The organism is Mesobacterium pallidum, assembly GCF_019966535.1.
Lineage (GTDB): Bacteria > Pseudomonadota > Alphaproteobacteria > Rhodobacterales > Rhodobacteraceae > Mesobacterium > Mesobacterium pallidum.
In genome coordinates this window covers 1-56,562 of sequence record NZ_JAIMID010000019.1, presented here as the reverse complement: position 1 = coordinate 56,562, position 56,562 = coordinate 1, and the positions used below count along the sequence as shown (strand labels likewise).

The following is a 56,562-nucleotide window of genomic DNA, read 5'->3' as shown; positions in this document are numbered from 1 at the left end:
GACAGCTTGAACGGACCCGGCTCGAGCCACATGCCAAGGTACTCCGCCCCGTTCTTCTGCAAGCGGTCGGCGTGTTTGCGCAGGCCGCTCTGGATCGCGGTCGATCCGGTCTTGCCCATGCCGATATGCAGTATCAGTTCCATTCCAAGCCCTGTCGCTTGCGCCCTGTCCCGGCGCCGTTCCGGTGTGTCCCGCCCTTCCTAGATCAATCCAGGCAAGAGGCCAATCGGCGCCGTGGCCTAGTCGGTGGCCGGCGTGCCTGCCACGGCCGCGTCGCCCGGTTCCGCGGCGGATTCGGGCCCCGCGAGCAGGTTCAGGTAGGCCCGCGCCATGGCGACGTCATCCGAAACCGCGGGCAGTCCCGCCTGCAGCTTGTCCAGCGCGCCGGGCGCGCAGGCGGCTTCGAGCGTGGCCAGAAGGGAGGTCGCGTCGCTGACGGCGAAAAGCAGCCCGGTCTCGCCCTCCACCACCTTTTCCGCCAGCCCGCCCAGGTCGCTGGCGATCACCGGGCAGCCGGCGGCATAGGCTTCCTGGATCACGACGGGCGAGTTTTCCCACCACTGGCTGGGCACGATCACGTAGTCGCAGCCGGCCATCAGCGTGACCACGTCCTCGTTGGCATAGGCGCCCATGTAGCGCAGCGCCGGGCTGCGTTTCTCGGCCGCCTCGAAGCGCTCGACGAAGGCCGGGTCAAGCCCGACGAGGTTGCCGTGGATGCGGAAGCGGAAGGGTGGGCGCGGCGGCGCCTCGACCCCCGCCGCGCGGGCCGCGTCGCGGGCGTCCTCGACCTGCTCGACCAGGTCGAGGATCAGGCCGACGCCCTTGAACGGGGTGATCTGGCCGAAATAGCCGATGGTCGCCGCTTCGCTGCGCGGGGCGCGGCTGCGCCCGGCTTCGGCCGCCGCGCGGGCCCGCTTGGCGTCGATGTCCAGAAGGCCGTTCTCGATCACCGAGACCCGCGCGGGGTCCAGCCCCCAGGCCGCGTAGCGCCCACGCAGGAAGGCGCTGGGTGACACGAACGCCGCAACCCGGTCAAAGGCGCGGCCGATCTGCCAGCGGCGGATGTCGAATTCCTCGCCCAGGTGCTCGGGGTAGCAGGCCTGGCAGCCCTGGCGCGAGGCGGCGCGACACAGCGCCTTGCCCGGCCGCGTCACCATCTGGCCATGGTGATGGCAGATCGCGAGGTATTCGTGTAGCGTCACCACGACGCGCAAGCCCATGTCGCAGACCGCCTCGATCGCGTTGATGCCAAGGAAAAGGTAGTGCTGGAAGTTCACCACCTCGACCTTCTCGCGCGCCAGGATCTCGGTCAGCTGCCGCGCCGTCTCGGGCGTGCCGAGCTGGTAGAAATGGTCGTAGAAGGCGGTGTCACGCTGGATCAGGTATTCGCCGGGCCGCGTCTTGACCCGCGGCAGGTCGGATTCGTCGCAGGTGGCGACAAAGATGACGTCCTGCCCCAGCGCCTTGAGCCCCTTGAAGAGCGCATAGGCCGAAACCTCGGCGCCGCCCTTCGACAGGTCCGGATGGGTGTGCGAGACGATCGCGATGCGGGGGGAGCGGTCAGCCATCGGCGGTCTCCGGGGTGCGAGGGGCCGCGGCAAGGTCGAGCCGCTGCACGAAGAGCGACGGCAGCACGCGCGGCACCGCAAAGACCGTGTCCGGCGCGATCTCGGCCGCGCGGTCGCGGGTGACGGCGGCGGCGTAATCCTCGGAAAAGCGGAAGGCATTGGCGCCCTGCCCGGCCCACTTTGCCAGCGGCTGGGCATGCCAGAGCAGCGCGCCGATCTCGCGCTCGGCCAGGCCGCCCGGGCGCGGGGCGTTGGTGGTCAGCACCTGCGGCGCGGTGGGATTCGTCCCGGCGAGCCAGGCGCAGATCCGCGCCCAGCCTTCGGGCCGGGGCACGGTGCCCGGCTTGAGAAAGGCCAGCCGCGAGGACGGCAGCAGCGCCGCAACCTGTGCCAGCTGCGGCAGCCCGTGGCCGGCGCAACCCATGACGGGCAGGACGGGGCCCAGGCCGCGGGCCCGCAGCTCCTGCTGCCAGACCAGAAAGCGGGTGCGCGGGGTCTCGGGATCGCACAGCGCGACGATCCGCGCGCCCGATGGCCAGGCCGCGGCCTGCCCGGCCAGCCCGTGCATCACGATGTCGATGTCCTGGGGCATGTTGCCCAGTTGCAGGACCAGCGCCGGGGCGGGCGTCTGCGGCAACGCGCCGTCCAGCGGCCTCACGCGCAGCGACCGGGCAAGCATCCGGCGCATCTGCGCCTGGTCCTCGGCAAAGAACGGCTCAACATGCAGCTGCGGATAGAAATCGGCCAGACGCTCGGCCCCCTGCGCCGCCGCGAGGACGCGCAGGCCATGGGTGTCGAGCGTCTGCACCTGCTCGGTCCCGTCATCGTAGCGGATGCGCAGAAACTGCGCGTCGCGCAGGTCGGCGTCCAGCGGTCCGCGCAGAAAGCAGGTAAAGCCTGCGCCCTTCACCTCGTCCCCGGCCCAGGCGAAGGCGCTGGTCAGGTCCTTGCGCGGGTAGCGGTAGAACGAGCGCATGTCGGCCCGGGCGATGGCATCGCCGGCGCGGACCTGCACGTCGGTGATGCGGCGCGACCCGTTCAGGATCCAGCCACGCATGAATACGCCCGAGCCGGGCACCATCAGCATGTTGTCGATCTGCAGCCGCGCGCCATCCTCGGCCGGGGTCGGCGTCCAGCCCGAGGGGCGGCCGATGCGGGCGCGCACCAGCGCCAGCTCGGCCGGGTCCTCGGCCCGCGAGGCGAGGCTGTCGACCCAGGCGCGCAGGTCGTCGCGCGAGGGCTGGCCGACCTCGTCCGAAGCGGCGAGGTACAACGGCTCGTCCCCCGGCCGGAGTGTGACGGTAAAGGCGGTGTGCCCCCTGGCCGCGCGCCAGTCCGTGCGCAGCAGGCCCACAAAGGCCTTGGCGCCGTCGGGCAGGTCGTCACGCGGGAAGGTCGCCAGCGCGACGGCGGCGCCATGCCGCGCCTCGGGCCCCTGGGCCAGCACGCCCGCCTGCCGGCGCGGCGGCACCTCGGAGAGCCAGCCGGCGATGAAGAGGTGCCCCTTGTCCAGCCGGCGCAGCATCTCGATATGCCCGACCTGGCGACGCTTGCCGCCGGGATCGGCGGCGGCGGCGCGGGTCTGGCCCTCGGCCAGCAGCGCCTCGAACATGCCGTCATCGCCCCCCGCGGGGCCGCTTCCAGCGCGGGCCGCGGCGCCGCGCAGCTGCGCCAACAGGGCCCCGGCGGTGGGCAAAGGGCTGGCGGATGGCAGGACAAACCCGGTGCCCGCCACCTCGACCGCCAGCGCCGCGTCCTGCTGCGACTCGGGCAGCGCGGCCAGCGCCTCCAGCAGGACGGGATCGAAGCGAAAGCCGATGTCGGTGGCACCGATCCCTTCGTCGCGGTCGATGTCGTCGCGCACATAGGCGGTCGGCGTGGTCGCGATCTCGTGTCCGCCGGCCAGCAGGCGCAGGGTCAGCACCCGCTCGGGCTGGCCAAGGTCCACCGCCCAGCCGATGATCCCGGCCGCTGCATCGGCCCGTTCCACCTGGCCGGCGATGAGGTCTGCGGACCCGGCTGAAGCGTTCATGACTGCCCCCTGGCTTGCCCGGATCGCCCGGCGCCGCGCGGCTGGTCCGGCGTGCGCGTGGCGGGGCGGCGCGTTGCGCCCAAATGGGCCGCGAACGGGGGGGGAAGTCAACCCTTTGCCCGCCCGTCGCGCCGGCCCGCCTGCGGGGAAAATACGCGCCTTCACGACAGTCGCGACATTGCCGCGTCTTGCCGCCTTCCCTTCCCAAAGCGATTGATGTTAACGATCCGGACAAGGATATTTCACGGAGCATGGCCAGGTGCGGGTCGACGCCCCGGCCAGGAAGGGCACAACCGGATGAGCATTGACATCTCGGAGGTCGGGCAGCGGCTGGAAGAGCTGGAACAGGGCCTGCGCGAGGTGCGCATGGCCCTGGGCAGCGGCGTCACCGTTCTGGATGCGCTGGACACGCTGGACCCTGATGCGCCGCCGCTCGACAAGCCGGTGCAGCTGCCCGGCGGCTACGTGGCGCTGAGCCCCGAGCTGGGGGTCTTTACCGGGTCGGGCAAGGCGCTTGTCCGGGCTGGCCACGGCAAGAACGAGATCATCCTGGCGCTGTTCGCCATGGCCGGGGAAGAGCCGCCCGCCGACCTGATCGTGCAGGTCAACCTGCCGATGGCGACGGTCGCCGGCCGCCGCAGCTGCGAAATCGAGGCGGTGCTGGCCGCCGACCTCGACGAGGCGCCGCGGATCGAGGCCCGCTTCATGGCCGAGGACCGGATGCTCAAGGCCGAGGCGCTGCGCCCCTACCTGCTGGGCGACAACGGCAACCGCATGCTGCGCGCCACGCTGGCCTTCGACGACCGCATGGCACGGACCGAGACGGTGACGAGCCTGCAGTTCTGCATGACGCTGCCCGCCTCGGTGCTGGGCGGCGCGGTGACCCGCCTGCGGATCTGCTGACGCATGAGCGACGCAACGGCGATCATCAACGTGCACCGCGAGGGGGCGCTGCTGGTGCCCACCCTGCGCAGCCTGTCGCTGGCGCGCGAGGTCGCCGCCAAGGCAGGTTTCGACGTGCGCTTCGACGTCGTCGCCGACCGGATCGACGACCGCACGCAGGGGGTGCTGGACCAGTTTGCCGAGGTGATCGACCGGGTGGACCACGTGGATTTCGGCAACCTCAGCCAGTCGCGCGAACATGGCATCCGGGCGGCCGAGACCGACATCGTCTTCCTGCACGACGGCGATGACCTCTATTCGTCGAACTGGTACAAGGCGGTGGGCGAGCTGGTCGCGCGCGGGCATTTCGACCTCAACACCGTCTACCATACGCGGCTCTTTGCCCGGTTCGGCGCGCTTTACGACGTCTCCAAGACGCCCGACAGCTATGCCATGTCCTTCGATCCGCATTCGCTGCTGGTCGACTGGTATTTCTCGAACAAATGCGCCTTTCACCGCTCGCTGGTGAGCCGCTACCCGCTGCCGCCCATCGACCCCGCGCGCGGCATCGGCAACGAGGACTGGAGCTGGAGCGCCGACACCATCGCCGAGGGCGTGCGCCACATGCCCCTGCCCGAAACAATCTGTTTCTACCGGATGAAGCCGCATCACCTGAGCCTTGGTGCCAAGAAGGGCGTGATGCAGGGGCCGAGCAAGCTGTTCTCGGCCGAGCGGGCGCGGGACGGCGCGGCGCGCCGCCGCCGGGCGCCGCTGTCGATGCTGCCGCCGAACGCCGGGCTGGACCTGCCGCCGCTCTCGGCCTGGCCGGCCGAGGAGCTGGGCGCGGGCTTCGATCACGAACTGAAGGTGCAGGGCGCCTTCGAACAGCTGCTGACCGCCTTCCCGCGCCACGGCCATACCGGCGCCGCGCTGGTGCAGGAAAAGGACCAGTACCCGGGGCTGGGGCGGCTTTACCGCCAGGTCGCGGCACGGCTCGGGGACGGGTCGCGCAACCTGCTGTGGCTGCCGGCGCACCTGCCGATGGCGCGCGACCAGGTGATCGACTGGGTGGACGAGGCGCTGGCGCTGTCGGCCGGCGACAGCGATCCGGCCCCCCTGCTGGTGCTGTTCGACGAGGCGCCCACGCACGAGGTGGTCCTGGACCTCGACCGCTGGGGCGCGGTGGGGCTGAACCTGGCGCGGTTCGCGCAGGCCGGGCTCTGCGGCGATTACCAGCTGACGCGGTTCCTGGCGCGGTTCCTGCTGCAGGGCGCGCCGCGGATGTCGGTGGACGCGGGGTCGATGACCCTGAACCGCCTGGTGCAGGACTTCCCGACCACCTATGCGCGCCATGTCGGCACCCATGCCGCCCTGCTGACCCATCGCCGCATCGACTGGGCCGACCCGGCACTGGCCGCGGCGATCGACAGCGCCCAGCGGCTGGTCGAGGAAACCGGCACCGCCACCCCGGTGATCGGCTTTGCCGAGGCCACGGCCCAGGCCCTGGACACCCCCGGCCTTGAGCACCTGGTCGAAGGCGACACGCTGATCGGGGCGGCCGATGCGATGACCGCCGAACGGTTCCGCAGGGTGGCCGACCACGACCACGCCCCGGCCGGGTTCACGACCGAGGGGCCGGCGATCCTGGCCCGGCTGATGGCGCGGGCCGAACGGCCCCGCCCCCCGATCGAGGCGCGCACGGTCACCATGCATTCGGGCGGGCTGGTGCAGCAGGGCGACCTGCTGATGCTGCGCTCGCCCACGGCGCAGGTCGACCCCTGGTTCGAGGAAGCCGCACGCCGCATCTTTGATGCCCGGCCAGAGGTCCGGGTGGTGCTGCCCGCGCATATGTTCTTTCGCACGCCACAGCGCGACAACGCGGTCTGGCTGCCGGCCGAACCCGCCGCCGAAAGCCTGCGCATGGTGCTGGACGTGATGGCCTACCAGCCGCCGGGCGCCTTGCCCTACGCGCTGGCCCTGCGTGCCACGGACAAGGCCCTGGCCGAGACGCTGGCCTCGGAGCCCGACGCCTTCCGCCTCTTCGTCATGCTCTCGACGGCCTGCCGCGACACGCTGGCGATCGCCAAGACCTGCTCCGTCATGCCGGGGACCACGACATGGTAAAGGACATCCGCCCCACGGACGCGCGCTGGGACCTGGCGCTGTGGAACCTGTCGCGCAACGGGCGGCCCGGGCTTGAGGCGCATCTCGAGACCTCCGCGTGGCTGAAACGGCTGTCCGGCCACGCCGAAAGCCCCGAGGACTGGTCCGACCGCCTGTTCCTAGCCTCGCGCGGGGGGATCACCGAAGAGCTCTTCGACCTCGGCGTGCTGCAGTCGAGCTACACCGCCGCGCTGGCCGAGGCGGGCAGCCCCCAGGGCGTCCACATCGGCCGGCCCTCGCGCGATCCCAAGTACCAGGAGGTCACGGGCATCCCCCCGCATCTTGCCACCACCGTGGTGGCCCGGGCGCGCGACCGGCTGGGCACGCCGATGCCGCTGCTGGCCCGGCTGCGCGACACCTGGTGGAAATCCAGCAACCAACCGCTGGTCGGCGATCTCATCACCCGGATCCGCGAGGAGCTGAAGGAGAACGGCCCGGTTTCGGACGTGATCATCCTGCCCTGCCTCGGTGTCGGCGGGGCCGAGCGGGTGGGCTACTGGCATTACCGGCTGCTGGCGGAAAAGCTGGACCGGTCGCCGCTGGTGATCCTGGCCGACAACGGCCAGGTCGAGCCGGGCTATGCCGGGCTGCGCCACCTGCCGCTGCTGGCGGGCGACGGGGTCGAGGGACCCTTCGTCGCGGGCCGGGGCGTCGACTACGTGGTGCGCTGCCTCGAGCTGGCGCTGGACCTGATCGCGCCCGAAACCGTGCAGGTCGTGCAATCCTACCCCGGGTTCACCTGGCTCGAATCCGTCGCCGCCGGGCAGTCGCCGCGTCCCGACGCAAGGCTCTCGGCCTGTTTCTTCTGCGCCCATACCCATGCGGACGGGGTGATCGACGGCTACCACCTCAAGATCCCCTATATCGAGCCGGTGCTGGACGCCTATGTCTCGGACGGCCAGCCTTTCATGGACGAGCTGATCCAGATGTTCGGCCTTCCGCACGACAAGTGCCACGTGCTCGACTATCCCTCGGACAAGATCGCGGCGGTGCGACCGTCCAGGAAGCTCGACGGCAAGCGCCCGGGCCGGGTGCTTTGGGCCGCGCGGTTCGACCACCAGAAACAGCCGGGGATCGTGCCCGAGATCGCCCGCCTGATGCCGGGGACGGAGTTTCACATGTACGGCTCCCGCGTGCTCGAGGACGATAGCTGGGACGCGGCGGACCTGCCGGACAACCTGACCGTCCACGGCCCCTTCAGCGGCTTTCACACCCTGCCGCTGTCGGGCAGCGACGTCTACCTGAACACCGCGCTGTTCGAAGGCGTGCCCCAGGCGCTGGTCGAGGCCGCCTCGGCCGGGCTGCCGATCGTCGCCAGCGACGTGGGCGGTGTGTCGGCGGTGGTCAGCGACGACACCGGCCGGCTGGTCGCCGACCCGACCGACCCAGCTGGTTTTGCCGCCGCCCTGGCCGAGGTGCTCGAGCCGAAAGAGAACGCCCGCCTGCGCAAGGCGGCAATCGAGACGATGAAACGCACGCGCAGCTTCGACGCCTTCTGCGAAGCCGGCGCGATCTGGTACGAAAAGGTGACTGCCTCATGATTTCCCCCTCGACACCGCAGGACGGCCCCGAGACCCATCTGCGCGGCGTGCTCGTGCTGGCCAAGCAGCGCGCCGGCACGAACTTCCTGCGCTCGATGCTGGCCGAAACCGGCGGGCTGCGCGATTTCGGCGAGGTGTTCCAGCCGCGCCAGCCCGACGGGCTGTCGAAATACCACCGCTGGCTGGCCAGCGTGCCGCCCGAACAGGCCGAGGCGGTGACCCATCCCGCCGCCATCGACCGGGCCGAGGCCTTCCTGGCCGCGCTCGAGACCGAGGGCTTTCCCTGCATCGACGTCAAGTACAACTCGGCCCTCAACGCCATCGGCACCTGGTATTCCCCGGTCGAGCTGCCGCCCGTGCTGGCCGCCGCGCTGCGCCGCGGCTACCTGGTGATCCACCTGCAGCGCCGCAACCGGCTGGAACATGCGGTGTCTTCCTGGATCGCCGGCCGCACCGGGCGCTACGTCGACCGCGGCGCCAATGCGCACGAGGGGCCCGAAACCTACGAGATCCCGCCCCACGCGGTCACGCGGATCGCCCGGACCTATGACCTCGAGGCCGAGATGGTCGGCGGCTGGCTGTCGCGCGCGCGGGGCCGGGCCCGGCCGGACCAGATCATGGAACTGGCCTACGAGGACATGGCCGGTGCCGCGCCCGAGGCGCTGTCGGCGATCATCGCCGACATCCTGGGGCGTTGCGGCATCACGATGAGCGGCGGCGCCACCGCCAACACGCGAAAACTGTTGCCCGACTGGCGGCAAACCGTCAGTAATGCCGAAATTCTGGAGCAGCATTTCACCGAAGACGGCAAGCTCCGCCTCGCGCCTGGCGCGTGAGGACGCATCGGCAGGACAAGGCCTGCCCTCCCGGCTGTCAGGGACCGGCGGGGGTGGCCACTCAGGGGAAAGGCGCCCGGCGCCGAGGGATACATTGAACCAGACGACACGGCCCGGGGCCGACATCACGCTGTGCATCGGGCTGGAAAAGACCGGCACGACCACGCTGCAGGGGCTCTGCGATGCGCAGCGCAAGGCGCTGATGGCGCAGGGCATTCTTTACCCCGCGCTGCTGGGGCGGCGGAACCACATCTTCCTGGCCGCCTATGCGCAGGACGATGACAAGACCTGCAACGTGCGCCAGGCGATCCTGGCCAAGCAGGGCGTCGACGCGCCCGAGTTGCGCCGCATGACCGAGCGGCAGGTAGAGACCATCGCCGCGCGGGCGGGGTATTCCCGGCTGCTCCTGTCGAACGAGCACCTGCACAGCCGCATCACCCATCCCGGAGAGCTCGAGCGACTGAAACGCCTGCTGGCGCCCGTCGGCTCGCGCTTTCGCATCGCGGTGGTGCTGCGGCGCCAGGACCGGGTCGCGGAAAGCTCGCTTTCGACCCAGATGAAGGGCGGCCGGCCGAACATCGAACCGGTACTGCCCGCAGGGGCCGAACTGCCGCTGTTCTACCGCTACTACGACTTGCTCGACATGTACGAGGAGGTCTTCGGCCAGGGCAGCGTCCACGTGGCGATCTACGAGGACCAGGAGCGCGAGGACACAGACCTCGTGTCGCTCTTCGAGGATGCGGCAGGGATCCCGGGTGCGCTGAGCCGTCCCCAGGACGCGCCGCGCCGCAACCCCGCGCTCAGCCGCGACGGGTTGCGCATCCTGGGCCGGATCAACCGGCTGGCGCGCGACGATGCGCGGTTCGACGATGCGCACCGCCGGGCCATCGTGTCCGAGCTTGAGCAAAGCCACGGCGGCGGCTCGGCACTGGTCACGCGCCGCCAGGCCGAGACCTTCCTTGAGCGTTGCGCCGAGCAGAACGAGAAGGTCCGCGCCCGCTGGCTGCCGGATCGCGCGCGGCTCTTCGATCTTGACCTCACGCGCTATCCCGACCTGCCAGAGGCGGGCGGGATGGACGAGGCCGAGGTGCAGGCGCAGGCCGAGGCGCTGCTGCAGGCGATCCTGCCGGCGGTCTGACCGTCGGCCCGCCCGGCTGGCACGACGCCCGGTCTCAGCGCCGACGCATCATCGACCGGTACCAATGGTCGTTCGAGGTCTTGTAGCTTAACCGGATGTGAAAGCTGACGAAGTGGCGCAACCGGAACCACGGCATCAGCCAGATGTCCGGCCGCAGCGCGCCGCTCTCGTCGGTGCCGTGCAGCGCCATGGCCCGGGTCACCGCGCCCGGCCCGGTGGCCAGCCAGATGCTTTCGCCCGCCATCTCGGTAAAGGCGATGGCGGCATCGTCCAGCGCCGCGCGGAACACCGGGTCGCCCGGCGCGGCGGCGAGGAAGTTGTTGCCGACGCTGATCAGGTCCTCCTGGTAGGCGACGATCCGGGTGCCATTCGGCAGGATCTCGTCCAGCGGCACGAGGCAACGGTCATCGGCATCCATGTAGACCCCGCCGTCATGGTACAGCACCGCCAGCCGCAGGATGTCGGATTTCGCCGCAGCGTGGGGCGACAGCTGGTAGGCGACCAGCGCGGCCTCCTCTCCCTTGTCGTGCAGGTAGGCGGCCGCCGTCCTTTCGTCGTAGCGGCGGAAATCGTAGCCGGGGTTCAGCGCCCGGGTCTCGGCGGCCAGCGCCTCGACCTGGTCGGGCACCTCGGGACTGTCCCAGAACTGGACGATACGGCGCGGTATGGGGCCGGGATCGGCCCCGCCCGCGTCCTTGGGCGGCATGCGCGTCACTCCGCCGGCGCGGCGCATGAGGTTGAACAGCGCCATGGCGCAGGGCGTGTTGCCGGGCTCGTCCGTGACGCGGGCGCGGAAGTGGCGCATGCCCGCGACCGGGTCCGCCTCCGCGGCCAGCATGGCGCGGTCGGTCTCGGTCGTCAGCAGGCGGAACTCGTTCAGCACCTGGCCTGTGTTGGAATGCATCGCCTTGCCGGTCACCTGGCCGGTCGGGTCCTTGTCGGTCAGCAGGCGCGTCCATTCCAGGTGATCGTCCCAGGCGCCGTCGACCTGCCCCAGTGCCAGCGCGTAGCGGCCGCGCAGGTCCCAGTACTGCGCCGGGTAAGGGTCGAGCGCGATGGCCCGCACCTGGTGCTTGAGCGCCACGCCCATGTCCGCGCGGGCAAAGGCCAGCTCTCCGCGCAGCTTGGCGACCCGCGCGCGGTGGGTGGTGTTGTCATTGGGCAGCCCGTCCAGCAGCGCCCGCGCCTTTGGAAATTCCCCCAGCTGGATCCACAGCTGCGCCAGCTGCAGGCGGATGTCGCTGTCGGTCTCGGCAAAGCCGGCCTCGAGCACCGCGATGGCGCCGCCGAGGTCGCCCATGGCGGTCATCGCCGCGGCGCGGGTGCGCAGGAACAGGCTGTCGACGCGGCGGGTTTCGGCGAAATCGCCCAGCAGTTCGGCGGCGCCGCGGGCATCGCCCTCGGCCATCGCCACCTCGCCGGCCAGCAGGACAAGGTCGGCATTGCCTTGCTGGGTCGCGCTGGCCTTCAGCAGGATGTCGCGGGCGATGTCGAACCGTTCGATCCGGTTGAGGAACCGCACCGCCTTCTTGTGCATCTCGATCGCGTCGTCCGGCGCATCTGCGATCACCGCGCGGCAGGCCTCGATCGCCGCATCAAAGCGGCGCAGCCGCGACAGCGCATCCCAGCGCAGCACCTGCAGCGGCGCGTGGCGCGGCGCCAGCGCCAACCCTCTGTCGGCCCAGTCCAGCGCGGCTTCGGCGCGCCCCAGCTTGAGCGCCGCCTGCCCGCCCAGCACGTAGCGATGCGGCCGGTCCCGGGTGATCTCTTCGAACCTCGCCAGCAGGTCCAGCGCCGCCTCCGGGTCGCCCTTTTGCAGCTGGATCGCGGCCATCTGCAGCACCGCCTCGAAGGGCGGGGTCAGCAGGTCCTGCAGGATCTGCTCGGCCCGGCCCGACCGGCCCGAGGCGGTCAGCAGCCGCGCCTGTTCCAGCAACAGACGCGGGTTGGCCTGCAGGATCGTCAGCTGGTGCCGCACCATGTCCAGGGCGACCTCGACCCCCAGCACCTGCTGCACGTCGCGCAGCACCATCGCCTTGTCAAAGGCCCGCTCGGCCCCGTCCAGCACCTGCAGGGCCAGCGCCCGCGCCGCGCCGGCACCTTCGCCCTCGCGCGATGCCGCGAGCCGCGCCTCGAGTTCGGGTCCATGCACCCGTTTCGGCGCCTGATCTTCTGCCATGCCTGCCCCTGCCTGTCCTGCCGTGTCGTGGCCTGTCTTGCCTGTCGCGCCCGTCCCGGGCGGAGCACCCATCAAGACACGGTTGCCGCCCCGCCACAAGCAAAGTTCCGCCCGCCCGGCCCGGCGCGGTGCCGCCCGCTTGAGCATTCGCGACAGAACGGTAACGCACCGGCCCCGCTTTGCTTGCAATGCCACCTGTGCCTAACTATTAACCGCTTGACGCCGCCCTCCGAATTCCCGGCGCCTCGAGGACGCATGGGACAGACGGCGGATCGAGGTTCGGCGCATGTTGCGCCAGGTAAACGGTGGTCCGGTTCAGGTCATAAGAATAAGGCGATCAGACGTGAAATTTCTTCTTGTAGGCGCGGGCCTGTCCGGCGCGGTTATCGGGCGCAAGCTGGCCGAGGCGGGCCACAGTGCCACCGTGATCGACGGGCGCGACCATATCGGTGGCAATTGCTACACCACCCGCGATGCCGAGACGGACGTGATGGTCCATGTCTACGGCCCGCACATCTTTCATACCGACGACGAGGAAGTCTGGAATTACGTCAATTCCTTCACGACCTTCATGCCCTACAAGAACCGGGTGAAGACGACGAGCCAGGGGCAGGTCTTTTCGCTGCCGATCAACCTGCACACGATCAACCAGTACTACAACAAGACCCTGCGCCCCGCCGAGGCGCGCGATTTCATCGAGAACGAGATCGCCGACAAGTCGATCACCGATCCGCAGACCTTTGAAGAGCAGGCGATGCGCTTTGTCGGGCCCGACCTCTACGAGGCGTTCTTCAAGGGCTATACGGAAAAGCAATGGGGCTGCTCGCCGACCGAGCTGCCCGCGTCGATCCTGAAGCGCCTGCCGGTGCGGTTCAACTACGACGACAACTACTTTTTCCACGCCTTCCAGGGGATGCCCGAGAACGGCTATACCCCGATGATCGAGGCGATCCTGGACCATCCGTCGATCGAGGTGAAGCTGGGCACGCTTTACGATCCCGCCATGGCCGAGGGCTATGACCACGTCTTCTGGTCCGGCCCGCTGGATGGCTATTTCGACTACGAGCTGGGCCGCCTGGGCTACCGCACGCTGGATTTCGAGAAATTCACCGAAACCGGCGATTACCAGGGCTGCGCGGTGATGAACTACGGCGACCGCGACGTGCCCTACACCCGCATCACCGAGCACAAGCATTTCGCGCCGTGGGAAAGCCACGAAGGCACCGTCTGCTACAAGGAATTCTCACGCTCCTGCGAGCCCGAGGACATCCCCTATTACCCGATCCGCCAGGTCAAGGAAAAAGCCCTGCTGGCCGATTACGTCGAAAAGGCCCAGGCAACCTCGGGCGTGACCTTTGTCGGGCGCCTCGGGACCTATCGCTACCTCGACATGGATGTGACCATCCGCGAAGCGCTGGACACGGCCGATGCCTTTCTGAAACATGCGCAGGACGGCACTGCCATGCCGGCCTTCGTCATGAATCCGCTGTAAGGGTCGCGCCAGAACGGCAAGCGGCACTATCTCGGTCACCGGCCACAGGCGGGCCGGGGGCCGGAAAACCAAGTATTCGGGAGCCACCCGCGTGACCATAAAGACCACATACGAGATTTTTCCGGACCCCGGCATCTGGGCCGACAGCCATTTCGAGTTCCGCATTTCGGACCAGGACCGGCCCTTTCACTTTGTCCTGCGCCGCGAAAGCAACGCCTACAGCCTGAATTCGATGGCCGGCAGCGACTGGGGCGACGAGGTCTCGGACATGCTGGTCACCCCGGTCGAGGATATCCGCAGCTACCGCGTGCTGCGTGACGGGGCCAAGCTGACGGTCGAGATCGACGGCCTGACCCTGCCCTTCGAGATGGACGCGTCCCTGGCGGGCGAGACCTTCCGCATCGATTGCAACAACGGCACCTTCCAGGAATTCATGGACGAGCCGGCCGTCGCCGCGCCTGCGGCGTCCGCGCCCGCGCCCAAGGCCAAGGCGAAGAAGCCGGCAAGCACCGCTGCGGCCGGCACGGCGGAGACCAACGACGAAGACGTGACGCTGCACATGATGGGGCGCGATTTCATCATCCCGGCCGGCGCCGATGCGGCGCAGACCCGGCAACTGGCCGAGGCGGCCGCGAACGATCCGGGCGCCTATCTCGGCTTCATGTCCACCCGGCCGATCGGCCAGCCGGCCGATGATTACACCATCGTCGATGTCGAGCTGAAGGTGCCGCTTTTCGCGATGGGCGCCAAGGCGCTGCTGCCCGGGGTCCGGCTGCTCAAGCTGGTGTCGAATGCCGAGAGCGCCGCCTTTGTCACGGCCATCTGCGAGGCCAACGACATCGACGGCGTCGAGATCGTCACCATGGCCGAGGTCAAGAAGCTGCTGTCCAAGGGCAAGGGCGGCGTGCTGATCCAGGGCGGCCAGGTCTTCGACACCATGGGCGACGTGCTCGACGGGCTGTCCGAGGATCGGCGCAGGCAATTGTCCTTCTGGACCGCGGCCAAGACCATCGTTCCGGGCAACAAGGTCTTTCCCTGCGCCAATGCGCAGATCTGGAGCCCGCCGAACTGGATCCTCAACCACAATGCCTCGATCGACCTGTCGGGCCGCCGGCACGGGGTCGATGTGGCCATCGCGGCCTACAATGCAGACGACTACGTCATCGAATGCGCGCAAAGCATCCTCTGCGAGGGGCGCGACGACGTGCGCGTGATCATCGTCGACGACGGCTCGACCGACGGTTCGGGTGACCGCGCGGCCGAGCATTTCAAGGACGAGCCCCGCGTGCGGGTCGAACGCAAGCCCAACGGCGGCTGCGCCTCGGCGCGGAACTACGGCCGGCTGGTGTCGGACGCGACCCACATCGCCTTTGTCGATGCCGACGATTTCGTCACCCCGAACATGTTCGGCGATCTTTATGACCTCGCGCTCTACTCGGGCTGCGAGGTGACGCAATCATCGTTCGACTTCTACGACGACAGCCTCGAAAAGCCCTACTACCCGAGCTACGAGGAAGACGTCTTCAAGAACATCCCGCGCCAGACCTTCAAGGGCCAGCCGGTGTTCCGCCTGCAATCGGCGGACATCATCAAGGGCCAGCCGACCATCTGGCGCAAGGTCTACCGGCGCGACTTCCTCGATTCCAAGGACATCTACTTTCCCGAGAACGTCCGCGCCTACGACGACTACATCTTCCAGATGTTCACCCTGACGGCGGCGCGCGACGTGCTGATGCTGCCCGACCATTACTACCACTACCGCCAGCACCCGGCGCAGGACATCAAGCAGGGCGACGAGCGGCATTTCTACATGCTGTTCATGTTCCGCGACCTCGTGGCCCGGGCGGTGCGCGAAAGCTGGCCGAATTTCAGACCCTACGCGGAATCGATCACCGATTCGATCAACTGGTCGGCCCAGGTGCTGAAACCCGACCTGCGCGACAGCTTCATCGAGGCGACGGCGCGGTTCTGCGTCGGCATCCGCCGCATCTACGGCCCCGGCGTCATGAGCGACGACCTGATCGACAAGATCGAGCAGCCCGATTTCCGGATGCATTTCGACCAGATCCTCGAAGAGACCAAGGGCGTGTCGGACGGCGTGCACTGGGCCTATTTCTGCGGGCCGACCATCACGCCCGAATTCATCCGCATGCGTCGTTCGATGAAGAAGGCAGGCTGATCCATGAGCAAGAAACCCGAGATCAAGGCCGAGCCCGCGACCGAGGCCGACACCGTCCCCGCCCTGTCGGTCATCGTCACCGCCTACAACGAAGGCGAGATGGCCGCGCTGTCGCTGAACTCGATCCTGGCGCAGACCTTCACCGATTTCGAGATCCTCCTGGTCGATGATGGCGCGTCCGAGGCGACGCGCACCGTTCTGCGCAGCTTTGACGATCCGCGCATCACCCATATCCGCCAGTCGAACGACGGCCCCTCCTCGGCCCGCAACCGCGCGCTGAACGTGGCGACAGGCGATTACATCTGCTTTCTCGACAGCGACGACACCCGTCCGCCCTGGGCCTTCGAGACGATGATGGCGGCGACGGAAAACCAACCCGACGTGGTGTTTTCCCGCGGCATGCTAAGCGAGCTGCGCAACGAGGTCCTGCCCTTCTACGACACCCATGCCTTCAACGCCCTGGCGCGCATGGGGATCACGGAAATGGCCTCGGACCACCGCGATTACCTCAAGGCGTTGCGCCACCTCGCCTGCCTCGAGCCGCAATCGGCCAACAAGTGCATCCGGCGCGAGTTCATCAAGACGCACCACCTGCGCTTTCCCAACGGGCTGTCGATGTTCGAGGATTCGAACTTCCACATGGGCGTGCTGATGAACATGGAACGCTTTGCCCTGACCGAGCTGCCGACCTTCACCTATTTCCGCCGCTACGGCGAGCCGCGGCTGACCGACGGCCGGTCGACCACGCGGTTCGACGCGATCGGGTCGGTGGCCAACGTGCTGCACCTCTTTTCGCATTCGAGCTATTTCCATGACGCGGTGCTGCGCAAGCTGGTGCTGGCCACCTGTTTCCGCGTGCTGCAATGGAGCGAGGAGTCGATCTCGCTGGACCTGAAGTATTCCTACCGGCAGGCCCTGCGGTCGCTGATCGGCAGCGTGCCGCGGCGCTACCTTGCCCCGCTTGATGACGCGATGCGCCCGCTGGCCTATGCCCATGCGCCCTGGGTGGAACCGACCTTGCGGTATGTCGACACGCTTGTCTGATCCGGCCCGGGCACGTATCAGCCGGGGCCGTGGAACGGCAGAAGCCAGAGTGAGCGAAGTGTTTGAACCGACATGATGAGTAACGACGGTCCCAGGAAGCTGGTGCTGCATATTGGCACCGAAAAGACGGCGACGACCTCGATTCAGGACTTCGTCTATGCCAATCGCGCGCCATTGGCCGAACACGGCGTGCAGCTGGCCGATGGCCTTGGCGTGCCGAACAACCAGAAGATCGCGGCCTATTTCCAGAACCAGATCGACGATTACATGAAGGATCGTCGCATCTACACGATGCACGAGAAGGACGCCTATTTCGACGGGTTCGACGACGAGATGCGGCGCGAGTTCGCGGCCCTACTCGAAAAAGGCTCGACCGTGTTCATCACCTCCGAGCTGCTGCACTCGCGGCTGAACGACCAGGACAGCATCGACAGCCTGGCGGCCTTCCTGCGGTCGATCTTCGACGAGATCAAGGTGCTGTGCTACATCCGCGAGCAATCGGCACTGGCGACCTCGTTCTATTCCACGACCGTCAAGGCCGGGAACACGGATGATTTTGACACCTTCCTCGCGCCGATCGGGCCGGACGCGCATTACTATAATTACGAGCAGTTCCTGGCCAAGTGGGAACATGCCTTCGGCATCGACGCGCTTCGGGTCAAGATCTTCGACCGCGACCGGCTGTACGATGGCAACATCCTCAAGGACGTGGTGCACGAGACGATCCCCGCGCCGCGCGACGACGCCTTCGACTGGGACCTGTCGGTGTCGAATGAATCGCTGGGCCCCATCGGCGTGTCTGTCGCGCGGGTCTTCAACGAGATCTACCCGCGCTACAAACCGGACGGCGAGGTGAACCATTTCCGGTGGGAGCTGATCAACCTGGTCAGCCGCAACCCGCTGTGCCTGAACGGCAAGATCCTCAACTGGCGCTCGGACGAGATCTATGACAGTTTCAACGAGATCAACACCCGCGTCGGCCAGCGCTACTGCGGGACCGAGGGCAACCCGTTTCCGCGCCCCAGGCAGCCCGAGGATTCGCCCGAGCAGCGCGAGCGTACCGCCTACGCGGACAGCATCGCCGAGTTCGTGCGCATGCTTTTTGGCGAGGTGATCGGGGAACGGGTGCTGGAACGCGCGCGTGGCTCAAAGCTGCGCGAGATCTCGGATATCCTGCTCGAGCGGGATTTCCCGCTGGGCCGGGTCGAGCAATTGCTGGACATCGCCGTGCATATCAACCCCGACGGGCCGTTGATCCACGAGCGGCTCGAACAGGTCCGGGCGATGAAGAAGGCCACCTGAGACGAAAGGCAGGGCGATGGATCACGACAAGGCCGCGACTGGCCGCCCTGCCCTCTGCCCCGCGCCGGTGGCCGCGCGCCGGCAGAACCGCGCCGTGCGGGCCACCGCGCGGCTGATGCCGGACAAGGCCACCGCGCGCCAGGCGGCCTGGCATTTCCTGTTCCAGGTGATCCTGCCGCCCTCGGGCCGCTGGGGCTTCATCTCGGTCGGCAAGAATGCCTCGACCTCGACGCTCAAGCTGCTGTACCAGGCCGAGTTCGGCCATGCGCTGAGCGCTGATGCCAAGCCCGATCACGACATCAACCCCGAGGCGGCCGTGCATATGCTGGCCGAGCATGGGGTCTTTACCCGGGCGCTCTGGCAGGGGCTTGCGGCGCGCGACCTGACCGGGTCCGGGGGCCCGGCCGAACGGCTGGCCATCGTGCGTGAGCCGCTGGCGCGGGCGGTGTCGGGCTTTCGCTACATCGGCAAGTCGCACCGCGCGCGCAGCCAGTGGTTCGCCCGCGACCGGTTCCGCATGGATGCCGTGGTCGGCTTCGACTGGGACAGCCACCCCGACACGGCGGACGGGTTCCGGAGGTTCCTCGACTACATCGCCTGGCAGATCGACCGCGACGGGGCGGATGCGGTCGACGCCCATTGGCAGCCGCAGGCGACCTTCATCAAGCCCGACATCTTCAAGCCCACGCTTCAGGGCCGGATGGAGGAGATGGACGTCTTCTACGCCAGCCTCGCCGACCGGCTGGGCTTTGCCCTGCCCGAGGGCGGCAGCTGGTCGAACCGGCAATCTTCCGGCACGGCGCCGTTCGCGCCCGACGCGGCCGCGATCCGGCAGGTACGCGAGATCTACGCCGAGGATTACGAGCGCTTCGGATACTGACGGGGCCCGAAACGCGAACGGGCCGCCCCAAGGCGACCCGTTTCGAAGCCCGAAGGCCGAAGTGTTGGAGCGGGCGAGGCGATTCGAACGCCCGACCCTAACCTTGGCAAGGTTATGCTCTACCCCTGAGCTACGCCCGCTTCCTTGGCGATGTCCCGGCCTTTCAGCCCAGACCCGGTTCGGCCCGAAGGCCTGGAGTATGCTCTCGCACGAGAGACCCAATTGGAGCGGGCGAGGCGATTCGAACGCCCGACCCTAACCTTGGCAAGGTTATGCTCTACCCCTGAGCTACGCCCGCATCCTTTGGGTGAGCCGGGGTTTAATCCGCACGGCCCGGGCCTGCAAGTGGAAATTTCGCGCGATGCCCGGAATTTTTGGCGCCCCTTCGCCGGCGGCGGTCAGAGCCCAAGCCAGTCCGGCAGGTGGCCGATATCGGGCAGCACGGCACGGGCCAACGGGGCCAACTCGGCCGCGCCGGCGGGGCCGGTCAGCACCGCCAACGGCACCATGCCCGCCGCCTGCGCGGCCGTGAGGTCATGGGTGCTGTCGCCGACCATGGCCACTTGCCGGGGCTTCAGGCCCATGGCGCGGGCAAAGGCCAGCAAGGGCTCGGGCGACGGCTTGGCGCCATGGCCGCTGTCGGCACCGGCAACGAAATCAAAGCGGTCCCGCACCCCTGCCCGGCCCAGATGCGCCTCGGCCACGGAATGAGAATCGTTGGTCATCACGCCCAGCCGCAGCCCCGCCCCGCGCAGGGCATCCAGCAGCGGCACCAGCGGCGCGGCGGGAACCAGCGGCGCGGCCTCGGCGGCCTGTGCCAGCGCGCGTTCCAGCCGCGCGGGATCGCGCCCAGGCAGCTCGGCGGCCAGCAGCGCCGCCACCTCGGCATTGGTGCCGGCGATGACCGGGCTGTCGTCCTGGAACGCGGCCACAGCCAGATCGAACCGGATCGCCGCCGCCAGCCGCTCTGCCAGCGCCGCATCGCCTGCGGCCAGGTCGCGGAGCATCCCGCCGCCCCAGCCGTCCCAGGTCGCGCGGAAATCGAACAATGTGCCGTCCTTGTCGAACAGGATGCCGCCCAGCCCCGCCCCGGTCATGTCCAGTTGACCTGCTGCCCGCCCGGCAAGGCCGCGCGCGCCTGCATGACCCGGTCATAGGGCAGGCCCTGCGTGTCGCAGAATTCGACGATCCAGGCATCGTCCATCAGCAGGAAATCCAGCACCGAGCCCAGGAAATCTGGATCACCTGCCCGCGCGCGCAGGTCGTCCACCCCGGCACCCGAGGCGCCCAGGAAGACCGGCAACAGCTCGTCGTTCCCGGCCAGCCAGGCCAGCGCCTGAAGGCCGATCGTCTCGGCCGAATCGCGAGATATCATCGGGCATCCCTTCCTGCGGAAACCATTCATTAACCTCTATCGGTGACTATCAGTTAAAATTCGAGCGAAACCGGCGCAAGGGGTCAACATGAGCCGTTCCATTCTTGTCGCTGACGCGATCTCGACGAACAGGATCGTGATCCGGACCAAGCTTGCCGCTGCGTTCTACAACGTGCAGCCGGCCGGATCGGGCGCCGCCGTGCTGCGCGAGGTCGGACGCGCCCGGCCCGACGCGATCCTGCTGAGCGATACGCTGACCAGCCCCTCGGCCGAAGAGCTGTGTCAGATCCTCAAGGCCGATCCCGACATGGCGCCAATCCCGGTCATGCTGATCGTCGGCGGCGCCGACCAGCGCGCGCGGATCTCGGCCCTGCGCGCCGGCGCGGACGAGGTGATCTCGCGTCCCTTCGACGATGCCGGGCTGCTGGCCCGGATCCGCAGCCTGCTGCGCGCCCGCGATGCCGAGGCCGAGCTGCACCTGCGCGACGACACCGAACGCGCGCTTGGCTTCGCCGAGGCACGGCACGATTTCGACGCCCCTTCGACCGTGGCCCTGGTCGCGTCGAACGCCGCCCTGCGCGCGCAGCTGGCCGCGCCGCTGACCAAGGCCCGCGCACACCGCGTGCGCTGCATCGCGCCCGAGGCGCTGATCCAGGATGCGCCGGCCAATCTCGACGTGATCGTACTGGCGCTCTCGCCCGACCATCCCGGCCAGGACCTGTCGCTGCTCTCCGAGCTGCGCTCGCGGCCCAGCCTGCGCCACGCGGGCATCGTCGTCGTGGTCCCGGAAGAGGCGCAGGGCCTCGCGCCCCAGGCGCTCGACCTCGGGGCCAACGACATCCTCGTGGGCGGGTCCGACACCGACGAGCTGCTGTTGCGGCTGACCACCCAGGTGCGGCGCAAGCGCACCTCGGACCGGCTGCGCGACACGCTGCGCAGCGGGCTGCGCGCGGCGGTGACCGACCCGCTCACCGGCCTCTACAACCGCCGCTATGCCGAACCGCACCTGGCGCGGCTCGTGGCCCAGTCGCGCCGCACCGGGCGGCCCTGCACGGTGATGGTGGCCGACATCGACCACTTCAAGCGGGTGAACGACACCTACGGCCACGCGGTCGGCGACCTCGTGCTGACCCAGATCGCCGACCGGCTGCGCGGCAACCTGCGCGACCGCGACCTCGTGGCCCGCACCGGGGGCGAAGAGTTCCTGATCGTCATGCCCGAGACCTCGCGCGACGAAGCCCATGTCGCCGCCGAGCGCTTGCGCGAGCTGGTACGCGGCAGCCAGATCGGCCTGCCGGACGGGCGCGGCGGGATCACGGTGACCATCTCGATCGGCGTTGCGGTGGCCGAGGACCTGGCGCGCGACACATCGCCCGACGATGAAAGCGAAGAGGCCGGGCGCGCCGCCACCAACGTGCTCGAGATCGCGGACAAGGCGCTTTACGCGGCCAAGTCGCGGGGCCGCGACCGAATCCGCGTCGGACCGCCCTGCGCGGCCTGACAGGCGCCCGTCGCGCGGCCAGCCACCTGGCCGGACAAGCCCGCCCCTAGGAGTCGTTGCGCGGCCGGCCAACAGGCCGGACAAGCACGCGCTTAACGGTCGTCGCGATCCTTGTCCTTGTGCGGATGGTCGCGCCGGCGGTTCAGTGCCTCTTCCAGCCGGTCGGCATAGGCGGCGCGGTCGGCGGCGCTCATGGCCGCGATCCGGTCGATCAGCACGGCGCGGCCCACGGCCTGCGTCTCGGCCACCCGCGCATATTGCCGCTGCAGCACCGCGTCGAAGGCCTCGCGGTCGAACGGCTCGGCCCGCAGCAGCACCAGCACCTCGGGAAAGGTCGGCTCGCGCGCGCCGCGCGACTCGCGCTCCGCCCGCATCCGGTCGCCGAAATCGCGGCGCAACTCGTCGCGCGCCTCGGGCGGGAAGGCCTTGGTGTAGGGGAACGCCATGCCCACGGTCCCGCGGTCCCGGTCCGGGCCATCCGGCCCGCCGGGCGGGCCGTGCAGCACGGCGCCGATCACCAGGCCGAGCACGGCGAGGTTCAGCGCCAGCGAGGCGAACAGCACCGCCTTCAGCCAGGGTTTCATGCCCGTTCGGGTGGGCGTGTCGGTCGTCGGATCGCTCATCGCCTAGCCCTCGATCGCCGCGAATGTCAGCGCCAGCCCCGCGTCGGGATCGAGCGAGAAGGCATCCTCGGCCTCGCTGGCCAGCCCCAGCTGCATCAGCCAGGGTGAGACCTGGTCGACCAGGCTCGCCGGTTGCACCACGCCGATCATCACGCCGGCAAAGGTCGCCGCCGCCAGCCCGCCCATCGCCGGCCAGCCGCCGATGGCGCGCAGGAAGGTGGCAAAGAACCCGGGCCGCCCGGGCCTGCGAACCGGTGCCGCGCGGGCGTCCAGCTCGGCCTCGGCCGCCGCCAGCACGCGGGCCAGCATGTCGGGTCCGGGCGCGGGCACCTCTGCCGCGCGCACGGCCTTGAAGAAGGGTTCCAGCGCATCCCCGTCGCGATCGAACTCAGTCATCGTCGTACCCCAATTCCTCGCGCTTCGGGGCCAGCATGGCCGTCAGCGCGCGCTTGCCCCGGGCAATGAGACTTTCCACGGCCCGGACGTTCGTGTCCATGATCTCGGCAATCTCGGGATTGCCCAGACCTTCGATGTGGCGCAGAACCACCGCTTCGCGCTGGCGGTCCGGCAGGTCGGCCAGTGCCGCCTGCAACGCCGCGGCGCGCGCGTCTTCCTGCATCTGCTCGGGCGCCGTCGCCGCCGCGTCCGTCCGTTCGGGCAGCTCGGCGATGTCGGTCCCCGACATGCGGCGCCCTTTGCGCAACCGGTCGGTGGCGAGGTTGGCCACCACGCGATAGAGCCAGGTCGTGACCTGCGCCTCGCCCTGGCGCCAGTCGGGCGCAATCTTCCACAGGCGCAGCATGGCCTCCTGGGCCACGTCCTCCGCCTCGGCCCGGTCGCCGAGCATGCGGTAGGCCTGGGCCAGGACGCGCGGCGTCAGGCGCAGCGTCAGCACGCGCGCCGCCGCCCGGTCGCCATTTGCATAGGCCACCAGCAACGCCTCGTCCCCGACGTCCGCAAGATCGTCCAAAGCCATGTCCATCATCCCTTGCGGGCGTAGTCCCTTGGGCGCCTTTCGGCAACGTGCCGCTTTGCCGCCGGCGGGACAACCCGCCGGCAACGGTTCAGTCCGGGCGTTACTCGGTCGCCTCGGGCGCGACCTCGTCTGCCGGGGCCTCGGGGGCCGGCATCGGGGCGCGGCGCATCTCGTCGTGCTTGCCCCAGCCGCGCTTGCCGTGCTCGCCATCGCGGTGCATCCGGCCCTCGCGCATGCCCTCGCCGCGGCGGCCGAGCGCGGCGAATTCCTCTTCGCTCACCGCGCCGTCGCCGTTGCGGTCAAGCCGCTGGAACATCTGCGATGCCTCGCCCTGCCCCATTTCCTCGAGGCTCAGCGCGCCGTCGCCGTCGGTGTCGCGCCACTGGATCATCCGCTCGAGCCGCGGCTGGGCGCGGCCGGCGGCCTCGGCCCGGGCCTGTTCGCCGATGCGGGCGGTCATTTCCTCGGTGCTCAGCACGCCGTTGCCATCGGCATCCGCCTCGGCGAACCGGGCGGCGGCATGGGCCCGCGCCTCTTCGGGCGTGACCTGGCCGTTGCCGTCGGCGTCGATCTCGGCAAAGCTGATCTGCGGGCCGCGCGGCCCCTCGGCGCCGCGCATGCCACCGCGGTCGGCCAGAACCGGCACGGCGCTGCCGAGGACGATGGCGGCGACGGTGCCCAGCATGATGGTGCGTTTCATCTTGGTATTCCCTTGGTCTGTTTACTCGGGGTCGAAACCGGCCTCTGTGCCTGCTTTCTGAGGGGTCAAACGCGGCAGTCCGGAACTTCCGTCGCTGGCCCCGCCGGCGATCACGTATTTCGTGATCGGAATGTGATCCCGGATGCGCCACGGGTCTGCGCGCGAGCCTGCGCGCGAGCGGTACAGCGCGCATGTCGCCCAAGCGCGCGGTCCGGCGCGCATGTCGGCCAAGCGCGCGGTCCGGCGCGCTTGACGCCCGTGCGCGCGGTCCGGCGCGCTTGACGCCCGTGCGCGCGTTCCGGCGCGCATGTCGCCCGTGCGCGCGTTCCGGCGCGCGACATCCCGACGCGGGGCAGCTTGTCTCCTTTTCCGGCGCCGTCATAATGCCGATGTTAGGCGCTATCACCCAGGCAGTCGGCCCCGGCGGCCGCCCAGGGGCCCAAGACCAACCCGAAAGACACGCATGTCCGAAAGCTCACACCAAGACCGGCCGATCTGGCCCGCCGTGTTCAACGGCTGGCGCCGGCGCTGCCCCAATTGCGGCAAGGGGCCGCTGTTGCGCAGCTACCTCAAGGTGCGCGACTCCTGCCCGGTCTGCCGGCAGGAGCTGCATCACCACCGCGCCGACGACGGCCCGGCCTACCTCACGATCCTGATCGTCGGGCACCTGATGGCGCCGACGTTCCTCTGGGCCTTCGTCAAGTACCGGCCCGAGCCGCTGGTGCTGTTCACGGTCTTTGCGGTTGGCTGCGTCGCCCTTTCGCTCTACCTTCTGCCCAGGCTCAAGGGGGTCATCATCGCCTTTCAATGGTCGCGCTTCATGGGCGGCTTTGGCGGCGAGGCGCCCGAGCCCGCGCCGGGGGAATAGCGAGGAGGAGATCGCGTGAGCGAGCAGACCAGGACGGACGCGCCGACGCGCGCGGTGGACAAGAGTGCCCTGCGCGATGCCGCCACGATCATCGTGATGCGCGACCGGGGCAGCCAGCCGCGGGTCCTGATGGGCCAGCGCGGGGCCTCGGCCGCCTTCATGCCCTCCAAGTTCGTCTTTCCCGGCGGCGCGGTCGATGCGGTCGATGCCGAGGTGCCCTTTGCCCGCCCCGTCGATCCGGTCTGCGCCGCGCGGCTGAACGAGGAGTCGCCGCCCATCGGCGAGGCCCTCGCCGGCGCCGCGATCCGCGAGCTTTGGGAGGAAACGGGCCTGATCCTGGGCCAGCCCGGCACCTGGCCGGACGAGGCGCCGCGCGGCTGGCGCGGGTTCGCCGCCACCGGCCACCTGCCCGACGCCGGCGCGCTGCAATTCGTCTTTCGCGCCATCACCCCGCCGGGCCGTCCGCGCCGCTTCGACGCGCGGTTCTTCCTGGCCGATGCCGAGACGCTGGCCACGGATCCTGACGATTTCAGCCGCGCCGAGGACGAGTTGAGCCACCTGCAATGGATCGACGTCGAACGCGCGCAGGAATTCGACCTGCCGTTCATCACCGAGGTCGTCCTGGCCGAGGTGGCCGAGCGCGCCGCCGACCGGGCTGCGCCTGCGTCGGTCCCGTTCTTCCGCAACCACGACGAATCAAGCCTGTTCCTGCGGCTGCGCGGCTTTCCGATGCAGGGCCCCGAGGCCGACTGAACGCGTCCCCCGCGGGCTCACATTCACTCATTCAAGAAAAAGCATGACTTCCCGCGCGGGCAGCGTATCATCGTGCCATTGCTGACGGGAGGAACCGCAATGACCAGACTTTTCGCGGCGGCCGTGCTGGCCGCCCTGCCGCTGATGGCCAATGCCGAGGGCATGATGCACAAGCTGGCGATCCACGTGGACGAGAACGACCCGCAGGTCCTGAACATGGCGCTGAACAACGCGCAGAACGTGGCCAGCCACTACAAGGACATCGGCGACGAGGTGACCATCGAGATCGTCGCCTATGGCCCCGGCCTGCACATGTTCGTCCCCGGGAAAAGCCCGGTGGCCGACCGCATCAGCGCCATGGCGCTGGAAATGGACCACCTGACCTTTGCCGCCTGCGGCAACACCCTGCGCGCCATGAGCCAGAAGGCCGGCGCCGAGATCGCGCTGATGGACGAGGCGGTCGTCGTGCCCTCGGGCGTCGTGCGCCTGATGGAGTTGCAGGAGGACGGCTACACCTACATCCGGCCCTGACGCCTGCGGCCCTGCGCTTGCACCCCGCGGCGCCGGGGTGCAAACCTGCCGGCGAACACGCGAACGGCAGGAGAATGACGCATGGAAAAGCGCGAACTGGGGCGATCGGGGATCAAGGTCAGCTCCTGGTGCCTTGGCACGATGACCTTCGGCAACCAGACCCCCGAGGCCGAGGCCCATGCCCAACTCGACATGGCGCTCGATGTGGGCGTGTCTTTCTGGGACACGGCCGAGATGTACCCGGTGAACCCGGTCAAGGCCGAGACCATCGGCGGGACCGAAGAGATCCTGGGCCGCTGGTTCGCCCGCACGGGGCGACGGTCAGAGGTGGTGCTGGCCACCAAGCACACCGGCGACAGCAAGATGATCCGCGACGGGGCGCCGATTTCCTCGGACACGATCCCCGGCACGGTCGAGGCCTCGCTGAAACGGCTGCAGACCGATGTGATCGACCTCTACCAGCTGCATTGGCCGAACCGGGGCAGCTACATGTTCCGCCAGAACTGGAGTTACGCGCCGGCCAATCGCGACCGGGCGGCGGCGGTGCAGGACATGGCCGATTGCCTGGGCGCGCTGAGCCGCGAGGTCGAGCGCGGCACGATCCGCGCCATCGGGCTGTCGAACGACACCTGCTGGGGCACGCTGCAATGGCTGCGGCTGGCCGACGCCATGGGCGGGCCGCGCGTCGTGTCGGTGCAGAACGAGTATTCGCTGATGTGCCGGCTTTACGACACCGACATGGCCGAGATGTCGGCCTACGAGGACGTGGGCCTTCTGCCGTTTTCGCCGCTGGCGGCGGGGCTGCTGACGGGCAAGTATTCCGGCGGGGCGGTGCCCGAGGGCTCGCGCCGCAGCATCGGGCCGGAACTGGGCGGGCGCTGGACCGAGCGCGCGCCGAGGATCGCGGATACCTACGTGGCGCTGGCGCGCAAGCATGGCGTGGACCCGATCCACATGGCACAGGTCTGGGCCGAGCAGCGCCCCTTCGTCACCGCGCCGATCTTTGGCGCGACCACGACCGGGCAGCTGGCGCATATGCTCAAGGGGCAGGACGTGGTGCTGTCGGCCGAGCTGCTGGAAGAGATCGACCAGGTCCACAAGGCCAACCCGATGCCCTACTGACCGGGCGCGGCTGACGCCAGGTTTGCGCCGCCTTCGGCATCGGCAGGAGTATATTGCGCTGCCTTCGGCATCGCCCGGGGGGGGCGCCGGCTGACGCCGGCGCCCCCGCCCGCGTTCCGCACCCTGGTCAGGCGGTAAACGGTAGCCCTTCCTCGATCGGCAGCGACGGGTCGCGCGACCATTCGTTCCAGGAGCCGAAGTAGATCGCGACGTCGGTCACCCCGGCTTCCTTGAGCGCCAGGAAGGTGTTCGACGCCCGGGCCCCCTTGAAGCAGTAAAGCTTGACCGGCGTGTCGGGCGTGATCCCGACCGTGGCGCATTCGGCGAGCACCTCGTCGCGGGATTTCATCATCGGCCCGGCCGCGCCCGGTTTCATCATGCGGTACCATTCGATCCAGACGGCGCCGGGGATGCGGCCCTTGCGCGGGCAGAAATCGACGCCATAGGGCGAGGACGAGGTGGCGATCCATTCGTCAATGTCTCGCACGTCGAGGATCACCGCCGCGGGGTCGTTTATGGCGGCCTTCATGTCCTCGGCATCCATCATGATCGCGGCCGCCTCGGGGTCGATCGCGAACCCTGCCGGGGTCGGCGCGGCGGCTTCGGTCGAGACGGGCATGCCCGCGCCCTGCCAGGCGGAATAGCCGCCGTGCAGCACCTTGACCGACGGATAGCCGAGGAAGCTGAGCAGGTAGAAGCCGCGACAGGACTGGCCAAAGCCGGTGGTCATCGTCGCCTCGTAGATGACGGCCGTCTTGACACCGTCAAGCCCCGCCGCGCCGAACTCGGCCGCGAACTTGTCCTTGAGCGCGGCCATGCCGGCGGCGTCCGAAGTGGCGAGGTAGGTGAAGATGTCGTGCATGTTGACCGCGCCCGGCACATGGCCGGCGGCAAAGCTGTCGGGGTCGCGGGTGTCGATCACGACGCAGGTGCCGGCGTCGATCATGGCGGTCAGCTCTTCGGGCGTGACAAGTGCGGATGTCATGGCAAGTCCTTCCTGTTGATGGGTTTTATTGGAGGTTTGCCACAGGGCAAACCCCTCCCGCTCCCCGGCGCGGGATGCGCCGGGGCCGGGCCTTTCCGGGTCGTGTCCGTCAATTCAGAGCGCGGCGATCATCTTGCGCAGGTGCTTGGTGGCCGGGGTGACGATGGCGACGAAATACGCCTCGCGCAGGCGGCGCTGCGCCGCGCCCTGGCTGACGTAACCGCGCGCGCCGCAATGAAGCATGGCGTAATGCGCGGCCTCGACGGCGAGCTCTCCGCCCTTGAGCCGGGCCTGAAGCACGCGCTTCCATAACGCGTCCGTGTCGTCGTAGGGCGTGCGCGCCAGCGCGAGCACCTCGGCGACGAGCGCATCGTACTCGGCCTCGATATCCTCGGGCTGTCTTTCGAGGTACTGGTTGACGTGGCCCAGCGGGCCCTTCACCTGCTCCATCTGGTCGATGGCGCTGCGGATCATGCCGGCGGCCATCCCGCATTGCAGCAGGACGAACCCGGCACGGATGCGCTTGATGAATGCCGGGGCCGGGTCGCCGATCACGTATTCATCGGGGATGAAAACGTCGCGGAACTGCACGTTCACCGTGGCCGTGCCGCCCATGGCGACGAAATCGTGGTCGAGCTTGAGCTTCACGCCCTTCCCGGCATCCGCGTGGGCGATAGCCATGACGGTTCTGGGGCCGCCATCGCCCTCGACCCCGAACATGACGCCGAAATAGCCCCCTTCGGAGAGGTTCGACACCCAGGGCAGCAGGCCCTTGACCGAATAACCGCCCTCGACCCGGGTGCCCTTGAGGCGCAGCGGCTCGATCTCGGCGATGCTCTTCATCGGGTTCGACATGCCGGTGCCGCCAAGGATCTCTCCCTTGGCGATGCCCGGCAGCAGGTTGGTCTTGAGCCAGTCGTTGTCCGAACTGGCGATGTACCAGGCCAGCGCGTCCTGGCACCACATGCAGAAGCCGGTGGACAGGCACGTCTCGGACGCCTTGGCCATCGACAGGATCGCGGGCCCAAGGTCGACCGCCGCATCCGTGCCGCCGATATGGGTGCCATAGGCCCCTGCCCCGCCCATGGCGCGCAGGACCGCTTCGGGATAGACGCGCTCTTCGTCGATCTTGCGGGCGATGGGGGCGAGGTCGGATTTCGCGAGCGCCGCGATGGCGTCTAGGTCGCAGGGGGTCAGGGTGGTGGCAATGGTCATCAGGGATGTCTCCTGGGAAAGCGGGGTGCCGCCGCGCGCGTTCCGGCGGCACCCGTAGGGGGTCAGACGGCTTCGGCGACCATGTTCACCGGGCGCGAGAAGGTATTGAAGACCGGCGACCACTGGATCACGTGCTGGATCAGGGCGTCGATCTCTTCCTTGGGGCAATCGGCCTCCATGTCGACCTTGATGCGCACGTCGGTGAAACCCACGGGCTTTTCCGAGGTGTCGCCGGTGCCCCAGACGGCGGTGATGTTCAGGTCGCCCTCGAGCTGGATTTCCAGCTTCTGCACGGTGATCCCGCGGGCCACGGCATTGGCGTGCAGACCGACCGCGACGCAGGAGCCGAGCGCGGCCAGCGACGCCTCGGACGGGTTCGGCGCGGTGTCGTCGCCCAAGAGCGCGGGCGGCTCGTCCACGATATAGGGCTCAAGATCGCGGATGTAGTTGAGGTGGCGGAACCGCCCCTCGGCCACGGTTTTGCAGTTCAGCGTCTTGATCGCCTGGGGGTTTTCCTTGCCCTTCTCGATCAGCGCATCAAGGCCGGTCTTGTCGATGGGCGCAAGGCAGCCCGTCAGGGCGGTGGCAGGTGCAGACATGGGTTGGTCTCCTCTGGTTGTCTGTATGTCGGGGGTCACGCGGAGGCGCGGACCCAGTTGAAACGCTTGATGAGCGCGGCAAGGCCGCTGTCGAGGGCGAAGCCGATGATCCCGATGACCACGACCACGGCGCCGAGCTGCGCATAGTCCAGCGTGTCGCGGGCATCGTTGATCGCGTAGCCAAGGCCCGAGGTCACGCCGAGGTATTCGGCCGGGACCAGCACGACCCAGGCGACGCCGAGGGCCAGCCGCACGCCGGTCAGGATGTCGACCGCGATGGCAGGCAGGATCACGACAAAGAGCATATGGAGCGGGTTGGCGCCCAGATTGCGGGCCACCTTGAGCCAGGCCGGGTCGATCCGGCGCACCCCGGCGGCGGTCGAGAACAGGATCGGCCAGACGGCCGCGACCGAGATCAGGAAGACGATGGCCCCGTCCCAGGTGTCATAAGCCATGACCGCGATGGGCATCCAGCTGAGCGGAGAGATCATCCGCAGGAACTGGAACGGCACGTTGGTCAACTCGCGCAGCCAGGGCAGCCGCCCGATGGCGATGCCGACCGGGATGCCCAGCGCGGCCGCGATCAGCATGCCGTAGCCCACGCGGTAAAGCGACGGCACGGACATGTCGATCACCGCGCCGCTTTGCACGATCCCCCACAGCGCCGACAGCGTCGGGCCGGGGGCGAAATCAGCAAAGGCGAACATGTTCGGATTGTTCGCCACGGCCCGACCGCCCAGCCACCACAGGCCCATGAGCAGCGCGATGCCGAGGCCGGCATGCGCCAGTCCGCGGGCCCGCGCCAGCTGCGACAGGCGAAACCCGCCTGCCCCCGCATTGCGCCGTGCGGTGTCGGGGATCGCCGTCACAGCTTCAGCACCTCTTCGCGGGTGAAGGGATCCCCGGCCGAGACGGAGGGGTCGTTCTTCCACTCGGGGTACTTGTCGAGCGCCGCCTTGACGAAGTCGTAGTTCACGAGGTCTTCGGCCACGAATTGCGGGTCGAGATCGGCCAGGAAGGTCGCATCGCCCGAGACCACAGTCTTGTTCATCTCCTCCACGATCAGCTTGGTGGCCGACGGATACGGCCAGGGCTGGAAGTCGATGCGACCGTTCTGCCATTCGGCGGCGTTCTGGTTGGCGCCGATCTGCGTGTAGCCCTCGTCCTCGTAATAGGTCATGGCGCGGGTCACGACCGGCGCAGGCGCCGGCAGGTAGCCCCAGCCGTCTTTCGACAGCAGCCCCGCCACCTCGGCCTTGTTCTGGCTGGCATAGATCGCGCCGCGCACGACGGCGTTCATCACCTTCTGGGTCCATTCGGCGCGCGCGGTGGTCGCCTCTTCGTGCATGCAGACGACGCAGCAGGGGTGGTTCTTCCAGATGTCGCCGGTAAAACGCAGCATCTTGGCGCCGGCCTTTAGCTCACCCAGGGCGTTGAAGGGCTCGGCCACGATATAGGCGTCGATCTTGCGCGCGGCGAGCGCCGGCGGCATCTCGGGCGGCGGCAGGACCTGGAGGTTGACCTCGGTCGGCGCGAGCGGTTCGCCCTGCGGCTTGATGACGGGGGTCAGGCCCGACTGGCGCAGCGCGTATTGCAGCACCACGTTGTGCATCGAGTACCAGAAGGGCACCGCCACCTGCTTGCCGCCCAGCTGGCCGAACTCGGTGATGTCGGTGTGCCCGCCGACGACCAGGCCGGAGCCGTTGGTATGCGCCCAGGACATGATCTTGACCGGGAACTTGTTGTTGTAGCGCATCCAGACCGGGATCGGCTTGAGGAAGTGCACCAGGTTGAACTTGTTGGCGGCAAAGCCCTCGATCAGCGGCGACCAGCCACGGATCAGCGTGGGCGCCTCGGCCTCGAGGCCCTCGTCCTCGAAATAGCCCATGCCATGGGCGACCAGCAGCGCGGTGGCGTCGGTGATCGGCAGGTAGCCGATGCGCACGACCTCGTCTTCCTGCGCATACGACAGGTTCGGCAGGCCGCCCAGCATGGTCGAAAGGCCGGCGAACAGCCCGCCCCGGGCCAGCATGTCCAGCGTCTGGCGGCGCTTGGGGTCGAAATCGGACTCGAAATATTCCTCGTCGTCCCAGGTGTGTTTGGTCATGGCGGTGCGTCCTCTATCCTGTCGGGAAAGTCGTTTCTTGTTGGGTGGTTAGTCGTCGGTCTGGTCCGAGGGGTCGCCATGGGCGACCTCGGTGTAGATCTCCATCAGGCGGATATGCTCGGCATTGAACCGTTCGCAGCCGCCTTCGCGCTGCTCTTCGGTCAGGGCGATGGCCGTGTCCTCGGCGATGCGGCCAGGATTCGCGTCGAGCACCAGCACCCGGTCGGCCATGCGCACGGCCTCGGACACGTCATGGGTCACCAGCACCATCGTCAGCCCCAGCCGTCGCGCGATGGCGCGCACGTCGCGTTGCAGCGACCGGCGGGTAAAGGCGTCAAGGGCCGAGAACGGTTCGTCCAGCAGCAGCATCTCGGGCGCGGTGGCGAGGCTGCGCGCCAGGGCGACGCGCTGCTGCTGCCCGCCGGACAGGTCCTGCACGTTGCGGTCGGCATAGGGCGAGAGGTCCACCAGCTCCAGCACCTCGGGCACGCGGGTCGCGATCTCGCTGCTTCGGCGGGCAAAGCGCAGGCCGAGGGCTGCGTTCTGCGCGACACTCATCCAGGGGTAAAGCGAGGGCGCCTGGAACATCATCACCCAGGCCTGCGACGGGCCGCGCACCGTATTGCCGTTGATGACCACCTCGCCCGCGCTCGGCAGCGACAGGCCCGACAGCATGTGTAACAGCGTGGACTTGCCGCAGCCCGACCGGCCCAGCAGCGCCAGCACCTCGCCGGGCTGCACCTCGAAATCGAGGCTGTCCAGCACCAGCCCGTCGATTTTCTTGTAGGCATGGCTCAGCCCCATGACCGCCAGGTGCGCGCCCGTCGCCCGGCCCCGCGCCGCCCCATCCTGCGCGGCGGGCTGGGGAAAGGCGGTGGTGTTGGCAAATCTGGCGAACATGGATGGCGGCCCTCAAGTGAACGAACAGGTCTGTCTGCTTTTCTTGTTGTCCATGTGAGGCCGATTCTGCGGACCCGATCAACGATCCCGACACCTCTTAGCCACTCGCAGTCTAAATTTTCTGAATATTGCCGCATATTTTCGCACATCCGCCACGCATTGGCCGCTTTCCAAGACAGGCCGGGGCCAGGACTGTCTGATCGAGCACGATCCGGGCAGCTTTGCCACGCCCCCTGTGTAAAGCAGACAGATCGGTTTTCTTTTCTTGTTTCGCCGCGCCCAAGCTGGCATGCTCTGTGCACGACACGACTGGAACTTGACGCCATGCTCGACACGCCCGCGACCTGCCACCCGCCGTCCGCCCTGGGCTGGAGCCTGTCCTCGCGGGAGCCGCGCAGTGCCCGCGACCGCATCCTGGTCGCCGCCTCGCGGCTCTTTTGCAACCAGGGCTTCGCGGCCACCGGCATCGACACGGTGATCGAAGAGGCGGGCGCAGCCAAGGCCACGCTCTACAAGCATTTCGCGTCAAAGCAGGCGTTGATCGAAGCGGTTCTGGAAGCCGAGGGCGAGACCTGGCGCGCCTGGTTCTTCGGCCGGCTGGCGCAGATCGACGGCCCGGCCGAAGCGCGGCTGCTGGGCGTCTTCGACGTGCTTTATGACTGGTTCGACGACCCGGGCTTCTACGGCTGCCCCTTCATCAACGCGGTGGCCGAGTTCGACACCGATGACAGCGTCGCCCGCCGCGCGGCCGAGTTGCACAAAGAACACCTGCTGACCTGGCTCAAGGCCCAGCTGATGGAGCTGGGCGTGCGCGACGTGAAGGAAGGCGCGCGCAGCCTGGCCGTGCTGATCGACGGCGCCATCGTGGCCGCACAGCACGGGCGCGATCCCAGCTTTGCCCGGACGGCGCGCAACCTGGCGCGCTGTTTTCTCGAGACCGCGGAAACCGGGCGCGGCTAGGCGCGCGGGCTGCAGAATCGGGCTTGGAACAAAACGCGAACATGCTATCATGGGCGCCATGCACCATGCCGCCCTTCTCTCTCGCCGCACGCACCAGGACCGCCCCGCGCTGCAGGGCGACGGGCCGGTGCGCCTGACCCTCGCGCGGCTGCACGAATGCTGCGGCCGCGCCCGCTGGCGCTTTGCCATGCTGCTGGCGGCGCGCACCACGGGGCCGGTGTTCTGGATCGCGCCGGGCTGGTACCCGGGCGGGCCGCACCCGGACGGCTTTTGCCATATCGTCGATCCCGGCCGCTTCACCTTCCTCTCCCCGCGCCGGGCCGAGGACCTGATGTGGACGATGGAGGAGGCGCTGCGTGCCGGCTGCGTGCCCTTGGTCGTGACCGACATGCCCGGTCTGCCCGGGCTGACCCAGGTGCGCCGGCTGCACCTTGCGGCCGAGACCGGCGCGGCCGAGGGCAGCTGCGCCCCGCTGGGGCTGATCCTGACGCCCGGCACGGGCGGCGCGCCGGGGGTGGAAAGCCGCTGGCACATGGACCCGCTCGATCACGACGGCCCGCCCGCCTGGTCGCTGTCGCGCCTGCGCGCCCGGACCGAGCCGGTCAAGCGCTGGCGCGTCACCGACCTGCGCCCGCCCTACGACCCCGAGGCGCCGGCGGCCCAGCACTACGCCCCCTGGCCCGAGGGCGCGGCGGACCCCGGCCCGCCCCAAGCGCAGACCAAAGCGGCGACCGGCCATAAGGCCGGGCACCGCGCCTGATCAGAACGGATATCGTGAGGGCTGATATCCGCCACGCCGCACCCTGGCAACGTGACCGCCCCTCGACGACCGCACCCCCGAGGTCGATCACGCCCCCCCCCCCCCCCCCGCGTCACCGATGATGCCCCCCCCGTCCCGTGCAGCGCGGCGAAGGTCGCGATGCCGGGGTTGGAGTCGGTGGAAATGAGGGCCAATCCTGTGATCCCAGGCTTTACGAAGACGCAACGGGCCCGCGATGCGCGCCGCACATCGCCTGAATGACGGGACCCGCGAGCAAACCTGCCCCGGTGCCCGGCAGCGGCCCCGGCAGCGGCAGGACCGTGCGGGCCGATCTGGCGCTTCGGGCGCGCGGCCACTGGCAAATCGCCCCGCCTTGCGCTAAGGCCGCGGGCGACACGGCAAAGGGCGGGCAGTCACATGGCACGGCATCTCATCACCTCGGCGATCCCCTATATCAACGGGATCAAGCACCTCGGGAACCTCGTGGGCTCGCAGCTGCCCGCCGATCTGTTCGCCCGCTACCAGCGCGCGCGCGGCAACGAAGTGCTGTTCCTCTGCGCCACCGATGAGCACGGCACCCCGGCCGAGCTGGCCGCCGCCAAGGCCGGAAAGCCGGTGGCCGAGTATTGCGCCGAGATGTGGGAGGTGCAGGCCCGGATCGCCGAGGGCTTCCGCCTGTCCTTCGACCATTTCGGCCGCTCGTCCTCGGACCAGAACCGCAAGCTGACCCAGCATTTTGCCGCCCGGCTGGACGATGCGGGGCTGATCCGCGAAGTCAGCGAAAAGCAGATGTATTCCCATGCCGACGGCCGTTTCCTGCCCGACCGCTACATCGAAGGCACCTGCCCCAACTGCGGCTTCGAGTCGGCCCGCGGCGACCAGTGCGACAATTGCACCAAGCAGCTTGACCCGGTCGACCTGATCAACCCGCATTCGACCATCTCGGGCTCGACCGACCTCGAGATGCGCGAGACCAAGCACCTGTACCTGGCGCAAAGCAAGATGAAGGACCAGCTGGAAGAGTGGATCGACACCCGCGACAGCTGGCCGGTGCTGACCACCTCGATCGCCAAGAAATGGCTCAACGACGGCGACGGGTTGCAGGATCGCGGCATCACCCGCGATCTCGACTGGGGTGTTCCGGTGATGAAGGGCGACGCGCCCTGGCCGGGGATGGAGGGCAAGGTCTTTTACGTCTGGTTCGACGCGCCGATCGAATACATCGCCTGCGCGCAGGAATGGGTCGATGCGGGCAAGGGCGATGACTGGCAGCGCTGGTGGCGCACCGACAAGGGCGCCGAGGACGTGCGCTACACCCAGTTCATGGGCAAGGACAACGTGCCCTTCCACACCCTGTCCTTCCCGGTCACGATCCTGGGGTCCGGCGAGCCGTGGAAGCTGGTCGATTACATCAAGTCGTTCAACTACCTGAACTACGACGGCGGCCAGTTCTCGACCTCGCGCGGGCGCGGCGTCTTCATGGACCAGGCGCTCGAGATCCTGCCGGCGGACTACTGGCGCTGGTGGCTGCTGAGCCATGCGCCGGAAAGCAGCGACAGCGAGTTTACCTGGGAAGGCTTCCAGCAGGACGTCAACAAGGACCTCTCGGACGTGCTGGGCAACTTCATCAGCCGCGTGACCAAGTTCTGCCGTTCCAAATTCGGCGAGACCGTGCCGGACCGCGGCGCCCCCGGCCCCCTGGAGCAGAAGCTGTTCAAGGACATGGACGCCAAGCTGACCGAATACGAAGCGCATATGGACGCCATCGACATTCGCAAGGCTGCCGCCGCCCTGCGCGCGCTTTGGGTCATGGGCAACGAGTACCTGCAAGAGGCCGCCCCCTGGTCCACGATCAAGGAGAACCCCGAACAGGCCGCCACCCAGGTTGCGCTGGCGCTGAACCTTGTCCAGTTCTACGGCATCATCTCGGCTCCGTTCATCCCCGACGCGGCCGCGACCATCGCGGCGGCGATGCGGCACGAGGACACCCGCTGGCCGCAGTCCCTCGACGAGGCCCTCGGGCGGCTCGAACCGGGCCACGCCTTCACCGTGCCCGACAACCTCTTCACCAAGATCACCGACGATCAGCGCGCGGACTGGCAGGCTCGGTTCGCGGGCACCCGCAGCTGATCGCGATCATTGTCCCGGGCCCGGGACGACTCGCCGGGCGGACCGATTCGCCAAGCGCGCGAACCACCCCGCACTTAGGTCTTTTGGTGTTCACTTTGCGGCAGGATCGTGAAGCGGATCAAGCAGTACATATATTATCATTTATTTTCAATATCATATACGGATGGGTGATCTATCACCCACAGGGGTGCAATTCATGCACCAGATTAGAAAAAATCTAACCAATTGGACGAATCTGGCGGGCTAGGTATCTCAGAGTTGTAGCTGACGAGTTTGAAGCGGCCCACGGTTCACCGAGTGTGTGCAAGACGGTAACGAGTAAAGTGGGTCGCGCGTTTTAACGAGTGCGTAACGAGTGTCTGCGCGTCGCCAGTGTGTGTTCTGTTTGTCGTGACGAGTGTGGCGAGCGCAAAGCGGTACCAGTTATTGGTTCGTGAATTGTGCGTGGCAGTGCGTGTATTCCGGTAACGAGTTTGACGGGTATCGCCAGGACGACTGTCCGAGAAGTGTGTGTGTTGTGCGCGGCTCCCTGCCCTTTGGGTACGGGGGCCGTGGGCGTTGGCATGGTCGCGGTCATGGCCGCCGCAGCGCCGTCAGGCCGCCCTGCCCGGGCCGTATGACGATCTTGCCCCGCACCGCGCCCGCGCCGGTGCGGGCCAGGGCCTCGGGCACGGCCTCGAGCGGCATCACCTGCTCGAGATGCGGCGCCACGCGTCCGCTGGCGGCCAGCGCGCCCACCCTTTCGGTCAGCGCGGCCCCCGACGGCACAATGAGCATGCCGATCGACATGCCGGTGCCGCGGTAGATAAGCCCGCCCAGGAGCAGCGCCAGCAACGTGCGCATCCGCCCGCCCACGGCACGGTAGCGCCCGCCCGGCGCCAGCGCCCGGGCGATCCGCCCCGGCCCCCGCGTCGCCACCATGTCGAGGATGACGTCCCAGCGCTCTCCGGTCGCGGTGAAATCCTGCTGGGTGTAATCCATCACCGCATCGGCGCCGAGACCCTGCAGCCAGGCGATCTTGCCCGCGTTGTCGACGCAGGTGACATGGGCGCCGGCCGCCTTGGCGAGTTGCAGCGCCATGGTCCCCGACCCGCCCCCCGCGCCGTTGATCAGCAGCCGCTGGCCGGGCCGCAGCCCGTCCGTGCCGGTCACCGCGATGCCGCCCGGCTGCGGCAGGCAGGCCGCGATGTCGTCGCCAAGCTCGGCCGGGACCGGCACCATCTCTGAGGCGGGCACGCAGGCATACTCGGCAAAGCCGCCGCGGGTCATGACAAGGTCGCCCATGACCCGGACCCCGGGCGCAAAGCCGTCGACCCCGGATCCCACCGCGTCGACCACGCCGACGATGTCCGAGCCCAGCACGCGGCGGCGCGGCCGGAACAGCCCCCCGGCAAGCCGCGCGTAAAACGGCCGCCCCACGAGGTACTCCCAGTCCGACAGGTTCACGCCGCAGGCCAGGACACGCAGCCGCAGCTCTCCGGCCCCGGGCTCGGGGCGCGGCAGATCGGCCAGCGTCAGCGTATCGGGGTCGCCGTATCGGTCGGAAACAATGGCCCGCATTCGCAATCACTCCACCTCGTCTTCCCGGAGACCCGGAGACCCGGACAACAGCCGCGCCCGGGATGCGGCCCGCTTGCCCGTCCGGGAACCCTGGCATGCAGGTTCCCGGCGCAGCTCGACCCGTCCGAGCGCGTCCTCGGGCCAAGATTACCCCGGGGTCAAGTTTTCTGGCTACGCTTTCGTTGGGTCATTTGGCCGGCGCAGCCTGCAGATCTCGGCGAAACTGGTCGCCAAGCCGGTGCGTTCCGCGACATTGGCCTACCATGTCGTGGCCCATGGCCGACAGGAAGAACCGCGCCGGCCCGCCGATCCGGCGGGGTGCGAGCGGCAGCAGCGCCAGCGCCGCGCGGCGCAGGCTGTCCGGCAGGCGGGTGATCCTGGCTGGCCGGCCCAGCACGTCGAAGGCCAGCGCGGCCAGCGTGGCATGGGTAAAGACCTCGGGCCCGCCGACGTCAAGCCAGGCCTGCCCGGCCCCGGTCGCCTCGGCGCAGGCGGCGGCCAGGTCGGCGCCGTGGATCGGGTTGATGCGGTGGCTGCCGTCGCCAAACAGCCAGACCCGGCCCGACCCCGCCATCGACAGGACATCCCCCATGTCCGAGAAATAGCCCGAGGGCGCGATCACGGTCGACGGGACCGAAGAGGCCTGCAGTTCAGCGACGAAGGCCGCTTTCGCCGCGACCAGCGGCACCTTGGGCATCTTGTCCGCGTTCAGCACATGCACATAGGCGAAGCGGCCCACGCCCGCGGCCTCTGCCTCGCGCAAGAGGTTCAGGTTGGCGCCGAAATCGACGTCCCAATAGCCCAGCCCGTCGGCCTGCCGGGTGATGCCCAGGGCCGAGATGACAAGGTCCGCGCCGGCCATGGAGCCGCGCAGGGTCTCGGCCCGGGTCGCCTCGGCCTCGACCAGCGTATCGGCGGCCAGATCCCCGGCGCGGGCGGCACTGCGCACCAGTGCGGTGACATACCAGCCCCGGCGGGCATATTCGGCGCAGAGGTGGCGGCCAAGGTAGCCGGTCGCGCCGGCGATGCAGACGGTCTTCATGGCAGGTCTCCATGTGCGATGTCAGCCCAGCGCCACGACAAGCGCGGCACCCAGCATGGCCAGGGTGACCGGCCCCCAGAGCCTGCGCTCGGGGACCGAGGGGGTAGCAAGGTTGGCGAGCGTGGTCAGCGCCGTGAGGCCGAGGGTGGCCCGGAAGGTCCAGCCCGGCAGAACCACCGGGCCGATCCCGGCGCGGGCCAGCACCGCCAGGGCCATCGCGGCCAGCAGGGCCGCCTGCACCAGCGCCAGCGCGCGGAAGGCGGGCGGCAGGCGGCCGGGAAACCGGCCGCCCAGCGTGTAGCGCCCCAGCGGCGCGCCCGCCGCCAGCGCCAGTTGCATGGCCAGCGGCAGCGCGGCCAGGCCCGCGTAGGCATAGGCGGCGGTGCTCACCGGCGCCACCAGCGGCGTGGCAACGGGCCGGGACAGCCTTCGCCGGTCAGCAGCGCATGCAACGCGTGAAAGCGGCAGGCGCGCAGGGTCAACAGGTCGGATTGCATGGCGTCTCTCCCCTTCCCCGCATCAGCCGACAACCGCGTGGCCGCGGCCGCGCAGGCATTCCTTGACGATGGATTGACGCCGCTCGGAGGCATCGACCCCGGCCGCCGCCCCGCCCGCCAGCGCGCCGAAGATGGCGCCGCCCAGCGCGTCGCCGTCGTCGAATTCGCCCAGCAGCGCCCCCGCGCCGGCGCCCAGCACGGCGGCGGCCGCCGTCTCCTGGTCGAACTGGCGCTGGTTGCGGGCCAGCGCCTGGCAGTCGCCGAGATCCGCCTGGAACTGCGCCGTGGGCGCACCGTCGAGGATCGGCGTGTAATTGGCGCCGCTATCGGCACAGCCCGCCAGCAGCCCCGAGGCGGCGATCATGCCGGTCGAGAAAAGGCGGAAGGGTTTCAGCGGGGCCATGAGGTCAAAGATGGTCATGTCAGTCTTTCTTTCATTCCGTGTTCAGGTGACAGCGGCGAGATAGACCGACGCCCAAGATCACGACATGACCGCGCGTGACAGGAAATTGACCGCCGGTATCAACCTGCCGCCTCGCCTTCGGTCCCGCGCAGCCAGCCGGTCGGGCTGGCCCCGGTCCAGCGGCGGAAGGCCCGCACGAAAGACGACGCCTCGGAGAACCCCAGCAGGTACGCCGCCTCGTTCACCGAGACCTTGCGCGCCCCGAGATAGTCAAGCGCCATGCGGTGGCGCAGCGCATCGTGGATCTCGGCAAAGGTCACGCCCTCGTCCCTGAGGCGGCGGTAGAGCGTCTGGCGGCTCATCCCCATGTCACGGGCCAGCGCATCCATCGACAGGCTGCCCTCGTGCAGGCGCGGCAGGATCGCCGCCTCGACCCGCGCGCGGGTCCCCGAGGCGCTGGTGACCTCGGCCAGCAACGCATCGGCGTGGCGGGTAAAGAGGCCGAAGGCATAGGCGTTGCCAGGCTCGAATTCCGACTTGGAGGTGATCCAGATCGGGTCGATCCGCAGCGCGTTGCGCGGGGCGTTGAACCGGACGGGCACGCGGAAAAGCGCGGCATAGGCCGCGGCATGGGGCGGGGGCGGATAGGTGACGTCCAGCGCCAGCGCGAAGGGATGGCCCGGAAAGCCGCGCCGGAACTCGCTGACAAAGCGCGCAAAGCTCGCCTCGATCCCGAAGTAGTCGCCGGGCGGGACGACCAGGTGATCGACGATCCAGACCTCCCCGCCCCGCTCGCGCAGCTCGAACCGGTCGGGGCCGTGCAGCTCGACCTCGGCCACGAGGCGGACGTAGCGGTTCAGTTGCTCGATCGAATGGCGGAGCGAGGCCGAGCTGTGCACGATCTGGCCGATGATCGACATGGTCTCGAGCCGGGTGTCAAAGGTGTGCCGCAACAGCAGCGCCGTGTCGCCGGTCGCCTCGATCGCCGCGCCGATCAGCGCCTGGTAGCCGGCCACGGGGATGCGGTTGTCCTGGTCGGTCAGCTGCGTGTCGGTCAGGCCGGAGGCGGTGAGCAATGCCGCGCGCGGGGCGCCACGGTCTACCGCGTAGTCCAGAAGCGCCGCGGCAAAGCCTGCGGCCATGGTCGGTTGCTCCATGCGGGTCGTCCCGGAAATGACTTTTGTTTTCGGGCAGGCTAGGCCGGGATCGCCGCAAAGGAAACCCCGGCGCAGCGTTTCACCAGACGAAACGCGCCGGTGCATGCGATTGAGTGCAGAGCGGCCGAGGCCCTAGCGTCCGGGCCAATAGGCGCGCCCTGCGCCACGGGGGAGGACATGGGATGAGCGGACTGACACGCGCCGACATCGACGATATTCTGCGGCTGATCGACGGGTCGGATTTCGACGAGCTCAAACTGGAAATGGGCGACACCAAGATCGAGCTGCGCCGCCGTGGCGCCAGCGCGCCTGCGCCGGTCGCCCCGACTGCGGCTGCGGCCCAAGCATCGGCACCGGCGCCTGCCCCGGCCCCCGCCCCGGCGGCCGCCGTCCCCGGTACCGGCCAGGCGGTCCCGGCCCCGCTGCTAGGCACCTTCTACCGCGCGCCCAAGCCCGGCGCCGACCCGTTCATCCAGGTCGGTGACACCGTGACGCCCGAGACCGTCATCGGCATCATCGAAGTGATGAAGCTGATGAACCAGGTCGAGGCGGGCATCGCCGGCACGGTGACCGAGATCATCGCCCCCGACGGCGAGCTGGTCGAACACGGCCAGCCGCTGGTCCGCGTTCAGCCTGACTGACCCCATGGCCCGGATCAAACGCATCTTCATTGCCAACCGGGGCGAGATCGCCGTGCGCGTCATCCGCACCGCCCGCGCGCTTGGGATCGAGACCGTGCTGGGCGTGTCCGAGGCCGACCGAGACACCTTGGGCGCGCAGCTGGCGACCCGGGCGGTCTGCCTGGGCCCCGCCTCGGCCGCGCAAAGCTATCTCAACGTCGCTGCGGTGGTGCAGGCCGCCAAGGGCACGGGCTGCGACGCGCTGCACCCCGGCTACGGGTTCCTGAGCGAAAACAAGGCCCTCGCCACCGCCTGCGCGGGGGAAGGCATCATCTTTGTCGGCCCGAGCCCCGACAACCTTGACGCCGTGGGCGACAAGCTGACCGCGCGGCGCCACGCCGAGGCGGCGGGCGTGCCGCTGGTCCCCGGCGGGTCGGTCGAGACCGCCGAAGAGGCGCTGGCCATCGCCGAGGAGGTCGGCTTTCCCATGCTGATCAAGGCCGTCTCGGGCGGCGGCGGGCGCGGCATGAAGCGGGTCAACTCGGCCAAGGAACTGCCCGCGCAGATCGACCTCGCCATCTCCGAAGCCACGGCAGCCTTCGGCGACGGGCGCATCTACATGGAACGCTTCGTGACCCTGGGCCGGCATGTCGAGGTGCAGATCATCTCGGACGGCGAGACCGTGATCCACGCGGGCGAGCGGGATTGCTCGGTCCAGCGCCGTTACCAGAAGGTGGTCGAGGAAGCCCCAGCGCCGGGTCTGTCGGACAAGCTGCGTCGCGGCCTGCACGATGCGGCCATCGCCTATGCCAGACACATCGACTACCGCTCGCTCGGCACGGTCGAGTTCCTGGTGGATGTGGAGCGCGAGGAATTCTACTTCCTCGAGATGAACGCGCGGGTGCAGGTCGAACACCCGGTGACCGAGGCGATTTTCGGCCTCGACCTGATCGCGCTTCAGATCGGGATTGCCGAAGGCCAGCCGCTGGGGATGACCCAGGACGACATCACGCTGTCGGGCCACGCCATCGAATGCCGGTTGAACGCCGAGGACGTACAGCGCGACTTCATGCCTTCACCCGGCCGCGTGACACAGGTCTGGTTCCCGGCCCTGCCCGGATTGCGCGTGGACACGCATATGCAGCCCGGCGCGATGATCTCGCCCTATTACGATTCCATGGTCGCCAAGCTGATCACCTGGGGCGAGACGCGGCACGCCGCCATCGACCGCATGGCCGAGGCCCTGCGCGTTTCGGTCCTGTCGGGCATCACCACCAACGCGCCGCTTCATGCCGCGATCATGGCCGACGACACCTTCCGCGCGGGCGGTGTGGACACCACTTACCTGGGCGGGTTGCTGCCCCGGCTGACCGCCAAGGAGGCCGCCGAATGACCAATATCACGCTGATGGACACCACCGTCCGCGACGGCAACCAGTCGAACTGGGGGGCCACCGGCCTTGATACCGGGATGATGGTGCAGATCGCCGACGTGATGGAGCGGGTGGGCTTTGAGGCCATCGACTTCATCTCGTCGACCCATATGGCCGTGGCCGTGCGTTACAAGCACCAAGACCCGTGGGAGCGCATTCGCCTGTTCAAGGACAAGACGCCCACCACGCCGCTCTCGTTCCTGACCACCGGCATGCGCTTCATCTCGTGGGAGGTGGCGAGCGAGGAGTTCATGGCCTTCTGCTTCCGCACCCTCGCGCGCAACGGGATGGAGCGGTTCGCGATCATGGACCCGATGAACGACGTCGCGGCCATGGTGAACATGGCGCAGGTGACGCGCAAATCGGGCGCGGGACAGGTGGTGGCGGCGCTGACCTTCACCCTGTCGCCCGCCCATGACGATGCCTATTTCGCCGGTGCCGCCGGCCAGCTTGCGGCGGGCGGGCATTTCGACAAGCTCTACCTCAAGGACCCGGGCGGGCTGGTCACCGCCGACCGCGCCAAGACGCTGATCCCCGCGCTCAAGGCCGCCATCGGCGATCTGCCGCTCGAGTTCCATTCGCATTGCACCATCGGGCTTGGCCCGTTCTCGTATCTCGAGGCGGCGGAGCGTGGCGCGACCTGCCTGCACACGGCGTCCTCGGCGGCGGCGAACGGCACTTCTCAGCCGGCGCAGGCGTCGATCATCGCCAATCTGCGCGACATGGGTCATACCGTTGACGTGGACGACGAGGCGGTTGCGCAGATGGACGCCTATTTCACCGCCCTCGCCGCCGCCGAAGGCTTGCAGCACGGCGTGCCGGGAGAGTTCGACCGGCGCTATTTCCACCACCAGATGCCCGGCGGGATGATGGGCACGCTGAAACGCCAGCTGGCCGAGACAAAGCGCGCCCACCTGCTGCCCGCCGTTCTGGAAGAGGTCGAACAGGTGCGCGCCGATCTCGGATACCCGATCATGGTCACGCCGTTCAGCCAGGTCGTCGGCACGCAGGCCCTGCTGAACGTCGTCGCCGGCGAGCGTTACGCCACCATTCCCGACGAGGTGACGCGCTACGTGCTGGGCCGGTTCGGCAAGCCCTCGATGCCGATGAACGCGCAAGTCGAGGACCGCGTGCGCAGCTCGAAACGCGCCAGGGAGCTAGAGGCGGAGCCGCACATGGCCTCGCTCGATGAATTGCGGCGCAAGTTCGGAACCAGGCTGTCGGACGAGGAGTTCATCCTGCGCGCCGTCATGCCCGGCGACCAGGTGGACGCGATGAAGGCGGCAGGCCCGGCGCGGCGCGACTACGACGCGCGCCGCAAGCCGGTCATGGACCTGATGCGCGAGCTGACCAGCCGCAAAGGTCTTGGCGACGTGAAGATCGAGCGCCCCGGCTTCAAGCTACACCTGAAGGGCAGCGCGTAAATGGCTCTGAAGGCATCGATTTTCGACATCGACGGCGCGCCGGCGATGAGGAACAAGGCGGCCGGGACCTACGCGGCCCTGCCCGGAGCCGTTGCCGCCATGCAGACCTGCCGCGACGCCGGGCTGGCGGTGGTCGCCTATACCAACGGCACGATCTACCCGCCCGCCCATTCCGCCGCCCCGCTGGCGAAGGCCGGGATCGACCGGGCCCCCGGCCACATGGTGACCCCCGCCAACGTCGTCGCGCATGAGTTGGCGCGACTGGGACACAAACGCGTCATGGTGCTGGCCGCCGACGGGGTTACCACCCCGGTCGCCGAGGCGGGGATCGAGGTCGTGCCACCCAAGAAAGCCGCGGGCCTTGTCGATGCCGTTCCGGTCGGCAGGACCCACAGGATCGACGTCGAGATTCAGGAGGCGGCGGCCGAGGCGCTTTGGTCCGGCGTGCCGCTTTACGCCACCCCGGGCGCGCGCCCTACGTCGCCTCGTCCCGGGTCCGAATGATGGGCATCTCCGCCGCGCTGATCGCGGCGCTGGAACACGCCACCGGGGCGCGACACACGCTCTTCGGCAAACCCTCGGTCGCAGGGGTGCACATGGTCTCTGCATTGACGGGGGCGGCGCCGCAGGAAATGGTCGTCCTGGGCGACGATCCCAACCTCGAGCTGCGCATGGCCCGCCGGGCCGGCGCGCTTGCTGGGGGCGTGCTGACCGGGACCGGCGACCGGGCGGCCTTCGCGGCCGACCAGCCGGAGGAACGGGCGCATCCGGAGCTGGATACGCTGGAACACTTCACCCTAGACCTCGCGGTGACGACAGGATGACGACCATAACCGAAGGCCAGGAACTCTGGCGCGCGACGCAGGTCCGCAAGGACCGCGCGGAAACCACCCGGTTCCTCGACTGGCTCGCCACGGAAAAGGGCAAGAACTTCAGCGATTACCATGGCCTCTGGCGCTGGTCGGTCGAGGATGTGCCCGGTTTCTGGCGCGCGATCTGGGAGTTCTTCGACATCCTCCACGACGGCGAGATCGACGCGGTGCTGACCGCCGACCCGATGCCCCGCCAGCGCTGGTTCACCGGCACGGCGATCAACTACGCCGAACACGTGCTGCGCCACGAGATGGCGGGCGATCCGGCCCGCACCATGATCGAGCACATGGCCGAGGCGCGGCCCGAGCTTGCCCACCTCAGCTGGGCCGAGATCGCGGGCGCCGTGCGCAAGCTGGCCACCCGGTTGCGCGACATGGGGCTGGAGCCCGGCGACCGGGTCGTTGCCTACATGCCGAACATCCCAGAGACCTTCATCGCCATGCTGGCGACCACGGCGATCGGCGCCACCTGGTCCTCGGCCGCGCCGGAATTCGGCGCACAGACGGTGATCGACCGGTTCAGCCAGATCGAGCCCAAGCTGGTCTTTGCCGTGAACGGCTACCGCTACGGCGGCAAGGATTTCAACCGTACGGGCGAGTTGGGTCACATCCTCGGGCACTTGCCCACGGCCGACCGGCTGGTGCTGCTCGACTACCTGCCCGGCGCCGGTGCCCCCGCCTTTGCCGGCGAGACGCTGGCGTGGGAGGATCTTTTCACCGGGCCGGACGTGGCGCGCGGGGATTTCGTATATACCCGCGTGCCGTCGGATCACCCGCTGTGGATCCTTTTTTCCTCGGGCACCACGGGCCTGCCGAAACCCATCGTGCAGGGCCACCACGGCATCGTGGTCGAGCATCTGAAATCCGCGGCCTTCCACCTCGACATGCACGCGGACGCCGTACAGTTCTGCTATTCCACCACCGGCTGGATGGTCTGGAACACGCTGATGATGGGGCCGATGATGAACGGCCGCGTGGTGCTGTATGACGGACATCCCACCTATCCCGATGCCCGCGCCCTGTGGCAGCTGATGGCGGAGACCGGGGTCACCACCTTCGGCGTCTCGCCGACCTTCATGAGCATGGTCCGGTCGAACGGCATCCGCCCGGGCGAGGAATTCGACCTCTCGGCGCTGGAAACCATCCTGCTGACCGGCTCGCCCGCGACGCCGGAGATCCTGGGCTGGATCCACGAGGCGGTGAAATCCGACATCTACGCCACCTCGCAATCGGGCGGGACGGAATTCTGCTCGGGTCTCTTGGCCGGGTCCTGCCTGCTGCCGGCCAACGCGGGCGAGATCCAGGCGCCGGCCTTGGGCACCGACGCGGTCGCCTTCGACGAATCCGCGCAGCCGGTCGTCGGCGAGGTGGGCGAGCTGGTGATCCGCCAGCCCATGCCCTCGATGCCGCTGTTCTTCTGGGGCGACGCCGATTTCTCGCGCTACATCGACAGCTATTTCGACACCTACCCCGGCATCTGGCGCCACGGCGATCGAGTGCGGTTCAACGAGGCCGGCGGCAGCTACGTGCTGGGCCGGTCGGACGCGACGCTGAACCGGTTCGGCGTCCGCATCGGCTCGGCCGAGATCTACCGCACGATGGAGGCGATGCCCGAGATCGCCGACAGCCTGATCGTCTGCATCGAGGAAGCCGATGGCGGCTACTACATGCCGCTTTTCGTGCAGATGGCGCCAGGGCTGCGGCTGACCGAGGAGATCGAGACCGAGATCGTGCGCCGCCTGCGGACCGAACGGTCCCCCCGCCACGTGCCCGACGTGATCGTCGAGGTTCCCGAGATCCCGACCACGTTGACCGGCAAGAAGATGGAAGTGCCCGTGCGGCGGATGTTGCTGGGCGAAGACGCGGACAGGGTGGCGTCGAAGGATGCGACCAGGAACCCCGCCGCGCTCGACTGGTTCGCGGTCTTCGCGAAGAAGCGGCTGGGGTAAGGCGCACGGCCCCAGACAAGCGAGATGCCCGGCGGGGACGTCCGGGCATTTCCCATGCGGATCAGGCTGTCGCGGTCAGGTGGTGACGTGGCGCGTAAAGCCGGGTCGCCATGTCCGGCTTGGTACCCGCGGCCGGACTCGAACCGGCACGGCACAAGGCCTGGAGATTTTAAGTCTCCTGTGTCTACCATTCCACCACGCGGGCACGGGCCCTGACTAGCCAAGGGCCCGGCCCGCGTAAAGCGGGAATGCGCCTCAGCCGACCTCGCCCAGGCTGCCTTCCTTCACCGCCTCCATGGCCACGTAGGTCGAGGTCGAGGCGACATGCGGCAGGCTCGACAGTTTCTCGGCCAGCACCTTGCGATAGGCGTTCATGTCGCGGGTCCGGACCTTGAGCAGGTAATCGAAATTGCCGGCGATCAGGTGCGCCTGCTCGATCTCGGTCACCCGCGCCACGCCGGCGTTGAACTCGGCCAGCGCCTTTTCGCGGGTGTCGCCAAGGCGCACCTCGACAAAGGCCACGTGGTCGAGGCCAAGCCGGATCGGGTCCACCAGGGCCCGATAGCCCGTGATGATGCCCTGCTGTTCCAGCCGCTTGACGCGGGCCTGGGTGGGCGACTTGCTCAGCCCGATGCGGCGGGCAAGCTCGGTCATGCTGACCCGGCCGTCGCTTGAGAGCTCGACCAGGATCGCGCGGTCGAATCGGTCCAGCCCGTGCAGGCCGTCCGGGACGAAATTGCTATCAAATTCGGTCATCGTTCTACCTTTCTGGCGAGCTTGCAGGAAGATCGCCTGTCTCAGGGGTGATAACATGGATTAACGGCAAGAGGTTCCATGATGATGAACAAACTCGACCAATCGACCTACGCGCCAGAGGCGGCCGTTTTGGCGCAAATGACGGATGCGGCAAGCCTTTCCCCAGGGAACCGTCACGCAATCGTGAGGCGAGCGGCCGAGATCGTCCGCGACATCAGATCGCGCGGAACCCCCGGTTTGATGGAGGTCTTCCTCGCGGAATACGGGTTATCGACCGACGAGGGAATCGCGCTCATGTGCCTGGCCGAGGCGCTGCTGCGGGTGCCCGACGCGCGCACCATCGACGCGCTGATCGAGGACAAGATCGCGCCGTCCGATTGGGGCCGCCACGCGGGTCATTCGACCTCTCCGCTGGTCAATGCCTCGACCTGGGCGCTGATGCTGACCGGCCGGGTGCTGAAGGATGCGCCCCCCGGCCCCGTCGCCCACCTGCGCGGCGCCGTGAAGCGTCTGGGCGAGCCGGTGATCCGCACCGCAGTTGGCCGCGCGATGAAGGAGATGGGCCGCCAGTTCGTGCTGGGCGAGACGATCGCATCGGCCATGAAGCGGGCCGAGGGGATGGAGCGCCGCGGCTACACCTATTCCTACGACATGCTGGGCGAGGCGGCCCGGACCGAGGCCGATGCGCAGCATTACCTCGCGGCCTATTCCGACGCCATCGCCGCCATCGGCACCCGCTGCACCGGAGCGATGCGCGACAATCCCGGCATCTCGATCAAGCTCTCGGCCCTGCATCCGCGCTACGAGGTCGCGCAGGAAGACCGGGTGATGGAAGAACTCACCGGCCGGTTGCACCGCCTGGCGCTTGAGGCGAAATCCGCCAACATGGGCCTCAACATCGATGCCGAAGAGGCGAACCGCCTGACCCTGTCCCTGCGCGTGATCGAAACCGTGCTGTCCGAGCCGGACCTCGCTGGCTGGGACGGCTTCGGCCTCGTGGTCCAAGCCTATGGCAAGCGCGCGGCGCCGGTCATCGACTGGGCCTATGACATCGCCACGCGGCTCGACCGCCGCATCACCCTGCGGCTGGTCAAGGGCGCCTACTGGGACACCGAGATCAAGCGCGCGCAGGTCGCGGGGCTGGACGAATTTCCGGTCTTCACCACCAAGGCCGCGACCGATGTCAGCTACCTTGGCTGCGCGCGCAAGTTGCTGGGGATGACCGACCGGATCTATCCGCAATTCGCCACCCATAACGCCCATACCACGGCCGCGATCCTGCACATGGGGGCCGCGAACAAGGACCAGTGGGAATTCCAGCGCCTGCACGGCATGGGCGAGGCGCTGCACCAGATCCTGCGCGACCAGGAGGACACGCGCTGCCGCATCTACGCCCCAGTTGGCGCGCATCGCGACCTCCTGGCCTATCTCGTGCGGCGGCTACTGGAAAATGGCGCAAACTCGTCCTTCGTCAACCAGCTGGTCGACGAAAGCGTGCCGCCCGAGGTGGTCGCCGCTGACCCGTTCGAGGCACTTGGCAAGCCCCGCCCCGTCGCCCTTGGCACCGAGCTCTTCCAGCCCGAACGCCCCAATTCGCGCGGCTTCGACCTGGCGCATGGCCCGACGCTAACCGCTTTGGACGCCGCCCGCGCCCCCTTTCGAACGGCCACCTGGGCCGCCGCGCCGCTGCTCGCCGCCGAGGCCACGGGGAGCGACCCCGCCCCGGTGACCAACCCGGCCGACCCGTCCGACCAGCCCGGAACGGTGCGCGCAGCCACAGAGGCCGACGTGGACGCCGCCCTCGCGGCCGCCACCCCCTGGGACGCGCCGAACCGCGCCGAAGTGCTGAACCGCGCCGCCGACCTCTACGAGGCAAACTTCGGCGAACTCTTCGCCCTGCTCCACCGCGAGGCCGGCAAGACCCCGCCCGACGCCGTGGCCGAGCTACGCGAGGCGGTCGATTTCCTGCGCTACTACGCCGCCCGCATCCCCTCCGCCGACCCGGCCGGGCGGTTCACCTGCATCTCGCCCTGGAACTTCCCGCTGGCGATCTTCACCGGCCAGGTCTCGGCAGCCCTCGCCTGCGGCAACGCCGTCCTCGCCAAGCCGGCCGAGCAGACGCCGCTGATCGCCCACCGCGCGGTGCAGCTCATGCACGAGGCCGGCGTGCCCCGCGCCGCGCTGCAACTTCTGCCAGGTGACGGAGGCATCGGCGCTGCGCTCACCTCCGACCCACGGGTGGACGGCGTCGCCTTCACCGGCTCGACCGAAACCGCGCAGGCGATCCGCCGTGCCATGGCCGACCACCTGTCGCCCGGCGCGCCACTGATCGCCGAAACCGGCGGTCTCAACGCCATGATCGTCGACAGCACCGCCCTGCCGGAACAGGCCGTGCAGGCAATCGTCGAAAGCGCCTTTCAGTCGGCGGGCCAGCGCTGCTCCGCCCTGCGCTGCCTCTACGTGCAGGAAGACATCGCGCCGGCCTTCACCAGGATGCTGACCGGCGCCATGGCCGAGCTGCAGCTAGGCGCGCCCTGGGACCTTTCCTCCGACGTCGGCCCCGTGATCGACGAAGAGGCCCGCGCCGGAATCGCCGCCCATGTGGACACCGCCCGCGTCGAGGGCCGGGTGATCGCCGAGGGGCCGGTGCCCAATGCCGGCACCTACATCGCCCCGACGCTCATCCGCGTCCCCGGCATCGAGGCGCTGGGGCGCGAGATCTTCGGCCCCGTCCTGCACATGGCGACCTTCAAGGGCGGCGAGATCGACCGCGTGATCGACCGAATCAACGCCACGGGCTACGGGCTGACCTTCGGGCTGATGACCCGGATCGACGACCGCGTGCAGCGCGTGGCCGACCGGGTGCAGGCCGGCAACATCTACGTCAACCGCAACCAGATCGGCGCCATCGTCGGCAGCCAACCCTTTGGCGGAGAGGGGCTTTCCGGCACCGGCCCGAAGGCGGGCGGCCCGCATTACCTGACGCGGTTCTGCAAGCCCGCAGCGCCGGATGCGCCCGTCACACGGGAAAACCCGCAAACCCTCAACCTGCCCGGCCCCACGGGAGAAGAGAACCAGCTGACAACACGCCCCCGCGCCCCGATCCTCTGCGCGGGGCCGGGCGAGGCCACGGCCGCCCAGGTCGCCGCGGTCGAGGCCCTCGGCGGCACCGCCCGCATCTGGGCCGGCGATCCTTCGGCGCTCGAGACGGAAACCGACCTCTCCGGCGTCCTCTACTGGGGCGACGCGGAGACGGCGCGCCAGATGGCCCAGGCGCTCTCTCGCCGCCCCGGCCCGATCCTGCCACTTATCACCGGCCGCCCCGATGCGGGCCATGTGCTGATCGAGCGCCACGTCTGCATCGACACCACCGCTGCCGGCGGAAACGCGAAACTGCTGGGCGAGGTCTCTTGACCTCGCCCGCAAATCCCCGCCCTATCGGCGCATGTTCCCGATCCGTGACCACAACCCCTCCGGCCGCATTCCTTACGTCACCTATGCGCTGATCCTGCTGAACGTGGGCATCTTCCTGGCGTCGCTGCCGATCCGCGGTGACGACCAGGCGCTTTGGGGCTACTACCTCGACTGGGCCATGTTCCCCGCGCGCATCAACGCAGGGGACGGCTGGTACACGCTGGTCACCTCGACCTTCCTGCACGGCGGCTGGATGCACATCATCGGCAACATGCTGTTCCTGTGGATCTTCGGCGACAACATGGAGGACGAGATGGGCCACCTGCCCTATCTCGCCTTCTACCTCGCCTCGGGCGTGGGCGCGGGGCTCGCGCATTGGCTCTCGGCCCCCTACAGCCAGGTGCCGACCGTCGGCGCCTCGGGGGCCATCGCCGGGGTGATGGGCGGCTACCTGCTGCTCTTCCCCAAGGCCAAGGTCGACATCCTGATCATCATCGTGATCATCTTCCGCATCTTCACGATCCCGGCCTGGCTGATGCTCGGCTTCTGGTTCGCGCTGCAACTCTTCAACGGCGCCGGCAGCAACGGCGACGTGGGCGGCGTGGCCTACTGGGCCCATGCCGGCGGCTTCGTCATCGGTATCCTGCTGACCCTGCCGCTCTGGCTGCGCCGTGGCGGCCCGGCCTTCTGGAACCGCACCGACGGCCACCCGCCCCACCCCGAGGCCAAGTACGCACTCTCCCGCAGCTCCGTCCCCTCGGTCACCCGCCGCCGCAAGCCCGGCCGCCGCAACCCCTGGGGCTGACCCGCACACCACGGCTGCTGGGGCAGGCCAGCCAGTCCGGTTTCTCCCCACCCCCACTCCTTCATCGTTTCCCAAATACCTCGGGGGGAGTCGCCATGGGCGACGGGGGGCTGGCCCCCCATGACCCGCCCCGCCAAGACGAACGGCGCCCGAAACCGGACGCGCCCCTGTTTCCTTGGTCCTGCAAATACCTCGGGGGGCGGCACCAAAGGTGCCGGGGCGGCAGCGCACTCGGCGCCTGCGCAGCCGGCGCCCCGGTCGGATCGCACCGCGATCCGAAACCGGTCAGTCGCGCGCGCGCACCAGCTTGGCGAACCCGTCGTAGATCGCGCCATTGGCGATCACCAGGTTGCCGTCGCGCAGCGGGTCCTGCCCCTCGCGGATCGGGCCGGACAGGGCGCCTGCCTCCATCGCGATCAGGTAGCCTGCGGCGATGTCCCAGATCTGCAGCTCGCGCTCCCAGTAGCCGTCGTAGCGGCCCGCCGCCACATAGGCGAGGTCCAGCGCGGCCGAACCGAAGCGCCGCACCCCGGCGCATTCCGGCATGATCCGCGCGAGATCCTGCAGCGTCGCCGGCAGGGTCCGCTTGGCGGCAAAGGGGATGCCGGTAGCAAAAATGCACTCGATCATCCGGCTCCGCCCCGACACCCGCAACCGGCGCGAGTCGTTCAGCCAGGCGCCCGCGCCCTTCTCGGCGTAGAACATCTCGTCCTTGGCCGCATCGTAGACCACGCCCGACACGATCTGCCCCTTGTGTTCCAGCGCGATCGAGATCGCCCAGTGCGGCAGCCCGTGCAGGAAGTTCGTCGTCCCGTCCAGCGGGTCCACGATCCAGCGGCGCGTCGGGTCGATGCCCTCATCCTCGCCGGTCTCCTCGCCCAGCCAGCCATAGTTCGGCCGGGCATTCATCAGCTCGTCCTTGAGGATCTTTTCCGCTGCCATGTCGGCCCGGCTTACGAAATCGCCGGCGCCCTTCATCGAGACCTGCAGGTTCTCGACCTCGCGGAAGTCCTTGACCAGCGACTTGCCCGCCTTGCGCGCGGCCTTCATCATGATGTTGAGATTGGCGCTGCCCTGCATGTCGATGCTCCGTAAGACGTCAGGGCGCGCGTATACGCGGCCCGGCCCGGCTTGCCAAGGGCCGTGCGCGCGTCAAGGCAAATGCCTCAGCCCATGACCGCCCGCGTCACCGCCACGCCCACGGCGGCCGAGACGCCCGTCAACAGCGCGCCCCAGGTCACGTCGGTCGCCACCATCTGCCAGTGCCAGGCCTTGAGCGTCGCGTAATTGGTGAACTCGTAGGTGCCATAGGCCAGCGCCCCGATCAGCGCACCATTGCCGAAGGCCTGCATGACCGACCCGTCCTTGAGCGCACCCCAGGACACGAACCAGACCACCCCGGCCACATAGGCCAGGTAGAACAACGCCGCCGGCACGATCCGCAGATCCTCGAGCAGGGCCGCCCCGAGGCGCGTCTCGAACATCGGGCGCAGCACGCGGGTCAGCATGACGGCATCGAGGCCAAGGAACACCACGGCGGTCGAGAGATAGAGGATGACGAGTTGCATGGTTTCTCCGGGCTTTAGACGGGATACGCGGGGGGCGCGTCGCCGGATCACTCTGCAGGGCCGCACCCGCCCCGCGCGGTCCCGTCCTGCGCGTCACGCGTGATCACGACTTGGTGCGGGGGCTATGCGGCGCGCCCGCCCGGTGTCAGCATCCCCCCATCTTTCGGAGGAGGAGAGACCATGCCCACCCGCCGCCGCGCCCTTGCGCTGCTTGCCGCCCCTGCCCTGATCGGCCTCGCCCCCCGCGCGGCCCTGGCCCGCGAGCCCGAGGTCTTTGCCCCGGAGGGCCGCGCCATCCGCGGCACCGACCCGGTCGCCTATTTCACCAATGCCGCGCCCGTTCCGGGCGACGCCGCCCAGTCCGTGCGCTGGCGCGGGGCCGACTGGCGCTTTGCCACCACCGCGGCCCGCGAGGCGTTCGAGATGGCCCCCGACCGCTATGCCCCCCGCTTCGGCGGCTACTGCGCCTATGCCGCATCCAAGGGCTACCTCGCCCCCACGGTGCCCGAGGCCTGGACGGTCTACGAGGGCCGGCTGTACCTCAACGCCAACCTGCGCGCGCGGGAGCTTTGGCTGCAAGACGTCCCCGGCAACATCGCGAAGGGAGAGGCGAACTGGCCGGGGATCCTGGGGTGACACCCGGCCCGGCCCCTGGCCGGCAAAAGGTCCAGTGGACCTTTTGAGGGTGTCACGAGCGGAGCCCAGGGATGGCCAGCCGGTCCCGGTTCGGTCGGCGTAACGCGGGGCCGGAGGGATGCGATGGGGCGGCGCATCGTGGCCGCCGGGCATGGTGGGGTCAAACCCCACCCTACGGCGTGTGGAGGCGTCGCCCACAGCCTCCCGCTTGGTCAAAGATGTAGGGTGGGGTTCCACCCCACCGGCGACACCCGCCACACGCGGCACGGATCGGCGGACGCGACAAGGGCAGAGCTCGACCCCGGTGTGAACGCCGGTTCCGGCCGTACCGGATGGAAGGTCCAGTGGACCGTTCAAGGCCCGAACGGGCGGAGCCCCGGGGGCGCGGGTTGATAATGGCGATAAGGGCAGCGCCCGACCCTGGGTGGGCGCTTCGCCCGGCCTGTGTGGAGCGGCTCGGTGCCGTTTTTCCGACGTTTGAACAGGTCGAGACGTTGCAATAGCGCCCTCCCGGGGGAGGGGTGAGGGCCGTCCCGGAAAAGGTCCAGTGGACCTTTTCAGGCCCGAACGGGCGGAGCCCCGGCAGGCGCTGCCCGGCGTGTCGCCGGGCGGGACATTTGTTGTGGGCGATTGGATTCACGCGCGGGCGGCTCATGTGGCGGTGGAAAGCCGGGCCGGTGACGCCGAGATGTAGGGTGGGGTTTTACCCCACCGACGCTGGCCGTCGGAGGTGGGACGGTGGGTTGGAAACCCACCCTACACCTTGATCACGTATACTTCTGAGCCGTCGTCAATATCCGTTCAGAATATTCAAGAAGGTCATCTAGACTTTCAATGGCAACGCGCTCTTCTTTGTCCCCATCGAACAAACCCAAATACTTCTGGCTTCTGTTGAAATGTAGTCTAACGAGGGGCTTTCTGTTATTGTCGTCGAGCAAAACGGCACAGTAACTCTTTGCATCCCTCATCACGATACGCTTGACGTCCAAGGTTCCACGAAGAATGGACTTAGGGTCAGGACCTATTGATTTCCGCTTGGTGGCGTGATTCACGGCTCAAAAACGAGCGGTGAACATGTCTGATCTT

At 68.6% G+C, this 56,562-nt stretch carries 51 protein-coding genes and 3 tRNA genes (1 of these 54 only partly in view); 27 read left to right on the top strand and 27 right to left on the bottom strand.

Annotation, left to right across the window (positions count from 1 at the left end; genetic code table 11):
- From MF270_RS22230 to MF270_RS22220, 3 genes are all read right to left on the bottom strand, one after another.
- Positions 1–143: the 5' end (the start) of a hypothetical protein gene (locus MF270_RS22230; RefSeq protein WP_238367982.1), read on the bottom strand. The gene continues 862 nt to the left of window position 1, outside the view; only the first 143 of its 1,005 coding nucleotides appear in the window; it begins with the start codon at positions 141–143; its stop codon lies beyond the left edge, outside the window.
- Positions 144–239: 96 nt separating this feature from the next.
- Positions 240–1,568 carry a glycosyltransferase family 4 protein gene (locus tag MF270_RS22225; protein WP_238367981.1) on the bottom strand — a complete coding sequence of 443 codons (1,329 nt, stop codon included), beginning with the start codon at positions 1,566–1,568 and terminating at the stop codon, positions 240–242.
- The gene (locus tag MF270_RS22220) at positions 1,561–3,600 is read right to left on the bottom strand and encodes a hypothetical protein (protein WP_238367980.1); all 2,040 of its coding nucleotides are present in this window, start codon (positions 3,598–3,600) and stop codon (positions 1,561–1,563) included. Before MF270_RS22220 ends, MF270_RS22225 begins: the two co-directional genes overlap by 8 nt.
- A 297-nt stretch (positions 3,601–3,897) precedes the next feature.
- Here MF270_RS22220 and MF270_RS22215 point away from each other — a divergent pair, with 297 nt between their 5' ends.
- From MF270_RS22215 to MF270_RS22195, 5 genes are all read left to right on the top strand, one after another.
- Complete coding sequence (locus MF270_RS22215) at positions 3,898–4,503, top strand: hypothetical protein (RefSeq protein WP_238367979.1); 606 nt, start codon at positions 3,898–3,900, stop codon at positions 4,501–4,503.
- Between the two features lie 3 nt (positions 4,504–4,506).
- Complete coding sequence (locus MF270_RS22210) at positions 4,507–6,606, top strand: glycosyltransferase family 2 protein (RefSeq protein ID WP_238367978.1); 2,100 nt, start codon at positions 4,507–4,509, stop codon at positions 6,604–6,606.
- Positions 6,600–8,186, top strand: a complete 1,587-nt coding sequence (locus MF270_RS22205) for a glycosyltransferase family 4 protein (RefSeq protein ID WP_238367977.1) — start codon at positions 6,600–6,602, stop codon at positions 8,184–8,186. Before MF270_RS22210 ends, MF270_RS22205 begins: the two co-directional genes overlap by 7 nt.
- Positions 8,183–9,022 carry a hypothetical protein gene (locus tag MF270_RS22200; RefSeq protein ID WP_238367976.1) on the top strand — a complete coding sequence of 280 codons (840 nt, stop codon included), beginning with the start codon at positions 8,183–8,185 and terminating at the stop codon, positions 9,020–9,022. The genes MF270_RS22205 and MF270_RS22200 overlap by 4 nt, the downstream gene beginning before the upstream one ends.
- A 94-nt stretch (positions 9,023–9,116) precedes the next feature.
- Positions 9,117–10,160: a hypothetical protein gene (locus MF270_RS22195; RefSeq protein WP_238367975.1), complete on the top strand. Its 1,044-nt coding sequence runs from the start codon at positions 9,117–9,119 to the stop codon at positions 10,158–10,160.
- Positions 10,161–10,194: 34 nt separating this feature from the next.
- Here the strand turns inward: MF270_RS22195 and MF270_RS22190 are convergent, their stop codons facing one another.
- On the bottom strand, positions 10,195–12,339 hold the full coding sequence (locus MF270_RS22190) for a tetratricopeptide repeat protein (RefSeq protein WP_238367974.1): 2,145 nt from the start codon (positions 12,337–12,339) through the stop codon (positions 10,195–10,197).
- A 343-nt stretch (positions 12,340–12,682) separates the two neighbouring features.
- On the opposite strand from MF270_RS22190, the gene glf reads away from it, so the two are divergent.
- From glf to MF270_RS22165, 5 genes are all read left to right on the top strand, one after another.
- A complete protein-coding gene (gene glf / locus MF270_RS22185) occupies positions 12,683–13,831 on the top strand; it encodes a UDP-galactopyranose mutase (protein WP_238367973.1) in 1,149 nt (382 codons plus the stop codon).
- 91 nt (positions 13,832–13,922) lie between these two features.
- Positions 13,923–16,010, top strand: coding sequence for a glycosyltransferase (locus tag MF270_RS28395; RefSeq protein WP_238367972.1), 2,088 nt, complete (start codon positions 13,923–13,925; stop codon positions 16,008–16,010).
- A gap of 3 nt (positions 16,011–16,013) precedes the next feature.
- Positions 16,014–17,054 carry a glycosyltransferase family 2 protein gene (locus tag MF270_RS22175; RefSeq protein ID WP_238367971.1) on the top strand — a complete coding sequence of 347 codons (1,041 nt, stop codon included), beginning with the start codon at positions 16,014–16,016 and terminating at the stop codon, positions 17,052–17,054.
- Positions 17,055–17,129: 75 nt separating this feature from the next.
- Positions 17,130–18,356, top strand: a complete 1,227-nt coding sequence (locus tag MF270_RS22170; RefSeq protein ID WP_238367970.1) for a hypothetical protein — start codon at positions 17,130–17,132, stop codon at positions 18,354–18,356.
- Positions 18,357–18,372: 16 nt separating this feature from the next.
- Positions 18,373–19,236 carry a sulfotransferase family 2 domain-containing protein gene (locus tag MF270_RS22165; protein ID WP_238367969.1) on the top strand — a complete coding sequence of 288 codons (864 nt, stop codon included), beginning with the start codon at positions 18,373–18,375 and terminating at the stop codon, positions 19,234–19,236.
- 65 nt (positions 19,237–19,301) lie between these two features.
- Here MF270_RS22165 and MF270_RS22160 read toward each other — a convergent pair.
- The 4 genes from MF270_RS22160 to MF270_RS22145 form a co-directional block, all read right to left on the bottom strand.
- Positions 19,302–19,376: transfer RNA gene (locus tag MF270_RS22160), tRNA-Gly, on the bottom strand.
- Positions 19,377–19,459: 83 nt separating this feature from the next.
- Positions 19,460–19,534, bottom strand: a tRNA-Gly gene (locus MF270_RS22155).
- Between the two features lie 100 nt (positions 19,535–19,634).
- Positions 19,635–20,333, bottom strand: a complete 699-nt coding sequence (locus MF270_RS22150) for an HAD family hydrolase (RefSeq protein WP_238367968.1) — start codon at positions 20,331–20,333, stop codon at positions 19,635–19,637.
- Entirely contained in the window at positions 20,330–20,611 is a 282-nt protein-coding gene (locus MF270_RS22145) for a DUF3572 domain-containing protein (RefSeq protein WP_238367967.1), read from the bottom strand. Before MF270_RS22145 ends, MF270_RS22150 begins: the two co-directional genes overlap by 4 nt.
- Before the next feature lie 88 nt (positions 20,612–20,699).
- On the opposite strand from MF270_RS22145, the gene MF270_RS22140 reads away from it, so the two are divergent.
- Positions 20,700–22,112 (top strand): diguanylate cyclase, encoded by a 1,413-nt coding sequence (locus tag MF270_RS22140; RefSeq protein ID WP_238367966.1) that lies wholly within the window; start codon positions 20,700–20,702, stop codon positions 22,110–22,112.
- Between the two features lie 92 nt (positions 22,113–22,204).
- On the opposite strand, the gene MF270_RS22135 is transcribed toward MF270_RS22140, so the two are convergent.
- The 4 genes from MF270_RS22135 to MF270_RS22120 all read right to left on the bottom strand — a co-directional run bounded on the left by MF270_RS22135 (position 22,205) and on the right by MF270_RS22120 (position 24,411).
- A complete protein-coding gene (locus MF270_RS22135) occupies positions 22,205–22,735 on the bottom strand; it encodes a periplasmic heavy metal sensor (RefSeq protein WP_238367965.1) in 531 nt (176 codons plus the stop codon).
- A 3-nt stretch (positions 22,736–22,738) separates the two neighbouring features.
- Complete coding sequence (locus MF270_RS22130) at positions 22,739–23,131, bottom strand: hypothetical protein (RefSeq protein WP_238367964.1); 393 nt, start codon at positions 23,129–23,131, stop codon at positions 22,739–22,741.
- On the bottom strand, positions 23,124–23,717 hold the full coding sequence (locus MF270_RS22125) for an RNA polymerase sigma factor (RefSeq protein WP_238368046.1): 594 nt from the start codon (positions 23,715–23,717) through the stop codon (positions 23,124–23,126). The genes MF270_RS22130 and MF270_RS22125 overlap by 8 nt, the downstream gene beginning before the upstream one ends.
- A 94-nt stretch (positions 23,718–23,811) precedes the next feature.
- On the bottom strand, positions 23,812–24,411 hold the full coding sequence (locus tag MF270_RS22120) for an EF-hand domain-containing protein (RefSeq protein ID WP_238367963.1): 600 nt from the start codon (positions 24,409–24,411) through the stop codon (positions 23,812–23,814).
- A 463-nt stretch (positions 24,412–24,874) separates the two neighbouring features.
- Between MF270_RS22120 and MF270_RS22115 the strand changes: the two genes are divergently transcribed.
- The 4 genes from MF270_RS22115 to MF270_RS22100 all read left to right on the top strand — a co-directional run bounded on the left by MF270_RS22115 (position 24,875) and on the right by MF270_RS22100 (position 27,685).
- Positions 24,875–25,279, top strand: coding sequence for a DUF983 domain-containing protein (locus tag MF270_RS22115; RefSeq protein WP_238367962.1), 405 nt, complete (start codon positions 24,875–24,877; stop codon positions 25,277–25,279).
- Between the two features lie 15 nt (positions 25,280–25,294).
- Positions 25,295–26,032, top strand: a complete 738-nt coding sequence (locus tag MF270_RS22110) for an NUDIX hydrolase (RefSeq protein ID WP_336246049.1) — start codon at positions 25,295–25,297, stop codon at positions 26,030–26,032.
- Between the two features lie 99 nt (positions 26,033–26,131).
- Complete coding sequence (locus MF270_RS22105; RefSeq protein WP_238367961.1) at positions 26,132–26,563, top strand: DsrE family protein; 432 nt, start codon at positions 26,132–26,134, stop codon at positions 26,561–26,563.
- An 81-nt stretch (positions 26,564–26,644) separates the two neighbouring features.
- On the top strand, positions 26,645–27,685 hold the full coding sequence (locus MF270_RS22100; protein WP_238367960.1) for an aldo/keto reductase: 1,041 nt from the start codon (positions 26,645–26,647) through the stop codon (positions 27,683–27,685).
- 127 nt (positions 27,686–27,812) lie between these two features.
- On the opposite strand, the gene MF270_RS22095 is transcribed toward MF270_RS22100, so the two are convergent.
- The 6 genes from MF270_RS22095 to MF270_RS22070 form a co-directional block, all read right to left on the bottom strand.
- The gene (locus MF270_RS22095) at positions 27,813–28,670 is read right to left on the bottom strand and encodes a sulfurtransferase (RefSeq protein ID WP_238367959.1); all 858 of its coding nucleotides are present in this window, start codon (positions 28,668–28,670) and stop codon (positions 27,813–27,815) included.
- Positions 28,671–28,784: 114 nt separating this feature from the next.
- Positions 28,785–29,885: an acyl-CoA dehydrogenase family protein gene (locus MF270_RS22090; protein ID WP_238367958.1), complete on the bottom strand. Its 1,101-nt coding sequence runs from the start codon at positions 29,883–29,885 to the stop codon at positions 28,785–28,787.
- Between the two features lie 62 nt (positions 29,886–29,947).
- The gene (locus MF270_RS22085) at positions 29,948–30,484 is read right to left on the bottom strand and encodes an OsmC family protein (protein WP_238367957.1); all 537 of its coding nucleotides are present in this window, start codon (positions 30,482–30,484) and stop codon (positions 29,948–29,950) included.
- 35 nt (positions 30,485–30,519) lie between these two features.
- Complete coding sequence (locus MF270_RS22080; RefSeq protein WP_238367956.1) at positions 30,520–31,353, bottom strand: ABC transporter permease; 834 nt, start codon at positions 31,351–31,353, stop codon at positions 30,520–30,522.
- On the bottom strand, positions 31,350–32,591 hold the full coding sequence (locus MF270_RS22075) for an ABC transporter substrate-binding protein (RefSeq protein WP_238367955.1): 1,242 nt from the start codon (positions 32,589–32,591) through the stop codon (positions 31,350–31,352). The genes MF270_RS22080 and MF270_RS22075 overlap by 4 nt, the downstream gene beginning before the upstream one ends.
- 48 nt (positions 32,592–32,639) lie before the next feature.
- Entirely contained in the window at positions 32,640–33,491 is an 852-nt protein-coding gene (locus tag MF270_RS22070) for an ABC transporter ATP-binding protein (protein ID WP_238367954.1), read from the bottom strand.
- A 324-nt stretch (positions 33,492–33,815) separates the two neighbouring features.
- Between MF270_RS22070 and MF270_RS22065 the strand changes: the two genes are divergently transcribed.
- From MF270_RS22065 to metG, 3 genes are all read left to right on the top strand, one after another.
- A complete protein-coding gene (locus tag MF270_RS22065; protein ID WP_238367953.1) occupies positions 33,816–34,451 on the top strand; it encodes a TetR/AcrR family transcriptional regulator in 636 nt (211 codons plus the stop codon).
- A gap of 58 nt (positions 34,452–34,509) precedes the next feature.
- Positions 34,510–35,211 (top strand): ImuA family protein, encoded by a 702-nt coding sequence (locus tag MF270_RS22060; RefSeq protein WP_238367952.1) that lies wholly within the window; start codon positions 34,510–34,512, stop codon positions 35,209–35,211.
- A 417-nt stretch (positions 35,212–35,628) separates the two neighbouring features.
- Positions 35,629–37,341, top strand: a complete 1,713-nt coding sequence (gene metG, locus MF270_RS22055) for a methionine--tRNA ligase (RefSeq protein WP_238367951.1) — start codon at positions 35,629–35,631, stop codon at positions 37,339–37,341.
- Between the two features lie 573 nt (positions 37,342–37,914).
- Here metG and MF270_RS22050 read toward each other — a convergent pair.
- From MF270_RS22050 to MF270_RS22030, 5 genes are all read right to left on the bottom strand, one after another.
- Complete coding sequence (locus MF270_RS22050) at positions 37,915–38,901, bottom strand: quinone oxidoreductase family protein (RefSeq protein ID WP_238367950.1); 987 nt, start codon at positions 38,899–38,901, stop codon at positions 37,915–37,917.
- A 187-nt stretch (positions 38,902–39,088) separates the two neighbouring features.
- Positions 39,089–39,943: an SDR family oxidoreductase gene (locus tag MF270_RS22045; RefSeq protein ID WP_238367949.1), complete on the bottom strand. Its 855-nt coding sequence runs from the start codon at positions 39,941–39,943 to the stop codon at positions 39,089–39,091.
- A 21-nt stretch (positions 39,944–39,964) separates the two neighbouring features.
- The gene (locus MF270_RS22040; RefSeq protein WP_238367948.1) at positions 39,965–40,333 is read right to left on the bottom strand and encodes a hypothetical protein; all 369 of its coding nucleotides are present in this window, start codon (positions 40,331–40,333) and stop codon (positions 39,965–39,967) included.
- Positions 40,334–40,462: 129 nt separating this feature from the next.
- Positions 40,463–40,861: a glycine zipper family protein gene (locus tag MF270_RS22035; protein ID WP_238367947.1), complete on the bottom strand. Its 399-nt coding sequence runs from the start codon at positions 40,859–40,861 to the stop codon at positions 40,463–40,465.
- Between the two features lie 101 nt (positions 40,862–40,962).
- A complete protein-coding gene (locus MF270_RS22030) occupies positions 40,963–42,000 on the bottom strand; it encodes an AraC family transcriptional regulator (protein ID WP_238367946.1) in 1,038 nt (345 codons plus the stop codon).
- 182 nt (positions 42,001–42,182) lie between these two features.
- On the opposite strand from MF270_RS22030, the gene accB reads away from it, so the two are divergent.
- From accB to MF270_RS22000, 6 genes are read left to right on the top strand one after another with little or no spacing between them, the layout of a single operon-like run.
- Positions 42,183–42,641, top strand: a complete 459-nt coding sequence (gene accB, locus MF270_RS22025; RefSeq protein WP_238367945.1) for an acetyl-CoA carboxylase biotin carboxyl carrier protein — start codon at positions 42,183–42,185, stop codon at positions 42,639–42,641.
- Positions 42,642–42,645: 4 nt separating this feature from the next.
- Positions 42,646–44,013 (top strand): acetyl-CoA carboxylase biotin carboxylase subunit, encoded by a 1,368-nt coding sequence (locus MF270_RS22020; RefSeq protein ID WP_238367944.1) that lies wholly within the window; start codon positions 42,646–42,648, stop codon positions 44,011–44,013.
- Complete coding sequence (locus MF270_RS22015) at positions 44,010–45,476, top strand: hypothetical protein (RefSeq protein WP_238367943.1); 1,467 nt, start codon at positions 44,010–44,012, stop codon at positions 45,474–45,476. Before MF270_RS22020 ends, MF270_RS22015 begins: the two co-directional genes overlap by 4 nt.
- Positions 45,477–45,980, top strand: coding sequence for an HAD family hydrolase (locus tag MF270_RS22010; RefSeq protein ID WP_238367942.1), 504 nt, complete (start codon positions 45,477–45,479; stop codon positions 45,978–45,980).
- Entirely contained in the window at positions 45,977–46,300 is a 324-nt protein-coding gene (locus MF270_RS22005) for an HAD hydrolase-like protein (protein ID WP_238367941.1), read from the top strand. The genes MF270_RS22010 and MF270_RS22005 overlap by 4 nt, the downstream gene beginning before the upstream one ends.
- Positions 46,297–48,297 carry an acetoacetate--CoA ligase gene (locus MF270_RS22000; protein ID WP_238367940.1) on the top strand — a complete coding sequence of 667 codons (2,001 nt, stop codon included), beginning with the start codon at positions 46,297–46,299 and terminating at the stop codon, positions 48,295–48,297. Before MF270_RS22005 ends, MF270_RS22000 begins: the two co-directional genes overlap by 4 nt.
- Positions 48,298–48,417: 120 nt before the next feature.
- Here the strand turns inward: MF270_RS22000 and MF270_RS21995 are convergent.
- Positions 48,418–48,502 (bottom strand) — tRNA-Leu (locus MF270_RS21995).
- A gap of 50 nt (positions 48,503–48,552) precedes the next feature.
- A complete protein-coding gene (locus MF270_RS21990; RefSeq protein ID WP_238367939.1) occupies positions 48,553–49,053 on the bottom strand; it encodes an Lrp/AsnC ligand binding domain-containing protein in 501 nt (166 codons plus the stop codon).
- Between the two features lie 78 nt (positions 49,054–49,131).
- Here MF270_RS21990 and putA point away from each other — a divergent pair, with 78 nt between their 5' ends.
- Positions 49,132–52,467 carry a bifunctional proline dehydrogenase/L-glutamate gamma-semialdehyde dehydrogenase PutA gene (gene putA / locus MF270_RS21985; RefSeq protein WP_238367938.1) on the top strand — a complete coding sequence of 1,112 codons (3,336 nt, stop codon included), beginning with the start codon at positions 49,132–49,134 and terminating at the stop codon, positions 52,465–52,467.
- Positions 52,468–52,498: 31 nt separating this feature from the next.
- Positions 52,499–53,272, top strand: coding sequence for a rhomboid family intramembrane serine protease (locus MF270_RS21980; protein ID WP_238367937.1), 774 nt, complete (start codon positions 52,499–52,501; stop codon positions 53,270–53,272).
- Between the two features lie 285 nt (positions 53,273–53,557).
- Here MF270_RS21980 and MF270_RS21975 read toward each other — a convergent pair whose 3' ends face one another.
- Together MF270_RS21975 and MF270_RS21970 are read right to left on the bottom strand one after the other, a co-directional pair.
- Positions 53,558–54,352: an inositol monophosphatase family protein gene (locus tag MF270_RS21975; RefSeq protein WP_238367936.1), complete on the bottom strand. Its 795-nt coding sequence runs from the start codon at positions 54,350–54,352 to the stop codon at positions 53,558–53,560.
- A gap of 86 nt (positions 54,353–54,438) precedes the next feature.
- Positions 54,439–54,840, bottom strand: coding sequence for a DUF2177 family protein (locus tag MF270_RS21970; RefSeq protein WP_238367935.1), 402 nt, complete (start codon positions 54,838–54,840; stop codon positions 54,439–54,441).
- A 180-nt stretch (positions 54,841–55,020) separates the two neighbouring features.
- Here MF270_RS21970 and MF270_RS21965 point away from each other — a divergent pair, with 180 nt between their 5' ends.
- A complete protein-coding gene (locus MF270_RS21965) occupies positions 55,021–55,476 on the top strand; it encodes a YHS domain-containing (seleno)protein (protein ID WP_238367934.1) in 456 nt (151 codons plus the stop codon).
- Positions 55,477–56,562: the final 1,086 nt, after the last annotated feature.

What these genes read in the sequence shown, in the direction of transcription:
- MF270_RS22225 (WP_238367981.1), bottom strand. Translation starts at nt 1,568, where the DNA reads ATGGCTGACCGCTCCCCCCGCATCGCGATCGTCTCGCACACCCATCCG.
- MF270_RS22220 (WP_238367980.1), bottom strand. Translation starts at nt 3,600, where the DNA reads ATGAACGCTTCAGCCGGGTCCGCAGACCTCATCGCCGGCCAGGTGGAA.
- MF270_RS22215 (WP_238367979.1), top strand. Translation starts at nt 3,898, where the DNA reads ATGAGCATTGACATCTCGGAGGTCGGGCAGCGGCTGGAAGAGCTGGAA.
- MF270_RS22210 (WP_238367978.1), top strand. Translation starts at nt 4,507, where the DNA reads ATGAGCGACGCAACGGCGATCATCAACGTGCACCGCGAGGGGGCGCTG.
- MF270_RS22205 (WP_238367977.1), top strand. Translation starts at nt 6,600, where the DNA reads ATGGTAAAGGACATCCGCCCCACGGACGCGCGCTGGGACCTGGCGCTG.
- MF270_RS22200 (WP_238367976.1), top strand. Translation starts at nt 8,183, where the DNA reads ATGATTTCCCCCTCGACACCGCAGGACGGCCCCGAGACCCATCTGCGC.
- MF270_RS22190 (WP_238367974.1), bottom strand. Translation starts at nt 12,339, where the DNA reads ATGGCAGAAGATCAGGCGCCGAAACGGGTGCATGGACCCGAACTCGAG.
- MF270_RS22175 (WP_238367971.1), top strand. Translation starts at nt 16,014, where the DNA reads ATGAGCAAGAAACCCGAGATCAAGGCCGAGCCCGCGACCGAGGCCGAC.
- MF270_RS22170 (WP_238367970.1), top strand. Translation starts at nt 17,130, where the DNA reads ATGAGTAACGACGGTCCCAGGAAGCTGGTGCTGCATATTGGCACCGAA.
- MF270_RS22165 (WP_238367969.1), top strand. Translation starts at nt 18,373, where the DNA reads ATGGATCACGACAAGGCCGCGACTGGCCGCCCTGCCCTCTGCCCCGCG.
- MF270_RS22150 (WP_238367968.1), bottom strand. Translation starts at nt 20,333, where the DNA reads ATGACCGGGGCGGGGCTGGGCGGCATCCTGTTCGACAAGGACGGCACA.
- MF270_RS22145 (WP_238367967.1), bottom strand. Translation starts at nt 20,611, where the DNA reads ATGATATCTCGCGATTCGGCCGAGACGATCGGCCTTCAGGCGCTGGCC.
- MF270_RS22140 (WP_238367966.1), top strand. Translation starts at nt 20,700, where the DNA reads ATGAGCCGTTCCATTCTTGTCGCTGACGCGATCTCGACGAACAGGATC.
- MF270_RS22135 (WP_238367965.1), bottom strand. Translation starts at nt 22,735, where the DNA reads ATGAGCGATCCGACGACCGACACGCCCACCCGAACGGGCATGAAACCC.
- MF270_RS22130 (WP_238367964.1), bottom strand. Translation starts at nt 23,131, where the DNA reads ATGACTGAGTTCGATCGCGACGGGGATGCGCTGGAACCCTTCTTCAAG.
- MF270_RS22125 (WP_238368046.1), bottom strand. Translation starts at nt 23,717, where the DNA reads ATGGACATGGCTTTGGACGATCTTGCGGACGTCGGGGACGAGGCGTTG.
- MF270_RS22120 (WP_238367963.1), bottom strand. Translation starts at nt 24,411, where the DNA reads ATGAAACGCACCATCATGCTGGGCACCGTCGCCGCCATCGTCCTCGGC.
- MF270_RS22115 (WP_238367962.1), top strand. Translation starts at nt 24,875, where the DNA reads ATGTCCGAAAGCTCACACCAAGACCGGCCGATCTGGCCCGCCGTGTTC.
- MF270_RS22105 (WP_238367961.1), top strand. Translation starts at nt 26,132, where the DNA reads ATGACCAGACTTTTCGCGGCGGCCGTGCTGGCCGCCCTGCCGCTGATG.
- MF270_RS22100 (WP_238367960.1), top strand. Translation starts at nt 26,645, where the DNA reads ATGGAAAAGCGCGAACTGGGGCGATCGGGGATCAAGGTCAGCTCCTGG.
- MF270_RS22095 (WP_238367959.1), bottom strand. Translation starts at nt 28,670, where the DNA reads ATGACATCCGCACTTGTCACGCCCGAAGAGCTGACCGCCATGATCGAC.
- MF270_RS22090 (WP_238367958.1), bottom strand. Translation starts at nt 29,885, where the DNA reads ATGACCATTGCCACCACCCTGACCCCCTGCGACCTAGACGCCATCGCG.
- MF270_RS22085 (WP_238367957.1), bottom strand. Translation starts at nt 30,484, where the DNA reads ATGTCTGCACCTGCCACCGCCCTGACGGGCTGCCTTGCGCCCATCGAC.
- MF270_RS22075 (WP_238367955.1), bottom strand. Translation starts at nt 32,591, where the DNA reads ATGACCAAACACACCTGGGACGACGAGGAATATTTCGAGTCCGATTTC.
- MF270_RS22070 (WP_238367954.1), bottom strand. Translation starts at nt 33,491, where the DNA reads ATGTTCGCCAGATTTGCCAACACCACCGCCTTTCCCCAGCCCGCCGCG.
- MF270_RS22065 (WP_238367953.1), top strand. Translation starts at nt 33,816, where the DNA reads ATGCTCGACACGCCCGCGACCTGCCACCCGCCGTCCGCCCTGGGCTGG.
- MF270_RS22060 (WP_238367952.1), top strand. Translation starts at nt 34,510, where the DNA reads ATGCACCATGCCGCCCTTCTCTCTCGCCGCACGCACCAGGACCGCCCC.
- metG (WP_238367951.1), top strand. Translation starts at nt 35,629, where the DNA reads ATGGCACGGCATCTCATCACCTCGGCGATCCCCTATATCAACGGGATC.
- MF270_RS22050 (WP_238367950.1), bottom strand. Translation starts at nt 38,901, where the DNA reads ATGCGGGCCATTGTTTCCGACCGATACGGCGACCCCGATACGCTGACG.
- MF270_RS22045 (WP_238367949.1), bottom strand. Translation starts at nt 39,943, where the DNA reads ATGAAGACCGTCTGCATCGCCGGCGCGACCGGCTACCTTGGCCGCCAC.
- MF270_RS22035 (WP_238367947.1), bottom strand. Translation starts at nt 40,861, where the DNA reads ATGACCATCTTTGACCTCATGGCCCCGCTGAAACCCTTCCGCCTTTTC.
- MF270_RS22030 (WP_238367946.1), bottom strand. Translation starts at nt 42,000, where the DNA reads ATGGAGCAACCGACCATGGCCGCAGGCTTTGCCGCGGCGCTTCTGGAC.
- accB (WP_238367945.1), top strand. Translation starts at nt 42,183, where the DNA reads ATGAGCGGACTGACACGCGCCGACATCGACGATATTCTGCGGCTGATC.
- MF270_RS22020 (WP_238367944.1), top strand. Translation starts at nt 42,646, where the DNA reads ATGGCCCGGATCAAACGCATCTTCATTGCCAACCGGGGCGAGATCGCC.
- MF270_RS22015 (WP_238367943.1), top strand. Translation starts at nt 44,010, where the DNA reads ATGACCAATATCACGCTGATGGACACCACCGTCCGCGACGGCAACCAG.
- MF270_RS22010 (WP_238367942.1), top strand. Translation starts at nt 45,477, where the DNA reads ATGGCTCTGAAGGCATCGATTTTCGACATCGACGGCGCGCCGGCGATG.
- MF270_RS22005 (WP_238367941.1), top strand. Translation starts at nt 45,977, where the DNA reads ATGATGGGCATCTCCGCCGCGCTGATCGCGGCGCTGGAACACGCCACC.
- MF270_RS22000 (WP_238367940.1), top strand. Translation starts at nt 46,297, where the DNA reads ATGACGACCATAACCGAAGGCCAGGAACTCTGGCGCGCGACGCAGGTC.
- MF270_RS21990 (WP_238367939.1), bottom strand. Translation starts at nt 49,053, where the DNA reads ATGACCGAATTTGATAGCAATTTCGTCCCGGACGGCCTGCACGGGCTG.
- putA (WP_238367938.1), top strand. Translation starts at nt 49,132, where the DNA reads ATGATGATGAACAAACTCGACCAATCGACCTACGCGCCAGAGGCGGCC.
- MF270_RS21980 (WP_238367937.1), top strand. Translation starts at nt 52,499, where the DNA reads ATGTTCCCGATCCGTGACCACAACCCCTCCGGCCGCATTCCTTACGTC.
- MF270_RS21975 (WP_238367936.1), bottom strand. Translation starts at nt 54,352, where the DNA reads ATGCAGGGCAGCGCCAATCTCAACATCATGATGAAGGCCGCGCGCAAG.
- MF270_RS21970 (WP_238367935.1), bottom strand. Translation starts at nt 54,840, where the DNA reads ATGCAACTCGTCATCCTCTATCTCTCGACCGCCGTGGTGTTCCTTGGC.
- MF270_RS21965 (WP_238367934.1), top strand. Translation starts at nt 55,021, where the DNA reads ATGCCCACCCGCCGCCGCGCCCTTGCGCTGCTTGCCGCCCCTGCCCTG.